Origin of the sequence: Crenobacter cavernae (genome assembly GCF_003355495.1) — a bacterium.
Taxonomy (GTDB): domain Bacteria; phylum Pseudomonadota; class Gammaproteobacteria; order Burkholderiales; family Chromobacteriaceae; genus Crenobacter; species Crenobacter cavernae.
Genome location: NZ_CP031337.1, coordinates 3,204,627 through 3,261,956 on the forward strand (window position 1 = coordinate 3,204,627; position 57,330 = coordinate 3,261,956).

Consider the following 57,330-nt stretch of genomic DNA (forward strand, 5'->3'; position numbering starts at 1 on the left):
AGCACCGCCGGCACGACGCCGGCCGCACCGTTGGTCGGCGCCGTCACCACGCGCCCGCCGGCGGCGTTTTCCTCGTTGACCGCGATCGCATACAGCATCGGCCACAGCATGATGTCGCCGCGCCCGATCTCCTCGCGCGCGGCAAGCTTGCGGTACAGCGGCGGCGCGCGCCGCCGCACGTGCAGGCCGCCGGGCAGCAGGCCGTCGTGACGGCAGCCGGCCTCGACGCATTCCTTCATCACCCGCGCGATCGCGAGAGCCTGCTCGCGCACCTGGTCCGCGCTGCGGCCGAGCGCGGCCTCGTTCGCCATCACGATCTGGGCGATGGTCTTGCCGTCGCGCCGGCAGTATTCGAGCAAATCTTCGGCATGCTTGAACGGGTAAGGCACGGCGATCTCGCCGGGGGGCGTCCGGCCGAATTCGGCGTCGGTGACGATGAAGCCGCCGCCGACCGAGTAGTAGGTTTGCTCGGCCAAGGTGGCGCCCTTCGCATCGTACGCAGCGAAGGTGAGGCCGTTGGCGTGCTTGGGCAGGAACAGGTGCTTGTTGAGGACGACGTCGTGCGCGACGTCGAAAGCAATCGGCCGCTTGCCGGCGAGAACGAGTCGGCTGTCGGCGCGGATCTGCCCGGCGCGTTGCGGCACGTGCGCCGGGTCGACGTCCTGCGGCTCCTCGCCTTCGAGGCCGAGCAGCACCGCGTCGACCGTGCCGTGCCCTTCGCCGGTCAGCGCGAGCGAACCGTACAGGCCGACCGCGACGCGCACGACGCGCGGCAGCACGCCAGCGCTATCGAGTCCGGCGGCGAAGGCGTGCGCCGCCTTCATCGGCCCGACGGTGTGCGAGCTCGAAGGGCCGATACCGATCGAGAACAGGTCGAAGATGCTGATCATGGTGCTCACCCCTGCGCGGCCCGGTAGAGTGGGCGCGCGTCAGCCACAGTGGAGACGGGCAAACGATCACCCTCTTTTCAGTATGGCCCGCGCTCTGGAGCGGCGCTCGGCCAACGTTGCGGCTACTGAGGATCGCGGCTGTCGAGCCAGATCGTCACCGGGCCGTCGCCTAACAGCGCGACCTGCATGTCGGCGCCGAATACGCCGGTAGGCACCGGTTGGCCGAGCCCCTCGGCCAACGTTTGAACCAATGCATCGAACAGCGGCCTCGAATGATCGGGACGGCTCGCGCGGCTGTACGACGGCCGGTTGCCCTTCTTGCAGCTGGCGAACAGCGTGAACTGGCTGACCGCGAGGATCGCGCCGCCCGTGTCGAGCACCGAGCGGTTCATCACGCCGGCGTCGTCGCCGAACACGCGCAGGTTCAGCACCTTCTTCGCCAGCCACTCTGCGTCCTGCGCGCCGTCTACGTCCTCGACGCCGACCAGCAGCATCAGCCCCGGCCCGATCGCGCCGACGACTTCGCCGGCTACCGCAACGCTCGCCTCGCTCACCCTTTGCACCAGTACCCGCATTCCGCCCTCCTCGCAAAACACCGATTCTAAGGCCCATCGCTTAGAATGAAACACCGCCAGGCATAACAACAAGGAGCCCTACATGCTGATGGTGATTTCCCCCGCCAAGACGCTCGACTTCACCACCCCGCCCACCACCCGCCACTTTTTCCAGCCGGACTTCCTGCCCGACAGCGCCGAGCTGATAGCCGTGCTGCGCACCCAGAGCCCGGCCGACGTCGCGAACCTGATGGGCGTCAGCGACGCGATCGCCACGCTCAACGTCGGCCGCTTCCACGACTGGCACGCGCCTTTCAGCCCCGACAACGCCAAGCAGGCCGCGCTCGCCTTCAAGGGCGACGTGTACGAGGGCCTGTCCGCCGGCGATCTGGACCACCAGGAACTCGATTATCTTCAAGCGCACCTGCGTATCCTGTCCGGTCTCTACGGCCTGTTGCGCCCGCTCGACCTGATGCAGGCCTACCGGCTCGAGATGGGCACCAAACTGCCAAATGCGCGCGGCAAGAACCTGTACGCGTTCTGGGGCGAGAAGATCACCGGCGCGCTGAACGCGCTCGTACTCGAGAACGACGAGCCGGTGCTGGTCAACCTCGCCAGCGACGAGTACTTCAAGTCGGTGAAGACCAAGCTCTTGAAGGCGCGTCTGGTGACGCCGGTATTCCAGGACCTGAAGCACGACCGGTACAAGATCATCAGCTTCTACGCCAAGCGCGCGCGCGGGCTGATGGCGCGCTGGGCGGTCAAGCACCGGGTGACCGACGTCCAGCAACTGAAGGGCTTCGACTACGACGGCTACGCCTTCGCGCCCGACGCGTCGGACGGCAACACCTGGGTGTTCCGCCGCGACCCGGAAGCCCGCTGACGGGGACGATGCGATGAGCGCGCGCGCGGTGGTCGGGATCATGGTGCTGGCGCTCGCCGCCGGCTGCTCTGAAACGCCCGACGAGGTGTTCCCCGGCTACGCCGAAGGCGAATATCTGAGGGTCGCCGCGCCTTTCGCCGGCGCGCTGACGACGCTGTCGGTCAAGCGCGGCGACCAGGTCGCCGCCGGCAAGCCGCTGTTCGCGCTCGAGAGCGAAAACGAGCGCGCCGCGCGCGAACAGGCCGTGGCGCAGCTGGCGCGCACGCAGTCCACGCTCGACGACCTCCTCAAGGGCAAACGCCCGCCCGAACTGGCCGCCGCTCGCGCGCAGCTCGCGCAGGCCGAGGCCAGCCTCGCGCAGTCGCGCGCCGACCTTGCGCGCGACGAGACGCTGGTGGCGCGCGGCTTCATCTCGCGCCAGCAACTCGACCGCACGCGCGCCGCGTACGAACGCGACCGGGCGACGGTAGCCCAGCTGGCCGCACAACTCGACGTCGCCCGTCTCGCCGGCCGCGAAGACCAGATCGCCGCCGCGCGCCACGACGTCGATGCCGCGCGCAACGCGCTGGCGCAGGCGGACTGGCGGCTCGGCCAGAAGTCGCAGCATGCGCCCGAGGCCGGCCTCGTCGCCGACACGCTGTTCGTCGCCGGCGAATGGGTGCCGGCAGGCTCCCCGGTGGTGTCCATCCTGCCGCCGGCCAATATCAAGCTGCGCTTCTTCGTTCCCGAAACGCGTATCGGCGCTCTCAAGACCGGCCAGCCGGTGACGGTGCGCTGCGACGGCTGCGCCGGGCCCATCCCGGCCAATGTCAGCTTCATCGCGCCGCAGGCCGAGTACACGCCGCCGGTGATCTACAGCCGCGAGAACCGCGCCAAGCTCGTGTTCCTCGTCGAGGCGAAGCCCAAGCCTGCCGACGCGGTCAAGCTGCACCCCGGCCAACCGGTAGAAGTCACGCTCGGCCAGCTTGTGGATGCGCGGCGATGAACGCCCCGCTCGATGCCGTCATCGCCGTGACCGGGCTGACCAAGCGCTTCGGCGACAAGACCGTCGTCGACGACTTCTCGATGCGCGTCGGCCGCGGCCAGATCTACGGCTTTCTCGGCCCGAACGGCAGCGGCAAGACGACGACGATCCGCATGCTGTGTGGGCTGTTGACGCCCGACGGCGGCGAGGGCAGCTGCCTCGGCTATGACATCCGCACCGAGGCGGCGGCGATCAAGCGCGAGGTCGGCTACATGACGCAGCGCTTCGGCCTCTATGAAGACCTGTCGCTCGCCGAGAACCTCGACTTCGTCGCGCGCGTCTACGGCGTGCCCGCCCGCAAAGAGAAGGTCGCCGCGACGCTCGATCGCCTCGGCCTCGGCTCGCGGCGCGACCAGCTCGCAGGCTCCCTGTCCGGCGGCTGGAAGCAGCGGCTCGCACTCGCCGCCTGCCTGATGCACGAACCGAAACTCCTCTTGCTCGACGAGCCGACCGCCGGCGTCGACCCGAAGGCGCGGCGCGACTTCTGGCAGCAGATCCACGAACTGGCGGCCGACGGGCTGACGGTGCTCATCAGCACGCACTACATGGACGAGGCCGAGCGCTGCCACCGGCTCGCCTACATCGCCTACGGCAAGCTGCTGGTCGAGGGTGAGGTCGGCGAGGTGATCCGCCAATCGGGCCTGTCGACCTGGGAGGTGGCGCCGGCCAGAGCGGGCCTCACGATAGGCGCGCTGTCGCCAACGTTGGCCGAGAACGCGGCGGCCGAGGTGCTGGTGCCGTTCGGCAACGTGCTGCACGTGTCCGGCCGCGACAGGCTGGCGCTGGAGGCCGCCGTCGAGCACTGGCGCGCCAACCCGGCCTGGACCTGGCGCGAGATCGCGCCGACGCTCGAAGACGTGTTCATCGCGCTGATGCGCGGCGCGCCGGATAACTTCTGATGGCCCGCCCCGCCCTCACCCTCGGCCAACCTTGGAGCGATCCGGCATGAAGACCGCGTTCTCGTGGCCGCGCTTCGTCGCCGTGCTCTTGAAGGAATTCGTGCAGATGCGGCGCGACCGGCTGACGTTCGCGATGATCGTCGGCATCCCTATCGTGCAACTGCTGCTGTTCGGCTACGCGATCAACACCGACCCGAAGGCGCTGCCGACCGCGGTAGTCTGCTTCGACGCCAGCCCCTACTCGCGCAGCTTCGTCGCGTCGCTCGAGAACACCGGCTACTTCGCCGTCACCGACACGCTGGCCGACGAGGCCGAGGCCGACCGGCTGCTCGACCTCGGCGAGGTGCAGTTCGTCGTCGTGATTCCGAGCGACTTTTCGAAGAAACTGACGCGCGGCGAACGCCCGACGCTGCTGGTCGCCGCCGACGCGACCGATCCGTCGGCCACCGGCAACGCGCTCGCCGCACTCGCCGGCCTCGGGTCGCAGTTGCTGCAGCACGACCTGAGCGGCCCGCTCGCCCGCCTCGCGCCGACGCCGTCGCCGATCGACATCCGCATCCAGCGCCGCTACAACCCGGAGGGGATCACGCAGTACAACATCGTGCCCGGGCTGATGGGCACCATCCTGACGATGACGATGATCATGATGACCGGGCTGGCGATGACGCGCGAACGCGAGCGCGGCACGATGGAGAACCTGTTGGCGACGCCGGTGCGGCCGGTCGAGGTGATGGCGGGCAAGATCGCGCCGTTCATCATCGTCGGCTACCTGCAGGTCGCGGTGATCCTGACCGCCGCGCGTTTCCTGTTCGAGGTGCCGATGGTCGGCAGCCTCGTCACGCTGTCGGTCGCGCTGGTGGTGTTCCTCGCCGCCAACCTCGCGGTCGGCTTCACCTTCTCGACGCTCGCGAAGAACCAGCTGCAGGCGATGCAGATGACGTTCTTTTTCTTCCTGCCGTCCATCCTCTTGTCGGGCTTCATGTTCCCGTTCCGCGGCATGCCGCACTGGGCGCAGAAGGTCGGCGAGGTCTTCCCGCTGACGCATTTTTTGCGCATCGTGCGCGGCATCCTGCTCAAGGGCAACGGCTTCGCCGAGATCGGCCACGAGCTGTGGCCGCTCGGCCTGTTCTTTGTCGTCGCGGCGGGCGTCGCGCTGAACCGCTACCGCGAGACGCTGGACTGAAGGCTCGGCCGGCCGAGCTTTTCAACAGCGAAAAAAGCGGCCCTGAGGCCCTGCGTTATTAGGGTTTTTTTCCCGTCGTTGCCCTGCCACATTGCGGTGCGCTAAGCACACATCAAAGCGGGACCCACCCCTCCCCAAAGCGCGCGACAGGCGCTAAGATACGCACGCCCTTGAGGCAAAAAATCCGAGACGATACCCTGCGGCCCAGCTAGCCGTTCTTTGGTGCAAGAATCGATGACTGACGCTTTACCCTCCCTGCCGCGCTGGCGGGAGTCGCTCGCCGTGCTGTTCCGCCAGGTCGGCCAGATCCACTTCCAACGCTCGGCGCTGACCGGCCTCGCGATCGTTCTCGCGCTCGCCAGCGTCAACCTGTGGGCCGCGGTCGGCGCGGTGTTCGCGAGCGCCGTCGCGCTCGCAACCGCCAAACTCGCCCGCCTGCCGCGCGCGCCCTGCACCGACGGCCTCTACGGCTACAACGCCGCGCTGACCGGCGCCGGCCTCTTGTCCTTCTTTGCGCCCAGCGTTGCCGTATTCGGCTACCTCGCGCTTATCAGCGTCGTCACCGCGCTCGTGTCGTCGCGCTGGGTCGCGTGGGGCAAGCTGCCGGCGCTGACGATCCAGTTCGTCCTCGCGATGTGGCTCGCACTCGCGCTCGGCGACACGCTCGGCGCGCGCATCTCGCCGCCCGGCTGCGAGGACGGCTGGACGGCTATCGTCTGCAACGTCGGCCAGGTCACCTTCATCAGCGGCCTGCGGCCCGGCCTCGTCGTGCTGCTCGCCTTCGCGTGGCACGACAAGGAGCAGGCGTTCTGGCTCGCGGCGGGCACCGCGTTCGCATGGCTGGCGAGCGACGTGCTCGACGCCTTCGTGCCGGGCCTGAAGGCCGGCGAGCAGCTGGTCGGCCTCGCGGTGAACGCCGCATTGGTCGGCCAGGGCCTGACCGTGTTCGGCCGCGGCGTCGCGGTGCGCGTCGCGGGCATCGTGCTGTCGGTGCCGGTCTGCCTCGCCTTCGGCGCGCTCGCCGTGCCCTACTTCACGCTGCCGTTCAACCTGGTGACCTGGGCGCTGCTGATCGCCAGCGCCGAGCGCAAGGCCGAACCGCAGCCGGCCCGCCACGCCGCCTGAGCCTTCTGCTTTTCATACGAACAGGGCGACCCGATGGGTCGCCCTGTCTGTTCTACGTGCCCCGCGCTCGGCCAACCCTTTGATCGACGCCGCCGAAGCGACAGGGTTGGCCGAGCTCGAGAGCGCAGCCGCTTAACGCCGCGGCCGGCGTTCGTTTATCATGCCGGCATGAACGCCAAACTCGACCCGCCACCGTCGCCCGCCCCGCCGCCCCCCGAGTCGGAGGCGCTGCTCGCCAACCAGGCGCTGCCGCTGGGCGAACATATCGTCGCCGTGCTCGGCCATGGCGACCCGGCCTACGGCACGGCGCGAAAGAGCCGCGCCTTCACCGCGCAGTCGGACTACTTCCGAGTGCAGTTCAAGGGCTTCGCGCGCGTCGCCGGCGGACAGTGGCAGCGCTTCGACGGCGACGACGGCACCTTCCACGCCAGCCTCAACGCCGCGTGGGCGCGCGCCGACCACCCGAGCCGCAGCGTGCTGTTCGGCCCGCGTAGCGGCGTCAGCCTGACCGATGCCTTCGCCGGCAGCGCGCTCGACGGCTATCTGTTCGCGCAGGCGATCGAGTGGGCGAAGTCGGTCTACCCCGACTACCAGGTGACGCCCGGCGCGCTGAACACCGCGGCGCTTGACGAGGAAGAAAGGCTGCGCTGCAACGCCTTCTACGCGGCGCAGGGCTTCGATTTCGAGTGGGGCGACGCGGCGCAGAAGAGCGCCGCCTACCGCAAGGAGAAGGCCGGCCGCCTGCTCGGCATCTGGGACGGCGAGAAGGTGGCCGAGGTGTCGGGCGAGGCCATCCTCGACACGCTCGCGCAGCACGACGCGTACAAGCATGAGCTCGAGTACAAGTTGGCCGAGGTCGAGGCGACGCAGGCCTCGCTGCGGCGCCAGGTGCAGAAGGAACGCCACACCAACCAGATCATGACCGGCGTGACCGCCTTCGTGATGCTGATCGGGCTGATGTACGCGGTCGGGGCATTCTGAACCGGCGCACGCACGACTTTCACCGCCCCGCAAAAAAGCTTGGCCGAGCCCCAAAGCTCGGCCATGTCTTTACCGAAGCCCGTCAGTCCTCGACCGGCAGCAGCAGCGTCTCCTTCACCTCCTCCATCACCACGTAGCTCTTCGACTCGTTCGCGTTCGGCAGCTGCAACAGGATGTCGCCGAGCAGCTTGCGGTAGTGGCTCATGTCGGCGATGCGCGCCTTGATCAGGTAGTCGAAGTCGCCCGACACCAGGTGGCAGTCGAGCACCTGCGGCAGTTTCATCACCTCGCGCCGGAACGCCTCGAAAATCTCGCCCGACTTGGCCGACAGCTTGATCTCGACGAACACCAGCAAGGTCGCGCCGAGCGCCTGCGGGTTCAGTTTGGCGTAATAGCCCTCGATCACGCCGTCGCGCTCCAGGCGCCGCACGCGCTCGGTGCACGGCGTGATCGACAGCCCGACCTTTTCCGCCAGTTCGGTCATCGACATGCGGCCGTTGGCCTGCAGGTGGCGCAGGATCTTGCGGTCGATGCGGTCGAGCGGATAGCCGGATGCGCTTCCCTTTTTCATTTTTCCTGTCCATTCGCCATTTAATCAATTTTTTAACCAAATTATAAAAATAATTTGGTTAAAAAGACTGCTTTCAAATCAATATACTACAAAAAATCACTAAAGCCAGATTCAAGGGAAAACCCTCATGAATCGGCGTAATGGCGACGGGGCCGCGATGCCCCTTAGGCAAGAGCAGAGGACGATCAAAATGCAAGTCATGGTATTGGGTGGTGGCGTCATCGGGATCAGCACGGCATGGTATCTGGCCAAGGCCGGCTGCGAGGTAACCGTCATCGAGCGCCAGCAGGGTCCGGCGCTGGAGACCAGCTTCGGCAACGCCGGTCAGATTTCCCCGGGCTATGCCGCGCCGTGGGCCGCGCCGGGCATTCCGATGAAGGCCGCCAAGTGGCTGTTCCAGAAGCACGCGCCGCTGGCGATCAAGCCGGACGGCTCGCTGTTCCAGCTGCAGTGGATCGCCAAGATGTTCGCCAACTGCAATCCGCAAGCGTACAACCTCAACAAGGGCCGCATGATGCGGCTGGCCGAGTACAGCCGCGACAAGATCAAGGAACTGCGCGCCGAGACCGGCCTCCAGTACGAAGGCCGCCAGGGCGGCACGCTGCAGCTGTTCCGCACCCAGGCGCAGCTCGACGGCATGGGCAAGGACATCGAAGTGCTGAAGGAGTGCGGCGTCGACTTCAACGTGCTCGACCCGGACGGCTGCGCACGCGTCGAGCCGGCGCTGGCCAAGACCAAGCACAAGCTGACCGGCGGCCTGCAGCTGCCGAACGACGAGACCGGCGACTGCAACCTGTTCACCCAGCGCCTGGCCGAGATGTGCAAGGCCGCCGGCGTGAAGTTCCTGTTCGACCAGCGCATCGAGAAACTGCTCGACGACGGCAAGCGCCTCACCGGCGTCGTCGCCAACGGCGTGACCCACACCGCCGACCACTACGTGCTGGCGCTCGGCAGCTATTCGCGCGACCTGCTCAAGGCCCTCGACATCGACGTGCCGGTCTACCCGGTCAAGGGTTACTCGCTGACCGTGCCGATCACCAACGCGACCGGCGCGCCGACCTCGACCATCCTCGACGAGACCTACAAGATCGCGATCACCCGCTTCGATGACCGCATCCGCGTCGGCGGCATGGCCGAGCTGTCGGGCTACGACCTGTCGCTGAACCCGCGCCGCCGCGCCACGCTGGAAATGGTCGTGAACGACCTGTACCCGGAAGGCGGCGACGTGAAGGCCGCCAGCTTCTGGACCGGTCTGCGCCCGATGACGCCGGACGGCACGCCGATCATCGGCGCCACCCGCCTTGCCAACCTGTCGCTGAACACCGGCCACGGCACGCTCGGCTGGACGATGAGCGCGGGCTCCGGCAAGTTGCTCGCCGACCTGATCACCGGTCAGCGCACCGAGATCAGCGCCGACGGCCTGTCGATCGCGCGCTACGGCGCCAAAGTGGTCGTGCCGACCGTGCTGCGCCCCAGCACCGCCGCCGCCTAAGGAGCCGCCATGAGCCGCCCGCTTGAAGCCGTCATCCGCCTCGACCACCTGCGCCACAACTACCACGTTGGCCGAGCCCTGGCCGGCGGCAAGGCGCTGGCCGTGGTCAAGGCCAACGCCTACGGTCACGGCGCCGTGCAGTGCGCTGCGGCGCTGTTTGATGCCGACGGCTTCGCCGTCGCGTGCATAGAGGAGGCGATCGAACTGCGCGAGGCCGGCGTCACGCAGCCGATCCTGCTGCTAGAAGGTGTGTTCGAGGCATCCGAGCTCGAACTCGCAGAACGCCAAGATTTGTGGCTGGTCGTGCACCACGAAGGCCAGATCGACATGATCGAGGCGGCCGAGCCGAAGACGCCTTACAAGGTGTGGCTGAAGATGGATTCGGGCATGCACCGCGCCGGCTTCGCACCTTCCGAATACCGCGCCGCGCACCGGCGCCTGCAGGCCTGCGGCAAGGTGGAATCGATCACGATGATGAGCCACTTCGCACGCGCCGACGAACCGGGCAATCAAGCCACCGCCGATCAGATCGCCGTGTTCCAGAACGCGGTCGAGGGGCTCAAGGGCGATATCAGCCTCGCCAACTCGGCCGGCCTGATCGGCTGGCCGGCCGCGCGCGCCGGCTGGGGCCGCGCCGGCATCATGCTGTACGGCGCGAGCCCGATGCCGGCCGATTCGCCTGCCATCGACCTCAAGCCGGTGATGCAGCTCAAGTCCAAGGTGTTCGCCGTGCGCGAACTGGCCGAAGGGGAGCCGGTCGGCTACGGCGCCAGCTTCCACACGCCGCGCGCGACGCGCGTCGGCGTCGTCGCCTGCGGCTACGCCGACGGCTACCCGCGGCTGGCCTCCACCGGCAGCCCGGTCGCGATCAACGGCCAGCGCACACGCATCATCGGCCGCGTGTCGATGGACATGCTGATGATCGACCTCACCGACCTGCCGGAAGCCGGCGTCGGCAGCGAAGTCGAACTGTGGGGCGACACCGTATCGGTGAACGAGGTCGCCGCGCATGCCGGCACCATCGCCTACGAACTCTTGTGCAACGTCAAACGCGCGGCGTTCCGCTATCGGTAAGTTTTCTCTGGTGTAGTGCTTCTCCGTGTTCTGTCCTTTACACCCCGGCCGCAAGCCGGGGTCTTTTTTTGTTCTTCACGGCCATCCGGCAACACCCGGTCCTTTAAAAGTGCCGACAGCCGTCCCTTCCCTCGAAGCTATTGCCATTGGGATATGAAGTCGTCAAAATTATCGGTTCGAACTCCCAATATATGTAAAAATTACTATAAAAAAACCAGAACTTTTGTAACCTTAACAAGCCATGGCGGATAGCCCACCCAACTCTCTACCCACGATGACAAGCCCCCTCCTACGCCATCAGCGCGGCTTCACCCTGCTGGAGCTAATGATCACGCTGTCGGTGCTCGCCATCCTGGTCGCGGTGGCCGCCCCGGCGTTCAACCAGACCATGGCCTCCAGCCGCGCCGCGGGGCTGAGCAATGCGCTGGTCGGCAGCCTCAACCTGGCCCGCTCCGAGGCGATCAAGCGCGGCCAAACGGTGACGGTCTGCAAGACGGCCAATCCGAACGCCGCCAATACCAACTGCGCGGCCGGCGCCGCCTGGCGGGACGGCTGGTTGGTGTTTGTCGACAACGGCACGCGCGGCACGGTAGACGGTAACGACGTCCGGATCAAAGTCGTGCAGCCGAGCGGGATAGGCGAAACGAATGTCAGCGCGGGCGGCAACGTCGCCAACTACCTGAGCTTCCTGCCCAGAGGGGAGAGCCGAGGCAGCGACGGTGCCGTCCCCAGCGCCAGCCTGAACATCTGCACCGGAGGCATCCAGCGCCGCGTGCTCGTCAACGCAGTGGGGCGCACCCACATCGCCAAGGGAGACTGCTGATGAAAATGCCGCCGCCGCTTCGCGCCAAGACAAGAGGCAGCACCATGATGGAGATCCTCGTCGCCATCCTGGTGCTGGGACTCGGCCTGCTCGGTTTTGCCGGACTGCACGCCCGTTCGCTGGCAAATACGCACAGCGCCTATCTGCGCAGCCAGGCGACCATCCTGACCCACGATGCCGTAGAACGGATGCGCGTCAACCGTGCCGCGGCGAAAAAAGGCTCCTACAACACCGTGATCGGCAGCGTTCCCGCCGGAGGCAGCGTCGCAGGAGACGATCTGGCCGAATGGAAGCAGAACCTCGGCCAGGCGCTGCCCGGCGGCGACGGGTCTATCACCGTCGATGGAAACAGCGCCGTGACCATCACCCTCCGCTGGAACGAGCGACGCGACGGCACCCCCACCACCTTTACGACCCAGACCACCTTCTAAGATGAAACCAGCACAGCCTGGGCGCCGCCTTCAGCGCGGCGTCACCCTGATCGAACTGATGGTCGCCATCACGCTGGGCATGGTGCTGGTCGCGACCTTCGGCTATACGTATCTGGCCAGCCGCAAGGCCTTCCAGTCGCTCGATATCTCGTCCCGCCTGCAGGAAAACGCCCGCTTCGCCTTCGACACGCTGACTTACGACGTCCGTATGGCGGGCTTCACCGGCTGCTCGAGCACCAGCCGGGCCAACGTGCTGAACAACCCCGGCGCGTGGGACCTGTTCGACCAACCGCTGATCGGCTACGAAGCAGGCGTCAGCACGTTTCCTGCCATCAGCAACCCGGCGGTGCTGCGCGGAGATGCCCTCACCATCCTGCGGGCCGACAACAGCCGCGAATACCGGGTAGACAGCCACAATCCGACCTCGGCGCAGTTTCAACTCAAGGACGACCACGACCTCAAGCAGGGAGAAATCCTGGTCGTGACCGACTGCAGCCACGCTGCGGTGTTCCAGATGACCAGAAGCAACAACAATGACACCAACCGCACCGTCAACCACAACACCGGCAATACGACCTCTCCCGGCAACTGCACCAAGGGGTTCGGTAGCCCCGTTGAATGCACCACCCTTGGCAACCCCTATCCCTTCTCGCCGGGGTCGCAAATCCTGCGCCTGAGCGGCATCACCTACTACGTCGGCACCAGCGACACCGGCGAACCCGCCCTCTTCCGCCGCCGCCTCACGCACAGCAACGGCAACGCCACGACCGTCGCCGAGGAACTGGCCGAAGGCGTCGAAAACATGCAGATCCGGTACGGGGTCGACACCTCGGCCACGCCGGACGGTGTGGTGGACAGCTACGTGACCGCCGACCAGGTGACGGCCACCGCACCGGGGGCGAACACCAGCGATGACTGGCAGCGGGTATTGAGCGTGCGCATCCAGCTGTTGATGGTGTCGCGCCAGGACGAATCGGTCACCTCGACGCCCCAGCGCTACACCTTCAACGGCACGGCGACCACGCCGGGCGACCGGCGCCTCAGGCGGGTCTTCACCACGACCATCGCGATAAGGAACAGGCTATGAAGCCGCGTCGTCATGAGAGAGTCCACGGGAGACGCCGGCAGCGCGGCGTCACGCTGCTGGTGGCGCTGGTCTTCCTCGCCATCATCGCGCTGCTCGGCGCGTCTGCCGCGTACAACAGCTCGATCCAGGAGCGCATGGGCGGCAACACGCGCAACCGCGACCTCGCCTTCCAGGCCGCCGAAAAAGCGCTGAAGGATGCCGAAGACACCCTGACTGCCTGGCGCAGCCAGGTCCCGGCGACGCCGAATCAAATCCGCAACGGCCTGGTCAACTGCACCCAAAGCAGTTCACCCCAGCCGGCTACCGACTGCTTCTACCACGCCAACGACCTGGCTTATTGGCAGAGCGCAAGCTACTGGTCTACCGATGGCCAGTACCGCACCCCCTCGCAAGACCTGGACCAGGCCGCCGCCCAGCCGCGTTACGTGGTGGAAAAAATGCCGAGTGCCGGCCTCACCGACTACTACCGCGTCACCGCGCGCGGCGTCGGCAAAGACAGCGGCGCCGTCGTCATCCTGCAGGCGATGTACCGCTACGAACCCTGATTCGGGAACCGACCATGAAGCTCAAAATCCTCTTCCATCGGCAGCACCCGGTCTGGGCATCGGGGCTTGCGCTCTGCCTCGCCGGTCAGCCCGCCACAGCGGCCATCTCGCTGGCGAACGCCCCGCTGTTTCTCACCACCAGCGTGGCCCCCAACCTGATCCTCACCCTCGACGACTCGGGCAGCATGGCCCGCGCCTACACGCCGGACACGATCAGGAACGACCAGGGCAAGGGGAACGGCAAGCGCTTCAAGGCGAGCTACTACAACCCGATGTACTACAACCCCGCGGTGACTTACACCGTTCCGACGCGTCGCGACGGCGTCGGCTACAGTACGAGCTTTAACAATGCGCTGTTGGACGGCTTCAACAGCGCAGCCGGCACGGTAGACCTGGGCAGCAACTACAAAGTCACATTCCAGTACTACAACGGCAGCGGCCAGTGCAGCCAATACCTGAGCGAGGACAAACCGGCCTCGCCGCAATGCTGGCTGGTAGAAAACCCTGCTGCGGATTTCGAGAGTGGGGGCGTCGACAGGACGACCTCCGGCGTGCCGGCTTATTACTACCTGTTCTACAGCCAGAAAAAAGGCCAAGCGAAGCCGGACAACTGTACCGACGACAAGGAAGTCGAGTACTGCTATATCAAGATCGATGTCGGCTCAAGCGACGACATCGCCAAGGGGGACAGCGCCGAACAGAAAAAGCAGAACTTCGCGAACTGGTACTCTTTCCACCGCACGCGCGCCCTTTCGATGATGTCGGCCGCCATGAGCGCCGTGACCGATATCGACGATCAAGAAGTGCGCCTCGGCTGGCAGACGCTCAACAACGGCGGCTGCGACAGCTTCGGCACGACCTGCAAAGGCTACGACGACGTCGACCGCGAAAACCGGCTGCGCAAGCTCACCACCTCCCACCGCAGCAACTTCTACAACTGGCTCCAGCGTTTCGACGTAGGCTCGTCCACGCCCTTGCGCGGCGCGCTCAAGAAGGTCGGCGACTATTTCTCGATCAGCACCGGCGGCACCGACCCCGCCACCCCCTATGCTGAGGATCCTTACGTCAGCAAAGGCACCGAGCTGAGCTGCCGCAAGAACTTCCACATCCTGTTCACCGATGGCTTGTGGAACGGCAACAACAACGTCGATTACGGCGGCAACCTCGACAGCACCGCTCGCAACCTGCCGGATAGCACGGCCTTTCCAGCGGACAAGCCTCCGTTCAAGGACGGCAACAGCAACAGCCTCGCCGACATCGCTTTCAAGTACTGGGCCACCGACCTGCGGACCGACCTCGACAACAATGTCCAGCCGTATGTCGCCGCCCGTTCCGACGATGCAGCGGCTCAGTACTGGGACCCGAAAAACGATCCGGCCAGCTGGCAGCATCTGGTCAACTTCACCATCGGCCTCGGCTTGACCAGCACGCTGAGCGACCCGGTTTGGGGGGGCTCCACCTACGCCGGCGATTACGACAAGATTAAAAAGGATGACAAAAACTGGCCGCCGATCGACGAAAACCCGGTGAACAACCTCGAGCCGGTCGGCCATGTCTACGACCTGTGGCACGCCGCGATCAACAGCCGCGGCCAATTCTTCAGCGTCGAAGAGCCCGACGCCATGGTCAAGGCGTTCCGCTCGGCGGTCACCTCCATCCTCAACGCCAACCCGTCTGCCGCCGCACTCGCCGCCAACTCCACCAGCCTGCAGACGGGGACCCTTGTCTACCAGGCGGGTTTTGACAGCCGCGACTGGCACGGCCAACTGCAGGCGTTTCCGATAGAGGGGGACGGCATCGGCGACGCCCAGTGGGACGCCGCCAAGCTGATTCCCACCAGCGGCCGCAAGGTTTTCACCTACGACGGTAGCCAGGGCAAAGAGTTCAAGAATTGCAGCAGCGACCTGAGCGAGACCCAGAAGCTCGCGCTCGACACCGACAGCAGCGGCGTCGTCGATAACCAATGCACCGCCCGCCTCGACTGGCTGCGCGGCGACGCCAGCAAGGAACAGCGTTTCAGCGGCGGCGTCTTCCGCGATCGCAAAGCATCGGTCCTCGGCGACATCGTCAATTCCGACCCGATCTACGTAAAGGACCAGGACGACGGCTATACCGGCAGCGCTGCCGAGAGCGAGGCCGGCAGCTACCGGACTTTCGTCAATGCAAAAAAGACCCGTACCCCCGTGGTCTACGTCGGCGCCAACGACGGCATGCTGCATGCATTCCGGGCCGACACCGGCCATGCCAAATCCGGTGTCGAGCAGTTCGCCTACGTCCCGGCCGGCGTCTACGGCCGGCTCAGCCAACTGACCAGCCCGGCCTACACTCACACCTATACGGTAGATGGTGCACCCAACGTGGGCGACGCCTACCTGTCGAATGCCTGGAAAACCGTGCTGGTCGGCGGCCTGGGCGCTGGCGGCAAGTCGGTCTACGCGCTGGACGTCACCGACCCGGACAACTTCGGCGCCGGCAAGGTGCTATGGGAATACAGCGATGCGACCGATCTCGGTTATACGTACAGCCAGCCGCAAATCGCCCGCCTCAACAACGGTCAATGGGCGGCGGTCTTCGGGAACGGTTACAACAGCGCATCCGACAAGGCCTTCCTCTATATCGTGAACCTCGCCGACGGCAGCCTGATCAAGAAGATTCCGGCCGGCAACAGTACCGCCAACGGCTTGTCCACGCCGGTACTGCACGACGCCAACGGCGACAAGATCGTCGACGCGGTCTACGCCGGCGACCTGCAGGGCAAGCTGTGGAAATTCGACCTGTCGTCCAACTCTGACAGCAACTGGGCAGTCGGCAACGGCGGCAACCCCCTGTTCAGCGCCAAGAACGGCAGCGACCAGGTCCAGCCGATCACCTCGCAGCCCAAGCTCGGCGCCCACCCGCAGGGCGGGATGCTGGTCTATTTCGGGACCGGACGTTACCTGACCAGCACCGACCCGCAGAACACCGAAGTGCAAAGTTTCTACGCGCTCCGGGACAATGGGGTCGCGGGAACGGTGACGCGCAACAACCTCAAGGCGCAAACCATCGACTTCGAGGGCAAGGCTTTCAATCGCGACGTGCGACTGACCAGCAGCCATACGGTGGACTGGTCGAGCCAACGGGGCTGGTATATAGATCTGGTCTCGCCCTCATCCACCCCCAAGGGAGAACGGGTCGTCTCCCCCGCCCTGCTCAAGTACGACCGCGTCCTCTTCGTGACCCAGATTCCCTCCACCGACCCGTGCGTGCCCGGCGGCGAGAGCTGGCTGATGGAAGTGGGCAGCCTGTCCGGCGCCGCCACCACCCTGTCGGTGTTCGACCTCGACAACAACAACCTTTTCGACGACGCCGACAAGCACGAAAACCGCGTGGTGACCGGCCTGAAGTCGACGGTGGGGATGACCAAGGCCCCCGTCTGGCTGGAGGGCGGCGACCTCAAGCGCGACCTCAAGGTGCTCTCCGGCACCTCGGGCGGGCGGGCCGTGGAAAAGAACCGCCCGCCCCGTAAGGTCCGGGTTTACTGGCAGGAAATTCTGTAGAAGGGCATAACCCATGAAAAGCTTTCTTCGCGGCTTCACGCTGATCGAACTGATGATCGTCGTCGCCATCGTCGGCATCCTCGCGTCGATCGCGCTACCCGCTTACCAGGACTATGTGCGGCGCACGGCGCGTGCCGACGCGAAGGCGATCCTGCTGGAAAACGCGCAGTTTCTCGAGCGCAACTTCACCGAGGCCAACCGATACGACCAGACCACCACGGCTAGCGCGACCTCGGCGATGCTGATCGACCAGTCCCCGCGCGACGGCACCGCCAAATATCAGATCAGCGCGACGACACTCGCCAGCAGCACTTTCACGCTCAGCGCCACCCCGGTCACTGGCGGCCCGATGGACGGCGATGCCTGCGGCACGCTCACGCTGAACCAGCTCGGTCAAAAAAATGTCAGTGGTACCACCACCCTGACGGCCGCCCAATGCTGGAACTGAATGTCTCCGACCGATAGCAAAAAAAGCTCGGCCAACCTTTCAAGGTTGGCCGAGCTTTTTCGTGCGATGAAGACCACTCAGTGCCGCACGTTGCGCACCGCGTCCACCACGTCGAACTCGAACAGCTCGTTCACGTCGTCCTCGTCGAACACGTAGCGCTGATTGCAGAAGTCGCACGCGATCTCGACGCTGCCCTGTTCGAGCACGATGTCGCCGACTTCCTCGCCGCCTAGCATCTTCAGCATGTCGCCGACGCGGTCGCGGCTGCAGTTGCACGCGAAGGCGGTCGGCTCCGGCTCGAACACGCGCACGGTTTCCTCGTGGTAGAGACGGTGCAGGATATCGGTCGGCGCGAGCGTCAGCAGTTCCTCGCTCGAAAGCGTGTCGGCCAGCGCCACCGCGCGCGGCCAGCCGTCGGCGTCGCCGTGGCCGTCGGGCAGGCGCTGCAGCAGCAGGCCGGCGGCGGTTTCGCCGTCGGACGCCAGCTGCAGGCGGGTGTCGAGCTGCTCGGAGCGGCTCATGTAGTGCATCAGCATCTCGGCCAGGGTGTCGCCCTCGAGCGCGACGATGCCCTGCCACGGCTCGCCCTGTTTCGGTTCGAGCGTGATCACAAAGCGGCCGCCTTCGCCGATCAGCTCGGCGAGGCTCATGGTCTCGTCGATGTCGCCCTGCACCTTGGCGGTGGCGCGCTCGCTACGGTCGTGGCCGGCTTCGACCACCGCCAGGCGCAGCGGGCCATGGCCCTGCAGCTGCATGATCAGCGTGCCGTCGAACTTAAGGTTGGCCGACAAGAGCTGGCTGGCGGCCATCATCTCGCCGAGCACGCGCGCGACCGGCGCCGGGTAGGCGCGGCGGCTCAGCACCTGTTGCCAGGTGTCGTCGAGGCGAACCAGCGCGCCGCGCACCGGGGCGCCGTCGAACAGGAAGCGTTGCAGCGTGTCTTTCTGGTCCATGGGTCAGGATTCCTTTGCGAGAGTCAGGGTGTAGACGGTCATCGGCAGGCTGCTCGACACGTCGAATTCGGCGCCGGCCTTCACGCCGAGTTCGGCGATCTGGCGCGCGGTGAGCTCGCTGTCGTAGGCGGCGTACATCGCGCCCATCGCGAACTGTCGCCCGGAGCCGATCGCCCAGAAGCGCGAGAAGTCGTACACCTCGCGCAAGGGGTAGACGCCGAAGATGCCGTGCGGGTTGGCGATCAGCACCATCATCCGGCTCGACTCGTACGGGTCTTCCTCTTCCTCTTCCGGGCGCATGTAGAACGCGTCCTTGAGCTTGGGGTGCAGCTTGCGGAAGGTATCGAAGATGCCTTGCCGGTTGGTCAGGTCGCGGGTCTTCTGCGCCTTGAGCGCGTTCTGCAGCACCAGGTCGTGCGCGGCCGCGCCGGAGATCGCCAGCAGGCTGTCGCCGAGCTTGAAGATCTTGTCGTGAAAGCGGTCGTAGCCCGACAGCAACTTGTGGTCGTCGCCGAAGGTGGTCTGGCTGTCGGCCGCGATCGCGACCTCGTCGCCCTTGCGCACCACCACGATGGTCGTCATACGCGTCTCACCCTGTTGAAACAAAAACGCTAAGATAAGGCACAGTCTCAAAAAAACAAGCACGGGAGCCGTTTCAGCATGTGCCAGTTATTGGGGATGAACTGCAATACCCCGACCGACATCCTGTTCTCGTTCGAGGGTTTCCACCGCCGCGGCGGGCTTACCGACCACCACGCCGACGGCTGGGGCATCGCCTTCTTCGAGGGGCGCGGTTGCCGCTTGTTCCTCGACGACAAGCCGTCGGCCGATTCGCCGGTCGCCGCGCTGGTGCGCGCGTATCCGATCAAGTCGGAAAACGTGATCGCGCACATCCGCAAGGCGACGGTCGGCCCGGTCGGTCTGGCGAACACCCACCCGTTCATCCGCGAAATGTGGGGGCAGTACTGGATCTTCGCGCACAACGGCGACCTTAAGGACTATCAGCCGCAAGCGGGCCAGTACTTCCGGCCGGTCGGCAGCACCGATTCGGAAGCGGCGTTCTGCGCGATCTTGGAAAGCCTGCGCCAGCGCTGGGACGCGCCGCCGCCGCTGCACGAACTGTGGGAAGAAGTGCAAAGCCTGGCCGAGTCCATCCGCGCGCACGGCATCTTCAACTTCATGCTGAGCAACGGCGAGTTCCTGTTCGCGCACTGCTCGACCCATCTGCACTACCTCGTGCGCAAGGCGCCGTTCACCACCGCCCACCTGCTGGACGAGGACGTGACGGTCGACTTCGCCAACGTCACCAAGCCCGACGACCGCGTCGCGGTGATCGCCACCCAGCCGCTCACCGACAACGAGCACTGGACGCGGATCGAGCCGCAGCAACTGATCCTGTTCAAGGACGGCCAGCCTCTGTACTGCAGTTGAGACCCAGCGGCAAGGAGACGACGATGCGAGCGCAACACCTGTTCCTCCTCCTTGTCCTGCTGTTGGCCGTCGGCGCCGCGCACGCCGCCGTGCCGCCGACCACCGTTCCCGCCGTCGACCTGAACCGCTACGCCGGCACCTGGTACGAAATCGCCAGAAAACCGATGTATTTCGAGCGCCACTGCGTGCGCGACGTCACCGCCACCTACACGATCAAGTCGGACGATACGCTGAGGGTGGAGAACCGCTGCCTGAACGAGGACGGCGAGGAGGTGCTCGCGCGCGGCAAGGCCCGCGTGGTGCCCGACAGCGGCAACGCCAAGCTCGAGGTCAGCTTCTTCTGGCCGTTCACCGCGCCGTACTGGGTGCTGTGGCTCGACGACGACTACCGCGCCGCGCTGGTCGGCGAGCCCGGCCGCGACTACCTGTGGCTCTTGTCGCGCACGCCGCAGCTCGATGCCGAACTCGAAACCGCCGCGCTGAACCGCGCGCGCGAACTCGGCTTCAAGCTCGACGACCTGATCCGACCGCAGCAGGGCCGCTGACGCGGCTCCTCATCCTCGCCGCGCAAACTCAAGGAGACGCCATGCCCCTCGACCGCAACGCCATCCACGCCGTCACCGCGGCCGAGCGCCAGCGTTTCGCCGACACGCATCCGGCATCGCAACGCCTCGCAGAAGAGAGTCGTGGCCACTTTCTCGCCGGCGTGCCGATGCACTGGATGAGCGACTGGGGCACGCCGTTCCCGCTGTTCGTCGAAAAAGCCCAGGGCGTGACGCTGACCGATGCCGATGGCCACCGCTACACCGACTTCTGCCTCGGCGACACCGGCGCGATGTTTGGCCACAGCCCGGCACCGGTCGCCGAGGCGCTCGCCGCCGCCGCGGGTCGCGGGCTGACGTCGATGCTGCCGTCGCCCGACGCGCCCGTCGTCGGGCGACTGTTGGCCGAGCGCTTCGGCCTGCCGGTCTGGCAGCTGACTGCCACCGCGACCGACGCCAACCGCGCGGCGATCCGCTGGGCGCGCGCGCTGACCGGCCGCAGCCAGGTGCTGGTCTTCAATGGCTGCTACCACGGCACCGTCGACGACACCTTCGTCAAGCTCAAGAACGGCCGCGCGGTGCACCGCCCGGGGCTGATCGGCCAGCAGGTCGACCTGACCCGCCACACCGTCGCGGTCGAATTCAACGATCTGGCCGCGCTCGAGGCGGCGCTGTCGAGTCGCGACGTCGCCTGCGTGCTCACCGAACCGGCGCTGACCAACTGCGGCATGGTGCTGCCGCAGCCGGGCTTTCTCGACGGCGTGCGCGAGCTGACGCGCCGCTACGGCTCGTTACTCATCCTCGACGAGACGCACACGCTGTCGAGCGCGCCGGGCGGCTGGGGCCGGCAGGCCGGCATCGCCCCCGACCTGCTGACCGTCGGCAAGGCGATCGCCGGCGGGCTGCCGGTCGCGGTCTACGGCATGAGCGCGGCCGTCGCCATCCTGGCCGAGGCCTACCTCGCCAGGAAAGAGCCGGGGCACTCGGGCCTCGGCACCACGCTGTCGGCCAACCTGTTCTCGCTGGCGGCGCTGCGCGCCAACCTCGAAGCGGTCGCCACCGACGCCGCCTACCAGCACATGACCGGCACCGCGTCCTATCTCGGCCACCGGCTGTCCGAGCTGTTCGCCCTGCACCACCTGCCGTGGTGCGTCACGCAGATCGGCGCGCGCTGCGAGTTCCAGTTCGCCGTGTCGCCGCCCGTCGACGGCCGCGAGGCCGAGGCGGCGATGGACCCCGAACTCGAGCACGCGCTGCACCTGTTCCTGCTCAACCGCGGCGTCGCGATCACGCCCTTCCACAACATGATGCTGTGCGCACCGGCCACCACGCGCGCCCACGTCGACACGCTGGTCACCACGCTGGAAGCCGCGATCGCGGCGATCGAAAGGGGCGTGCCGTGAGTCATGGCTTCGCGCTGTCGGGTTCGCCGTTCGACGTCCTGCCCGGCGCCGAGCGCGAACGGCTCGAAGCGGCCGCCGACCTCGCCTACTTCGCCGACGACGCCGAGATCCTCGGCCCGGATTCCCCGGTCGACACGCTCTACGTACTGATCAAGGGCAAGGTGCGCGAGATGGCCGGCGACGAGGTAATCGCCGTCTACCAGGCCGGCGATGCCTTCGACGCGCGCGCGCTGGTGAGCGGCGCCACGCGCCACCGCTTCGTCTGCCACGAAGAGGCGCTGGCGCACGCGCTGCCGCGCGAGACGGTGCTGGCGCTGACCGAGTCCAACCCGCACTTCGGGGCGTTCTTCTTTGCCAGCGTGTCGGAAAAGCTCGAAAGGTTGGCCGAGCGCGCCGGGCGGCGCGAGATGCAGACCTTGCTCACCGCCACGGTGCGCGAACTGGGTGTCCGTCAGCCGGTCTTCCTCGACGCGGCCGACACCCTCGTCGACGCGGCACGCACCATGAAGACGCGCCAGGTCCACTCGGTACTGGTCCGGCACGGCGACACGGTCGGCATCTTCACCAGCAGCGACTTTCGCGACATCGTCCTCGACGCGGTCCCGGGCGACACCCCGCTCTTGGCGCTGACGCGCTTCGACCTGATCAGCGTCGACATCGACGGCTACCTGTTCGACGCGCTGCTGACCATGACGCGCCACGACATCCGCCGCGTCGTGGTGCTGGACGGCGGCAAGCCGGCCGGCGTGCTCGAACAGGTCGACCTGCTGTCCTACTTCTCGACCCATTCGCACCTGATCGCCGAGCGCATCGACCGCGCGGGCTCGCTCGACGCGCTGAGCGACGTCGCCGGCCAGATCACCCGGCTGATCGCCCAGCTGCACGGTCACGGCGTCAAGGCGCCGCAGCTGGCACGGCTGGTCCAGGCGCTCAACGCGCGTCTGTTCGCGCGCACCTGGCAGCTGGTCGCCCCGCCCGAGGTGCGCAGCGGTAGCTGTCTGATCGTGATGGGGTCGGAGGGACGCGGCGAACAGATCCTGAAGACCGACCAGGACAACGCGCTGATCCACACCGACAGCGTCGATCCGGCCGTCGCCGCGCGCGCCGCCGACGCGTTTTCCGCGGCGCTGGCGCGCTTTGGCTACCCGCCCTGCCCGGGGCGGGTGATGGTGAACAATCCCGACTGGCGCGGCACGCCGGCCCAATGGCGCGACCGGCTATACCGCTGGGTGGCGCAGCCGACGGGCGATGCGCTGATGCAGCTGGCGATCTTCCTCGACGCCGAGGCGGTCGCCGGCGACGCCGCAAGCTTGGCCGAGCTCAAGCGCTATCTGGCCGATCGGCTGCAGGACGATGACGCCTTCCGGTCGCGCTTCGCGCACGCACTCGACCGGTTCGACACGCCGGGCCTGATCGCCCAGCTGTTGCAGGACAACACGCCGCTCGACCTGAAAAAGAGCGGCATCTTCGCCGTCGTGCACGGCTGCCGCGCGCTGGCGCTCGAATACGGCGTCGCCGAAACCAACACCTTCGAACGGCTGGAGCGCCTGGCCGAGCACGGCGTCCTCGGCCGTGAACTCGCCCGCGACGCGGCCGAGGCGCTCGCCTTCCTGATGACGCTGAGGCTCAAGACCGGGCTGGCCGCGATAGACGCCGGCGCGGCGCCCGGCAACCAGGTGGTGCCGGCCAGGCTGAACACGCTCGAGCGCGACCTGTTGAAAGACGCCCTCGCGGTGGTGCGCCGCTTCAAGACGCAACTGCGCCACCACTACCAGCTGGGGGCGTTGTGATGCTCGCGGCGATCCGGCGCCGCTGGCTGCGCAAGAAGCTGAGCGACCCGCGCTACGCCTTCCTGTTCGACGAAGTGGCAGGCGAACTCGTCAGCCTGGACTGCGAAACCACCAGTCTCGATGCCGATCGGGCCGAACTCCTGTCGATCGCCGCGGTGAAGATCGTCGGCCACCGCGTGCTGACGAGTTCGGCGTTCTCGACCCTGGTGCGGCCCGAACGCCGGCCGCCGAAAGCCGACAGCGTGAAGATCCACGGCCTGAGGCCGCGCGACGTCGAGCACGGCGTCGCGCCCGCCAAGGCGCTCGCCGCACTGCTCGATTTCGTCGGCGGCCGGCCGCTGGTCGGCTACTACCTCGAATACGACCTCGCGGTGCTCGGGCGTTACCTGAGGCCGCTGATCGGCATCGGCCTGCCCAACCGGGCGATCGAGATTTCCGCGCGCTACTACGACTACAAGACCAGGCAGCACCCCGGGGCTCACGTCGACCTGAGCTGGGCGCCGCTGCTCGCCGACCTGAAGGTGCCGGCGCTAGCGCGCCACGACGCGCTCAACGACGCGATCACCGCCGCACTCGCCTACCAGGCGCTCGCCGCGCGCGGCTTTGGCTGAGCCTACCGCATGAAAAAGCTCGGCCAACCTTGCAAGGTTGGCCGATTGTTACCGCCAAATGGACGCCGCCGCATTCACGCGGCGGCTTGGTGAGGACAAGGATCGGCACCGGGCGTACCCCGCCCGGTGCCTCGCAAGCGTGTGGATAGCCTCATCGACCGCCTCCGCGCTCAGTGCAGTCCTTCACGACTCAGGAAGCGCAGGTAGCCGACGCCGTCGACCCAGAAGCCGCCGTCCGGCAGCGGGTCGGCCTCTTCCAGCTCACCCACGGTCAACTCGAGCAGTTGGCCGTCGACCTGCGCCTGCAGCGCCACGTCGTCGTCGTCGGCATAGTCTTCCGAGGCGTACAGGAAATCGGGGACGACAAACTGGTTGTTCACCTGGATGTAGTCGGACCGGTTCAGCAAACGCAGGATGTTCATCATGTCCTCCTTGTCCGTGCACGCAGCACATCCACAACGAGACAGTTCCATCCGACTCCCGGCTGACGCGGGTCCACACTGTCAGGCGAACCGGCGCACCACTCGAAAGGGCGCTACAGCCAGCCGCGCTCGGCCAGCGAACTGGCCTCTGCGGCGCTGATGACAAGATGATCCAGCAAACGTATCTCCACAAGTTCCAGCGCAGCTTTCAGCGTCGACGTCAGCATCCGGTCGGCCGCCGATGGCTCGGCCACCCCAGAAGGGTGGTTGTGCGCGACGATCACCGCCGCCGCGTTGTGCACCAGCGCCCGCTTGACGATTTCGCGCGGGTAGACGCGCGTTTCGTTCACCGTGCCCTGACTAACTTCTTCGACCGCGAGCACGCGATTTTGTGCCGACAGGTAGAGCGCGACGAACACCTCGATCGGCTTGTGGCCGATCGACAAGCGTAAATAATCGATCACCGCCTGCGGGCTGGTCAGCGCGTCCACCAGCCGCATTTCCTCGGCGAGGCTGCGCCGCGCCAGTTCGCGCGCGGCGGCCAGCTGCGTGTACTTGGCCACCCCGAGGCCCGGCATGCCGGCGACCGTCTCGGCGTCGGCGGCGAACAGCGCCGACAAGGACCCAAAACGGCCGAGCAGGCTGCGACCGACGTCGAGCGCCGTCTGGCCCTTGACGCCGGTCCTGAGCAGGATCGCCAACAATTCGGCGTCCGACAGCGCGCCGGCGCCGCGCGCCAGCAGTTTTTCACGCGGACGCTCATTTTCCGGCCAGTGCGCAATCGACATGGTCTTCCCCCTTGTTGTGCTATAGCACCGCTAGCCGGACTCAACAATAACGCCATTTGCATAACCGGGAGAACCCTGCCCCGCCACGCCCGGGCGCGACCGGCGGGCGGCAAATCGGCTAAACTTGGCGTTTTGCTTTGTATCGATGAAGGAGACGACCATGCCGACCCGCCGCATCCTGTTGGGCGTCACCGGCGGCGTCGCCGCCTACAAGTCGGCCGAGCTGACCCGCTTGCTGGTCAAGGCCGGCCACCACGTCGAGGTGGTGATGAGCGAAGCCGCAACCCGCTTCGTCACGCCGGCGACCTTCCAGGCGCTGTCCGGCCACGCCGTCTACACCGACCTGTGGGACAGCCGCCCGGCGGGCGCGATGGCGCATATCGACCTGTCGCGCCGCGCCGACCTGTTCCTGATCGCGCCGGCCACCGCCGACACGCTGTTCAAGATCGCGCACGGCGCCTGCGACGACCTGATCTCGACGCTCGCCGCCGCGCGCACCTGCCCACTCGCGGTCGCGCCGGCGATGAACCGCCAGATGTGGGACAACCCGCCCAACCAGCGCAACCTCGCGCAACTCGTCGCCGACGGTGTGACCGTCTTCGGCCCGGCCTCGGGTGCGCAGGCCTGCGGCGAGGTCGGCCCAGGACGGATGCTCGAACCCGAACAGATCGCGGAGCTGATCGACGGCGTGTTCGCCGACAAGTCGCTCGCCGGCAAGAAGGTGCTGATCACCGCCGGCCCGACCTTCGAGCCGATCGACCCGGTGCGCGGCATCACCAATATTTCCAGCGGCAAGATGGGCTACGCGCTGGCGCGCGCCTGCCGCGACGCCGGCGCCGAGGTACTCCTGGTCTCCGGCCCGACCGCGCTCGCGGCGCCGGTCGGCGTCACGCGCATCGACGTCACCACCGCGCAACAGATGCACGACGCGGTGCTGGAACGGGCAACGGGTAGCGACGTGTTCATCGCCGTCGCGGCGGTCGCCGACTACCGCGTCGCCAACCGTTCCGAGCACAAGCTGAAGAAACAGGGCGCGGCGCCGACGCTACAGCTTACCGAAAACCCCGACATCCTCGCCGCCGTCGCGGCGCTGCCTAGCGGCCCGTTCTGCGTCGGCTTCGCCGCCGAGAGCCAGAACCTCGTCGACTTCGCCGAGGCCAAGCGCCAGAAGAAGGGCGTGCCGCTCTTGGTCGCCAACCTGGTGCAGACGGCGATGGGCAGCGACGCCAACGAGGTGGTGCTGCTCGACGACGCCGGGCAACACCCGCTGCCGATCATGGACAAGGACGAGGTCGCCGCCGCGATCGTGCGCCACCTCGCCCGACAGCTCAACACCAAACAAGGACAAGCATGAAACCGACCGTCGACCTGAAAATCCTCGATGCTCGCCTGCAGGACAATCTGCCCGAGTACGCGACCGCCGGCTCGGCCGGTCTCGACCTGAAGGCCGCCCTCGACACCGAAATCGCGATCGAGCCGGGCCAGACCGTGCTGGTGCCGACCGGCATCGCGATCCACATCGCCGACCCCGGCCTCGCCGCGATGATCCTGCCGCGCTCGGGCCTCGGCCACAAGCACGGCATCGTACTCGGCAATCTGGTCGGCCTGATCGACTCGGACTACCAGGGCCAGCTGTTCGTGTCGGTCTGGAACCGCGGCCACGACACCTTCCGCCTCGCGCCTTTGGAGCGCATCGCGCAGATGGTGATCGTGCCGGTGGTGCAGGTCGGCTTCAATATCGTCGACGACTTCGACGCGTCGCACCGCGGCGAAGGCGGCTTCGGCAGCACCGGCCGCCACTGAGCCCGCCGTCCCGGCAAAAGCTCGGCCAACCTTGAGAAGGGTTGGCCGAGCTTTTTTTCATGCCTCGGCGCCTGCCCCGCTTCCCCGGCACAAAAGAAGAGACCGGCCTAAGCCGGTCTGAAGGGAGTTGCCAGTGATGACCAGGAACTTACGACAACAGGTGGTTGCTCAGCTCGCGCAGGCCGGCCGACAGCATCGCCAGATCCAGCACGTCGAAGGACTGGAACTCGCCGAGCATCTGCTGACACGCCTCGACATCCAACGCGCGGCGCGCCAGCCAGGCTTCGGCGAAGCAGTGCTCGTCGGCGCAATCGGCCGGCGCGTCCTGCATCGCCTGACGGGTCAGCTTCTTCTGCAGACGGTACAGGTCGTCGCGCAGCGCCGAGCGGGCCAGCGACTGCCAGCGGTTGTCGCGCGGCAGGCGGTTGATCGCCTCGAGCAGCCAGTCAAGCTGCAAGGTGCGCCCGAGCAGGTAGTAGTTCGACGCGAGGTCGGTCAGCTCGATCGGGCTGCCTTCGCCGGAGTCGATGATGTCGAGCATCGGCACCGCGAATTCGAGGCGGGCCAACAGGCGCGCGAAGTCACGCGGCAGGCCCATTTCGGCCAGGTAGCGCGCCTCGAGCGCGGCGACCGCCGGGTAGGTGTCGGCCGACACCAGCTCCGGCAGCTCGGCCATCAGCGCCTGCACCCGGGCGGCGTAGTGCTCGATCTGCGCGTTGACCGAGCCGATCGGACGGCGGTAGCGCAGGATCCAGCGCGTGATGCGCTCGACCAGCGTGCGCACGCGCACCATCAGTTCGACCTGCAGGTTGGCCGGCACCTTGTTGTCGAGCGACTCGATCTGACGCCACATCGCCTCGGCGCCGAACACGCGGCTCGCCACCCACCAGGCGCGCGTGATGTCGGCTTCCGGCTGCGGGTTCTCTTCCTTCAGGCGGAAGATGAAGCTGGTGCCCATGCGGTTGACGAGCTGGTTCGCCAGCTGGTTGGCGACGATCTCGCGTTTCAGATGGTGTGACTTCATCTGGTCGCCGAAGCGCGCCTGCAGCGGTTTCGGGAAGTAGTTCACCAGCACCGGCAGGAAGTCGGCGTCGTCGGGCAGCTCGGACTTGAGCAGCGCCTGGTCGAGCGTGATCTTGCTGTAGGCCAGCAGCACCGCCATCTCCGGGCTGGTCAGGCCGAGCTTGGCCAGACGCCGCTCGTTCAGCTGCGCCTCGTTCGGCAGGTATTCGAGCTCGCGGTTGAGTTCGCCGGCCTTTTCCATCGCCGTCATCATCCGCGTGTGTACCGACAGCATCGCCGGCGCGTTCTGGTGGTTGATCGCGAGGATCTGCGTCTGCAGGTAGTTGTTGCTCAGCACCAGCTCGCCGACCTCGTCGGTCATCTCGACCAAGAGCTCGTTGCGCTGCTTGAGCGTCATGTCGCCGGCCTGGATCACCGCGCCGAGCAGGATCTTGATGTTGACCTCGTGGTCGGAGCAGTCGACACCGGCCGAGTTGTCGATCGCGTCGCTGCAGATCAGCCCGCCCTTCAGCGCATACTCGATGCGGCCCTTCTGCGTGCAACCGAGGTTGCCGCCTTCGGCCAGCACCTTCACGTTCAGCTCGTTGCCGTTCACGCGCAGGCCGTCGTTGGCGCGGTCGCGCGCGTCGGCGTTGCTCTCGCCCGACGCCTTCACGTAGGTACCGATGCCGCCGTTGTACAAGAGGTCGGCCTCGGCCTTCAGCAATTCGTGCATCAGCTCGTTCGGCGCCATGCTGTCGCGGTCGGTCTTCAACCACTCGCGCACTTGCGGCGACAGCGGGATCGACTTGGCCGAGCGCTCGAAGATGCCGCCGCCTTCCGAGATCAGCTCGCGGTTGTAGTCGGTCCAGCTCGAGCGCGGCAGGTTGAACAGGCGCGCGCGCTCGGCGAAGCTCGTCGCCGCGTTCGGGTTCGGGTCGAGGAAGATGTGCAGGTGGTTGAACGCGGCCTTGAGACGAATATGCTCGGACAGCAGCATGCCGTTGCCGAACACATCGCCGGCCATGTCGCCGATGCCGACCACGGTGAAGTCCTGCTGCTGGCAGTTCACGCCGAGGTGGCGGAAGTGGCGCTTGACCGACTCCCACGCGCCGCGCGCGGTGATGCCCATCTTCTTGTGGTCGTAACCGGCCGAACCACCCGACGCGAACGCGTCGCCGAGCCAGAAGCCGTACGCCTCGGACACGCCGTTGGCGATGTCAGAGAAGGTCGCGGTGCCCTTGTCGGCGGCGACCACCAGATACGGGTCGTCCTCGTCGAGGCGGCGCACGTCGACCGGCGACACGATCTGGCCGTTCACCAGGTTGTCGGTGACGTCGAGCAGCGCCGAGATGAAGGTCTTGTAGCAGGCGATGCCTTCGGCCATGAAGGCCTCGCGGTCGGAAGGCGCCGGCAGCTGCTTGCAGACGAAGCCGCCCTTCGAGCCCATCGGCACGATCACCGAGTTCTTCACCATCTGCGCCTTGACGAGGCCGAGCACCTCGGTGCGGAAGTCTTCCATCCGGTCGGACCAGCGCAGACCGCCGCGGGCGACTTTCGAGCCGCGCAGGTGCACGCCTTCGATGCGCGGGCTATACACCCAGATTTCGAACAGCGGGCGCGGCTGCGGCAGGAACGGGATCTTGCCCGATTCGAGCTTGAACGCGATGTAAGCCTTCAGCGCACCGCCGGCGTCCTTCTGCCAGAAGTTGGTGCGGCGCGTCGCCAGGATCACTGACATCATGCCCGATAGGATGCGGTCTTCATCGATATTGGCGACCGATTCGAGCGCGTGCTTGATCTGGCCGCGCAGCGCCTCGGCGCGCGCCTCGTCGGCGTCTACCGGATGCAGGCGGGCGAGGAACAGGTCGACCAGCGTGCGGGTGATCGTCGGATAGTTGCCGAGGCACTGCTCGATGTAGGCTTGGCTGAAGGTCAGGCCGCCCTGGCGCAGGTACTTGGCCAGCGCACGCGCCAGCGAGATTTCGCGCCAGTTAAGGCCGCCGAGCAGCACCAGCTTGTTGAAGCCGTCGTTCTCGACCTTGCCGGCGAACACCTGGGCCAAGAGTTCCTGGAACGCGGTCTCGACTTCGGGACGCGCGATCGCGTCGCCGCCTCGGCCAACCTCGAGGCCGAAGTCGCTGATCCACACCACCGAGCCGTCGGCGCGTTCGACCTTGTACGGATGTTCGTCGCGCACCGCGACGCCGAGGTTCTCCAGTAGCGGCAGGCTGGCCGACAGGTTCAGCGGCTCGCCGGCGTGGAACAGCTTCAGGTTGATCGCTTCGGCCTCGCGGTGCAGCGGGCGGTAAAGCTTCAACGCGAGCGGAGACGCTTCGGTCACGGCTTCCAGCAGCTGGGTGTCGAGCACCGCGCTCCTCACCGCGAACTCTTCGCGGTAGGCGGTCGGGAACGCCTGCTGGTAGCGGTGGAACAGGCGGTTGCCCTGCTCCTCGCCGTAGCCTTCGACCAGCTGCTGGTGCAGCTCTTCGGCCCAGCCGCGCACGACGCGGGCGATTTCAGCCTCGACCTCGTCCTCGTTGAAGTCGGGCAGGCTGGCCGACGGGGTGCGGATGATGTAGTGCACGCGGGCGAGCAGGCCGTCGCCGATCTGCACGCCGAACTCGGCGCCGGTGCCGTTGAACGCGCGCAGCAGCACTTTCTCGATCTTCAGCCTCACCTCGGTGCTGAAGCTGTCGCGCGGCACGTAGACCAGGCAGCTGACGTAGCGATGGTAATGGTCGGTGCGCAGGAACAGGCGCACGCGCGGGCGTTCCTGCAGGTTGACGATGCCCTCGGCGATCGGCTGCAGCGTCTCGGGGGAGATCTCGAACAACTCGTCGCGCGGGTAGCTCTCCAGCACGAAGGACAGCGTCTTGGCCTTGTAACTGTTGTCGACGTAGTCGCACGCCTTGATCACGTAGTCGACCTTGCGGCGCAGGATCGGGATGTCCTTCGGCGGCACCTGGTAGGCGCCGACGGTGTAGAGGCCGAGGAAGCGGCGCTCGCCGATCACCTCGCCCTTCGCGTTCAGGCGCTTGACGCCGACGAAATCGAGGTGGGCCGGACGGTGAAGCTGCGAACGGGTCTGCGACTTGTTCAGCACCACCAGCTGCGGCAGGTGGGCGCGCTCGCGCAGCGTCTGCGGCAGCGCCTCGAAGCTTTCCGAGAACTCCTTGTCGCCCTGGTCGCGCAGCACGCCGAGGCCCGAGCTCTTCACGATCTTCAGGCTGTCCTTGCCGTCGCGACGCACCAGGTCGTAGTCGCAATAGCCCATGAACAGGAAATGGTTTTCCGACAGCCACGCGAGGAACTCGGCCACCTCGCGCGCCTCGTCGTTCAATGCGGCCGGTGCGGTCTCGGGCAGCTCGGCGGCCAGGCTCGCGGCGACGGCGCGCATTTTCGGCTCGTCTTCGACGACGCGACGCAGCGCGCCGAGCACCTGGTGCAGTTCCTTCTCGAGCGCGGCGATGCGCTCCGGTTCGGACACGCGGTCGATCTCGACGTGGATGAACGATTCGAGCGGCAGGCTGCGGCCCTCGGTGCGACGCACCTCGATGAGCTTGCCCTTGTCATCGCGACGCACCGACAGCACCGGGTGCACCAACAGGTGCAGGCGCAGGTTGTGGCGCGCCAGCAGCATGGCGACCGAGTCGATCAGGAACGGCATGTCGTCGTTGACGATCTCGATCACCGTGTGCGTGCTCTGCCAGCCGTCGCGTTCGAAGTCGGGATTGTAGATGCGGACCTTCGATTCGCCGGGTTTGCGCTGTTCGGCGAAACGGTGGTGCGCCATCGCGGCGCCGAGGAGGTCGAGCGCGGAGAAGCGCGACAGGTCGTCGTGTTCGGCTTCTTCGTAGTAGATCGACAGGAAAGGAATGAAAACGGCTTGTTCTTTGGCGGGCAGGCTGCTTTCGGCGAGCGCCTGAATCTCGGCAACCAGATTCGTCAATTCTGTTTTATGCGTCAGTGACATGATCCGTTTGGCTCCGGGGTCCTGAAGGGTGGCAGGCGGGCCGTTTTTGGCGTGCGCCTGAATTTCGTCAAGCAGATTCGTCGATTCCGTTTCGTGTGTGAGTGACATGACCTGTCTTGCTCCGCTGACCAGAAAGAGGTGCGGAGGATTGTAGACGGGGGCCATGCAGGGGAAATTCCGCCAGGCGACATGCATTTATACTTTTATTAAATGCGCTGGTTTTCCCTAGCCTCATTCCAGGGAAATTTTTTCCGCCTCCGGAGGCCATTTTGCTTATAGCAATGCGACGACGAATTATAAATCCCCCAGCCCCCCCTCGCCCGTAATGCACCGCAAAATAATCTTCAAGTAATTGATTTTATTGATATTTCCATTTATCACTCAAAGCAGGTAAAATGCGACCCTTTCTCTTTCTGCCTCTTGCCATGAAGCCCGCCACATTGTTGGGTAGGATCAATCGTGACAAGATTGGTTCGCGTCGAGACGATCCTCAAACCGCAACCGAATTGGCAGCATGAGAGCCCGGCAGCGTGTTTGGCCGGCTTCCCGTCGGAGGATATCCTCGCCGAATGGGGTACACCATGCGGGTTAATTCATTTGTCAAAAAGCAAAGAATTTCCGTCACACAGGGCAGAGCACTCACATGAAAAAGGTACTGGTTCTCTCCACGCTGGCCGCCCTCGCCGCCGGCGTGAACGCGCAAGCCGAAACCCTGCGTTTCGGCATCGACCTCAACTACCCGCCGTTCTCCAAGCAGGGCGCCGACGGCAAGCCGCAGGGCTTCGACGTCGACATGATCCACGCGCTGTGCGCGGCGATGAAGACCACCTGTCAGGTCGTGCCGCAAGACTGGGACGGCCTGATTCCGGCGCTCAACGCCAACAAATTCGACGCCATCCTGTCGTCGATGCAGATCACCCCCGAACGCCAGAAGGCGGTCGACTTCACCCGCAAGTACTACAACGTCCCGAGCCGCGTCATCGGCAAGGCCGGCAGCCAGGTCGACCAGAATGCGTTCAAGGGCAAGAAGATCGGCGTGCTGCGCGCGTCGACGCAGGAAAAGTTCGCCCGTGACTACTGGGGCAAGAACGGCGCGCGCATCGTGTCGTACACCAAGTCGCCGGAATCCTTCCTCGACCTGAAGGCGGGCCGCGTCGACGCGGTGTTCGTCGACGGCGCGGTCGGCGACACCGAATTCCTCAAGACGCCGAACGGCAAGGGCTACGCCTTCGTCGGCCCGAACTACAGCGACGTCAAATACTTTGGCCTCGGCGCCGGCATCGCGGTCAAGAAGGGCAACAAGGCCCTCGCCGACCGCCTGAACCAAGCCATCGACCAAGTCCGCAAGGACGGAAGCTACAAGAAGGTACAGGACAAGTACTTCAGCTTCGACGTGTACGGCGGCTAAGCCCTATACGCCCCGGTCAACCGGGCAGGGCTCGCCTGCCCGGCTCTACAAGCTACAACGGAGAAATCATGAAGAAGCACGGCCTTTTCCTCGCCGGGGTGCTCGCCCTGGCCGTGGGTGGCACAGCCCACGCCGAAACCCTGCGCTTTGCCACCGACGCCAGCTATCCGCCGTTCTCCAAACAGGGTCCGGACGGCAAGATGGTCGGTTTCGACCCGGAGATCGCCCACGCGCTGTGCGCGGCGATGAAGGTGACGTGCGAAGTGGTGCCGCAGGACTTCGACGGCATCATCCCGGCGCTGAACGCGAAGAAATTCGACGCGATCATCGCGTCGATGAACATCACCGACGAACGCAAGAAGGCGGTCGACTTCTCCGACCGCTACTACAACATGCCGAGCCGCCTCGTCGCGAAGGCCGGCGCCCAGGTCAACGACGCGTGGTTCAAGGGCAAGAAGATCGGTGTGCTGCGCTCGTCGATCCAGGAAAAATATGCGCGTGACCACTGGGTGAAGCGCGGCGCCAAGCTGGTCGCCTACGGCAAGGCGCCCGAATCCTTCCTGGACTTGAAGGCCGGCCGCGTCGACGCGAGCTTCGTCGACGCCGCCGTCGGCGAGAGCGACTTCATCAAGACGCCGAACGGCAAGGGCTACGCCTTCGCCGGCCCGGTCTACACCGACGCGAAGTACTTCGGCGAAGGCGCCGGCATCGCGGTGCGCAAGGGCGATAAGGCTCGGCTCGCCCGGATCAACGCGGCGCTCAAGCAGATCCGCGCCGACGGCAGCTACGACAAGATCCAGAAGAAGTACTTCAGCTTCGACATCAAGTGATCGGCCGCCGGGCCTGAGCGCCCGGCGTGACGATGATCTGGGGGCGGCCAGCCGCCCTCGCCCCAGCGTCTTTTTTTCGGGGTGCATTCCATGTTCCTGCAAGGTTACCTCCCCAGCATTCTGGAAGGCGCGGTGCTCACCCTCGAGGTGGCCGGCCTATCCTTGTTGGTATCCGTTGTACTCGGCTTCATCGGCGCGATGTGCAAACTGTCGCCGTCCAAACCGCTCGTCTGGTTGGCCGAGCTCTATTCCACCGTGATCCGCGGCGTGCCCGACCTGGTGTGGATGTTCATGCTGTTCTTCGGCGGCCAGATGGCGATCAACGAGCTGGCCACCCGGCTCGGTGCCGACGCGCCCGAGATTAACCCCTTCGTCGCCGGCGTCTTGACCATCGGCTTCATCTTCGGCGCCTACATGACCGAGACCTTCCGCGGCGCGATCATGGCGGTGCCCAAGGGGCAGATGGAAGCCGGCTTGGCCTACGGCATGTCGCCGCTCAGGGTGTTCTTCCGCATCACGCTGCCGCAGATGGTCCGCTTCGCGCTGCCGAGCTTCTCCAACAACTGGCTGGTGCTGGTCAAGTCGACCGCGCTGGTGTCGGTGATCGGCCTGAACGACATGATGTACAAGGCCGATACCGCCAAGTCGGTGACGCAGGAGCCGTTCACCGTCTACATGCTGGTCGGCGGCCTGTACCTGGTGATCACCACGGTGTCGATCCTGGCGCTGACCTGGCTGGAGAACCGTTATTCAATGGGCGTTAAGGAGAGCGGACTGTGATCGATCTCAAGCTGATCCTCGAGAACCTGCCGTCCTTCTTCGGCGGCGCATACGGCGAGCCGGTGCTGTCGACCAGCGACGGCCTGATCATGACCTTCCAGCTTCTCGGGCTGTCGCTGCTGCTGGGCCTCGCGCTGTCGGTGCCTTTGGCGCTGATGCGCGTGTCGAAGAAAAAGTGGCTGGCGTGGCCGGTGTGGATCTATACGTATGTGTTCCGCGGCACGCCGATGCTGGTGCAGTTGTTCATCTTCTACTACGGTCTGTCGCAGTTCGACGCCGTGCGCGACAGCTGGGCGTGGAACTACCTGCAGGAAGCGTACTTCTGCGCCATCCTCGCATTCACGCTGAACACCGCCGCCTACACCACCGAGATCATCGCCGGCCAGATCCGCAACACTTACTACGGCGAGATCGAGGCGGCCAAGGCGGTCGGCATGGGCCGCTGGCTGATGATGCGCCGCATCGTGATCCCGTCGGCGCTGCGCCGCGCGCTGCCGGCGTACAGCAACGAGGTGATCATGATGCTGCACGGCACGTCGATCGCCGGCCTCGTGACGCTGGCCGACCTGACCGGCGTCGCGCGTCGCCTGTACGCCGACAGCTACCAGCCGTTCGAGCCGTTCCTGATGGCCGGCGCCATGTACCTGTCGTTCACCTTCCTGTTCGTCTGGCTGTTCAAGCGACTCGAAGGCCGCTACCTCGCCTACCTCGCGCCGCGCAAGCACTGAGAGACGACGCATGCAGACCCGTGAACATCTGCTCTTGCCGCCGAGTCTCGGCACCCAGCGCCGTGTCACGAGCTTCCACTTCGGTGACGCCGGCGCCGGCCGCAAGGTCTACATCCAGGCCTCGCTGCACGCCGACGAACTGCCCGGCATGCTGGTCGCCTTCAAACTGAAGGCGAGCTTGGCCGAGCTCGAAGCGGCCGGAAGGCTCAACGCCGAAGTGGTGCTGGTGCCGGCCGCCAACCCGATCGGCCTCGACCAGCGCGTGCTCGGCCAGGCGCTGGGCCGCTTCGAGCTCGCCTCGGGGCAGAACTTCAACCGTCACTACCCGGCGCTCGCCGACCGGGTCTTCGACGCGCTCAAAAACAGCTTGGGCAGCGATACCTCGGCCAACGTCGCGGCGATCCGCGCCGAGCTTGGGCAAAGCCTGGCCGAGCTCGCGCCGACGAGCGAACTGCAGAGCCTGCGGCTTGCGCTGATGCGCCTCGCGCACGACGCCGATCTGGTGCTGGATCTGCACTGCGACTTCAACGCCGGCGCCCACCTCTACACGCTGACGCCGCAGTGGCCCGAAGTCGAGCCGCTAGCGCGTTACCTCGGCAGCTGCGCGCAGCTCTTGGCGGTCGATTCGGGCGACCACCCGTTCGACGAAGCCTGTAGCCAGCTGTGGCTTTTGCTAGACCAGAAGGGACGGGAGCACGCGGCCGCGACCGGAGGCGCGGCGCCGGCGATTCCGCTGGCGACCACCGCCATCACCGTCGAGTTGCGCGGCCAGGACCGGGTCGAGCACGACTTGGCCGAGCGCGACGCCGACGCGCTGATCGCGTATCTGACCGAACGCGGCTTCGTCGCCGGCGCCGCGCCGACGCCGCCCGACCTGCCCTACCCGGCCACGCCGCTGGCCGGCGTCGAGGACCTGATCGCCCCGCACGCCGGCGTGATCGCCTTCCATCGCCCGGCCGGTTTCACGGTCGAGGCCGGCGACCTCGTCGCCGACGTCATCGACCCGATCAGCGGCGCGGTCTCACCGCTTTATGCCCGCCACGCCGGGATGCTGTTCGCCCGCGTGCGCGACCACTACGCCGCACCGGGCATGTGGGTGGCCAAGATCGCCACCGACCTTGCTTTCAAAACAGGGAAGTTGTTAAGCGCATGAAACCGATCGAACACCCCAACGCCGTCGCCACCGGCCAGAACGGCAACATCAAGCTGCGAGTGAATGACCTCTACAAGAGCTACGGTCATCACGAAGTCCTCAAGGGCGTGTCGCTGACCGCGCACGCCGGCGACGTGATCAGCATCATCGGCTCGAGTGGCTCGGGCAAGAGTACCTTCCTGCGCTGCATCAACATGCTCGAGCAGCCGAACAAGGGCCAGATCTTCGTCGCCGGCGAAGAGCTCAAGCTGACCGAAGACCGCCGCAACGGCGCGCTGAAGGCCGCCGACGCCAAGCAACTGGCGACGATGCGCACCAAGCTCGCGATGGTGTTCCAGCACTTCAACCTGTGGGCGCACATGACGGTGCTCGAGAACATCATCGAGGCACCGATCCACGTGCTCGGCGTGCCGAAGGACCAGGCGATCGAGCGCGCGCGCCAATACCTCGAGAAGGTCGGCCTGAAGGGCGTCGAGGACAAGTACCCGTCGCACATGTCAGGCGGCCAGCAGCAGCGCGTCGCGATCGCGCGCGCGCTGGCGATGGAGCCCGAGGTGATGCTGTTCGACGAACCGACCAGCGCGCTCGACCCGGAACTGGTCGGCGAGGTGCTGAAGGTGATGCAGAACCTGGCGAAGGAAGGCCGCACCATGGTCGTCGTCACGCACGAGATGGGCTTCGCCCGCGAGGTGTCCAACCACGTGATCTTCCTGCACCAGGGCCGCATCGAGGAACAGGGCAATCCGCGCGAAGTGCTCGCCAACCCGCAGAGCGAACGCCTGGCGCAATTCCTGTCCGGCCGTTTGAAATAGGCTCTAGAATCACGATGAACCCGGCAGGCAGGCCCGAGCCCGCCATGCCGGGCGCCCGACCTCCCCAACCGCGTGGTGTCCATGGCCCAACCGCCCGCCAGCAAGCCGCAACGCATCGGATTCCTGATGCTGCCCAATGCCTCGATGGCCGACTACGCCGTCGCCAGCGAAGCGCTGATCCGCGCCAACGAGATCGCCGAAAAGAAGCTCTACGATATATTGACCCTGTCGCTCACCGGCGAAACGGTGAGCTTCAACAACCGGCTCGCATGCCCGGTCGACCTGCCGCTCGGTTACGCGCCCAAGCTCGACCTGCTGTTCGTCCTCGCCGACGACCTCGACCTCAAGCTGCCGCTCGACGCGCTGATCTCCGGCATCCAGGCGCAGAACCCTGACAGGCTGACGCTGGTCGGCCTCGGCGCCGGCAGCTACTGGATGGCGCGCGCCGGCTACCTGCACGGCTACCGGGCGACGATACACTGGCAGGAAATCGCCCGCTTCACCGAAGAGTTCCAGGACATTATCGTCACCTCCAACCTGTACGAGGTCGACCGCAACCGCCACAGCTGCGCCGGCGGCGCCGCCACCTTCGACTACCTGTTGCACTACCTGAGCACCCAGCACGGCGCCGACCTTGCCGGTCTCTTGTGCGAGCGCTTCAGCATGGAGCGCATCCGCCCGAGCAGCGAGCGGCAGCGCATTCCGCTGGCGACACGCATAGGCAACAGCCAACCCAAGCTGACCGACGCGGTATCGCTGATGGAGGCGAACATCGAGGAGCCGCTGTCGACCGACGACATCGCCTACTACGTCGGCGTGTCGCGCCGCCAGCTGGAACGGCTGTTCAAGCAGTATTTGAACACTGTGCCGTCGAAGTACTATCTCGAACTGCGGCTGAACCGCGCGCGGCAATTGCTGCAGCAGACCAGCAAGTCGATCGTGCAGATCGGCCTCGCTTGCGGATTCTCCAGCGGCCCGCACTTCTCGAGCAGCTACCGCAACCACTTCAACACCACGCCGCGCGAGGAACGCGCGAAACGGCTGAACGCCCCCAGAGCTTAAACGTTGGCCGAGCCCCAAAGCTCGGCCAACCCTCGAGCCATAACGGCCGCAAACGCGGCCGTTTTTTCATGCCGCTTCTTCCCGGAGCACGCCCCTCGTACCGTCCCCGCCAAGCCGGGCGAGCCGTCCCATGCGAGTCCCCACGCCGTTTTTGACAATAAAAATGATAAAAATTATCATTCTCGGCTCAGCCTTTACAAAACCTTGCAAAAAATCACACACAAGGAGAACCCATGACCCCCAGACGTATCGCGGTCGCCGTCGCGACGGCCTTCCTGCCGCTCGCGGCGCTCGCCGACAGCGAGCTGGCCACCGTCCACGTAGAGGCGTCCGCCGAGTCGGAGCCTGCGACCTACCAGGCGGTGGTATCGACCACCGCCACCAAGATCAAGGCGCCGCTGCGCGACGTGCCGCAGACGGTGAACGTGGTGACCGAGCGCCTGATCGAGGACCAGGGCGCTCGCTCGGTGCAGGACGTGCTTAAGAACGTGCCCGGTGTGTCGTTCAACAACGGCGATGGTCAGCGCGACCAGTTCGTGATCCGCGGCTTCGCGGCGCTCGGCGATCTGTTCGTCGACGGCATTCGCGACGACGCGCTGTACTACCGCGACCTGTCGAACACCGAGCGCGTCGAGGTGGTGAAGGGCCCGGCGGCGGTGCTGTACGGGCGCGGCTCGTCCGGTGGCGTGATCAACCGTGTCACCAAGAAGCCGACCGCCACCGCGCGACGCGAGATCGAGCTGGTGGGCGGCTCTTACGACCAGAAGCGCGGCGCCCTCGACATCAACCAGCCGCTGAGCGATAGCGCGAGTTTCCGCGTGACCGGCGCGCTCGAGGATTCCGGCAGCTTCCGCAACCAGGGCTTCGTCGAGCGCGAGGCGCTCTCGCCGTCGCTGGCGTTCAAGCTCGGCGCCGACACCAAGCTCTTGCTGCAGGCCGAATACCTGAAAGACCGCCGCGTCACCGACATGGGCATCCCGGCCGTCGGCGACCGCCCGGCCGACGTTTCGGTCAAGACCTACTACGGTTCTTCCAACGCGCGCGACGACGACTACAGCCAGTCGACCGTCAAATCCGGTCGCGCCACGCTGGAGCACAAGTTCAATGAGAACTGGTCGCTGCGTAACCTGTTCGGCACCTACCGCTACGAGCTGGACCGCCACAACACCAACCCCCGAGACGTCGTCGGCAGCGGCGCCAACGCGCAGGTGAGGCTGAACCGCGGCGACTCGCGGCGCCAGGACGACGGCTGGTTCAACCAGTTCGAACTGACGCAGAACGCCACCACCGGCGGCATCAAACACCAGCTGCTGTACGGGCTGGAACTGGGCGAGCAGAAAAAGGACCTCGTCAACCGCTTCCTAAACCTACCTGCCTCGTTCAACGTCTCGCTGTACAACCCGGTGCTGAAGCGGACGAACGTCAATACGCCGGAGATCGCCAGCAACCTCGCGACGATGAAGGTGGCCAGCGCCTACGTGCAGGATCTGCTGACCTTCTCGCCACAGTGGAAGGCATTGCTCGGCGTGCGCTACGACGAGTTCGAGCAAAGCGTGGATAGCCGCCTGGCCAGCCAGCCCGACCTGCGCCGTGTCGACCGCGAGTGGAGCCCGCGCGCGGGCGTGGTGTTCCAACCGGCCGACTGGCAGTCCTACTACCTGTCGTATAGCCGCTCGTTCCAGCCCTCGGGCGAAACGCTCGCATTCGCGGCCAACAACGCGGACATCGCGCCCGAGGAGACGCGCAACGTCGAAATCGGCACCAAGCTGGACCTGCTCGACGGCCGCGTCAGCTTCACCGGCGCGCTGTTCGAGCTGAAGCGCACCGACGTCAAGAGCGCCGTGCCGGGCACCAACCCCACTCAACTCTTGCCGGTCGGCGAGCAGCGCACGCGCGGCGTCGAACTGACGCTGGCTGGCGAAATCGCCAAGGGTTGGCAGCTTTCCGCCGGCTACGCCTATCTGGACGCGGTCATCACCAAGTCGATCGCTAAGAGCGGTACGATTCCGCTGCAAGGTAAGCAAGCGGCGCTGACGCCCGAGCACAGCGCCAACGTCTGGCTGATGCACGAGCTCGGCGGCGGCTTCAGCCTCGGCGGCGGCGCCAACTACGCGAGCAAGCGCTACGTCGGAACCACCAACACGGTGAGCCTCGGCAGCTACGTCACCTACGACGCGGCGCTGCTGTACAAGGCGAAGTCCTACGACCTGGCGCTGAACCTGAAGAACCTGGGCGACAAGAAATACTTCGTCTCGGGCCACGACTCGAGCGACCACCTCAACGTGCCAGGCGCTCCGCGCAGCGCCGAGCTGACCGCACGCCTGCGCTTCTAAGCAATCGCCCCTTCGGGGGCTACGCCGCACGCTCACCCTCGGGCGTGCGGCCCCTTTTCCGGCGCCCGCCCGTGGCGCCGTCCCTCCCCCATTCATCAGTCCTGTCTCCCTCCATTTCGCGTCCGTCACGGCACCGGCTTCGTCCGCTCGCGAAACAAAATAACAATCATTATCATTCGCATCAAAATCATTTGGACTTCCCCGGCCGCGCGCCGTAACTCGAACAGCAAGGAGCATCATGCGAGAGCTGATCCTGCTGGCCCACGTACCCACCGCCCCGGTCAACGACGGCTTCCTGCCGGCCGCCAAGGCGCTCGGCCTTTCTGTCGTGCTGCTGACCGACTGCACCGACGCGCACCGCGCGCACTTCGCGCACTTCGCGCAGGCTGGCCTGACCAGCAGAACAAGCAATACTCCAACAACGGCGAGTAGCTGGAAGCGAAAGCTGCGCTCGCGGCGGAAGGCCAGGTAAAGGCCGTGGGCGGCGAATCCGAGCCGCCTGAAAAACGACTGTCCCTTCATCGTGCCGTCCCGCTTCCGAGGGGGACGCCCCCGGCCGCCGGCACATCGCCGGGCCAAGGGGCGTCGAAGCTTGGCCATCGTTCCCTTCCGTGATCGGTTGAAGTCTCTAGGCCGGACGACTGCCGACACACTTTCTGAATAAATCCGGCCGCCGCTTCTGACTATCCTTCTGGTCACGGTAACGACGGTAACGCTCGGGGCGACGATCACAGAAACGGAAAATCGATTTGCGGAGTCCGCTTAGCTATCAAATCCCCAAGCGCTGCGGCGGAACCGCATGCCATCGTCCACCCCAAGGTACCGTGCCCCGTGTTGATCCAGAGGTTGGGATAGCGCAAGCGACCGATGAAAGGGACGCTCGAAGGAGTGACCGGCCTGAGCCCGCACCAGAACTCCGGCTTACCGCACTCGTTTAGGTCCGGAAATAGCTCTCTCGTGCGGCGAATCAGCGCATCGCAGCGGATGGCGTTGAGATCGTGATTGAAACCGGAGAATTCCGCGGTGCCGGCGACCCTTAACCTGTTTCCCAGTCGAGAAAAGACAAGTTTGTATGCATCATCGGTCAGGCTGACCGTCGGCGCCACGCTGGCTTTTGAAAGGGTGATGGTCGCCGAGTAACCTTTAGCGGGGTAGACAGGAAGGGATATGCCCAGCGGACGCAGAAGCGCCGGGCTGTGACTGCCCAACGCCACGACGTAGGCGTCGGCGACATGGCGCCGTCCGTCTGACGTCACGACGGAACGGACCCGTCCGCCTTCGGCGTCGATACGGGAGATGGATTGCCCGAGGTCGAACACGACCCCAACGCGCCGGCAATGCTCGGCTAGCTGCCTGGTGAATTTGTGTGCATCGCCCGACTCATCGTCGACGGTGTAGTCGCCGCCGACCAGCATATGGCTGGCGGAAGCCAGGGCAGGCTCGATCTCGATACAGGCGTTGGCCGAGACAGGGCGGCGGTCGCAGCCGAATTCGCGAAGTATCGCGGACGCCCCGACCGCCTTTTCGAACTCCAGCGGGTCGGTATAGACGTGCAGTATTCCCCGCTCCAGCTGGTCGTATTGCAGCCCTCCCCTCGCGGCAAGGTCATTTCGGAGCGCCTTCAGACACTGCCGGCTGTAGAGGGCAAGCTCGACGATTCGACGGATATTCTCCCTGGTCCGCGACGGGCTGCATTCACGCAGAAAGCGCAGCGTCCAAGCCAGCAGACGAGGGTCGGCCCGCAGCCTGAACAACAGCGGGGCGTCCTCCTTGCCGAGCCAGCGCAAAGCCTTTAAGGGAGTATGGGGATTCGCCCACGGTTCTGCGTGCGACACCGAAATCTGACCGCCATTGGCAAAGCTCGTTTCCAGCGCCGGCCCGCTCTGGCGGTCGATCACCGTCACCTCGTGGCCGCTGCGCGACAGATACCATGCGGTAGTGATGCCGACCACGCCGGCGCCCAGGACGATTATCTTCATTGCCCCCTCCCTCGGTGAAATGAAGCGCGGCGATCGCGCTTTGATTGCCACGGCCACGAGCAGAGGGCTCGGCCAACCTACTCCGTCTCTTCCTCGTCGTCGCGCCCTGCCGCCGCCTCGGCCTCGATCGCCGCCAGCGCCGCCGCCGCCCGCTGCAACGCCGGCAGGAAGTGCACCGCCTTGTCCGGCGTCAGACGCATGATCGGCGCCTGCAGCGCCACCCCCAGGTTCGACTTCCCGCCGTCCGGTGCCGGCACCAGCACCCCGACGCACAACAGCCCCGGCAGGAACTCCTCGTCGTCCAGCGCGTAGCCGGCGCGCTTCACCCGCTCGATCTCCGCCTCCAGCCGCTCCAGGTCGGTCAGCGTGTTCTCGGTGTAGCGCGCCAACGGCACGTGCGCCAACAGCCGCCGCCGCTGCGCCGGGCTCAGCTGCGCCAGGAACAGTTTGCCGGTCGCCGAGCAGTGCGCCGGCACCCGCGAGCCCGGGTGCAGGTAGAAGCGCAGCGGCGCCGCCGTCTCCACCCGGTCCAGGTACAGCACCTCGCTGCCCGAGAACGCGGTCAGGTTGCAGCTCTCGCCCACTTCCTCGACCAGCTGACGCAGCACCGCGTGCCGCGCGCCGTGCGCGGTGTTGTTCAGCAGCAGGTTCTCCGCCAAGCGCCGCAGCCGCACGCCGGTGCTGTAGTGACGGCCGGCGCCGTCGCGCTGCAGCCGCACGCCGGTGCTGTAGTGACGGCCGGCGCCGTCGCGCTGCAGCATGCCGGCCGCCTCCAGTTGCTGCAGCATCCGGTGCAGCGTCGGCTTGGGCAGCCCGGTCTCGTCCACCAGCCCCTGCAGCGTGAAGAACTGGTCCTTCTCGGCGATCACTTCCAGCAGCCCGAACAGCCGCAGCGTCGGCGTGTCGCCGTCGAGTTTCGCGTCGCCCTTGGTGCGCGTGTCGTTCATGGTCGTCCCATCATAGTTCAGTTTCGTTTATAGATACAAATTGTACCGTTTATTGAAATTTGTTGTTGACCGGCGCGCGGCTTCGCCCTACATTCCAATCACAAATCACTTTTCGGAACGTTTGGTTTCGTTTTTTGTTTTTCGTCCACCCACGGAGACAGCGCACCATGAGCGATCACTCGACCCAAGCCCAAGCGGCGACCCCCAGCGGCCCGCAAGCGATGACCCCTTCGGAAGCCTTCGTCGAAACCCTGGCCGCCAACGGCGTGACCGACATGTTCGGCATCATGGGCTCGGCCTTCATGGACGCGATGGACATCTTCGCGCCGGCCGGCATCCGCCTGATCCCGGTGGTGCACGAACAGGGCGCCGGCCACATGGCCGACGGCTACGCGCGCGTGTCCGGCCGCCACGGCGTGGTGATCGGCCAGAACGGCCCCGGCATCAGCAATTGCGTGACGTCGATCGCCGCCGCCTACTGGGCGCACAGCCCGGTGGTGATCGTCACCCCGGAGGCCGGCACCATGGGCATCGGCCTCGGCGGTTTCCAGGAGGCGAAGCAGCTGCCGATGTTCCAGGAGTTCACCAAGTACCAGGGCCACGTGACCCACCCGGCGCGGATGGCCGAGTTCACCGGCCGCTGCTTCGACCGCGCGATGGCCGAGATGGGGCCGACCCAACTCAACATCCCGCGCGACTATTTCTACGGCGAGATCAAGGCCGAGATCCCGCAACCGCGCCGGCTCGACCGCGGCCCGGGCGGCGAGCAGAGCCTGAACGAGGCGGCCGAGCTGCTGGCTAACGCCAAATTCCCGGTGATCATTTCCGGCGGCGGCGTGGTGATGGCCGACGCCATCGACGAGTGCAAGGCGTTGGCCGAGCGCCTCGGCGCGCCGGTGGTCAACAGCTATCTGCACAACGATTCGTTCCCGGCCAGCCACCCGTTGTGGTGCGGCCCGCTCGGCTACCAGGGCAGCAAGGCGGCGATGAAGCTGATCTCGCGCGCCGACGTGGTGGTGGCGCTCGGCTCGCGCCTCGGCCCGTTCGGCACGCTGCCGCAGCACGGCATGGACTACTGGCCGAAGGCCGCCAAGATCATCCAGATCGACGCCGACCACAAGATGCTCGGCCTGGTGAAGAAGATCTCGGTCGGCATCTGCGGCGACGCCAAGGCCGCCGCGATCGCGCTGACCGCACGCCTGGCGAACCGCACGCTCGCCTGCGACGCGTCGCGCGAGCAGCGCGCCGATGCGATCGCCACCGAGAAGGCGGCCTGGGAGAAGGAGCTCGACGACTGGACCCACGAGCGCGATCCGTTCAGCCTCGACATGATCGACGAGAACGCCAATGAAAGGACCTTCAACGGCGGCGAGTATTTGCACCCGCGCCAGGTGCTGCGCGAGCTCGAGAAGGCGATGCCGGACGATGTGATGGTGTCGACCGATATCGGCAACATCAACTCGGTCGCCAACAGCTATCTGCGCTTCGACAAGCCGCGCAGCTTCTTCGCCGCGATGAGCTGGGGCAACTGCGGCTACGCGTTCCCGACCATCATCGGCGCCAAGGTCGCCGCGCCGCACCGCCCGGCCGTCTCCTACGCCGGCGACGGCGCCTGGGGCATGAGCCTGATGGAAACCATGACCTGCGTCCGGCACCAGATCCCGGTCACCGCGGTGGTGTTCCACAACCGCCAGTGGGGCGCCGAGAAGAAGAACCAGGTCGACTTCTACAACCGCCGCTTCGTCGCCGGCGAACTCGACAACCAGAGCTTCGCCGCCATCGCCCAAGCGATGGGCGCCGAAGGCATCGTGGTCGACCGGCTCGAGGACGTCGGCCCGGCGCTGAAGAAGGCGATCGACCTGCAGATGAACCACGGCAAGACCTGCATCATCGAGATCCTGTGCACCCGCGAGCTCGGCGACCCGTTCCGTCGCGACGCGCTCGCCAAACCGGTGCGCCTGCTCGACAAGTACAAGGACTACGTCTAAGCGCCAAGCGGGCCGGACATGGGGCTTCCTCCCTGTTTCCGGCCCGAGCCGCGATCGACCCGAAGAGGTCGAGCGGTCCCGCATCACGACTTCGAGGAGCGAATCACCATGAAAGCGATCAACCGCATCATCGACAGCGCCCGCGCGGCCCCCAAGCGCATCGTGCTGTGCGAAGGCGACGATGCGCGCATCCTGAAGGCGGCGCAACGCGCCACCCGCGAAGGCACTGCCCGCATCCTGCTGGTGGGGGACGCCGGCCGCATCCGCCGAATCGCCGCCGACGAAGGCGTCGACCTTGCCGGCATGGAGCTGGTCGACCCGGCCACCTCTGCGCTCACGCCGTCCTTTGCGCAGAAGCTGTTCGCGCTGCGCCAGAAGAAGGGCATGACGCTGGAGGAAGCGAAACGCGAGGTGCTCAAGCCGCTGTGCTTCGCCAACCTGATGGTGCGCCTCGACCACGCGGACGGCTCGGTCGCCGGCGCGGTCCACACCACCGCCGACGTGGTGCGCCACGCGATCCAGATCATCGGCGTCGACCCGTCGTTCAAGCTGGTTTCGAGCTTCTTTTTAATGATGCTCTGCGAGCCCTTCCACACGCTGAAGGGCGGGCTGATCTTTTCCGACTGCGGACTGGTGGTCGACCCCGACGCACACGAACTGTCCGAGATCGCGATGGCTGCGGCCGACAGCGCCCGCAGCCTGCTGATGGACGAGCCGCGCGTCGCGATGCTGTCGTTCTCGACCAGCGGCAGCGCCAAGCACGCGGCGGTCGACAAGGTGGTCGAGGCGGCGCGCCGGGTCAGGGAACTGCGCCCCGGCCTCGCGATCGACGGCGACGTGCAGCTCGACGCGGCGATCGTCGCGGAGATCGCGAACCGCAAGGTCGATAACTCGGCGGTGAAGGGCCGCGCCAACGTGCTCGTTTTTCCCAGCCTCGAGGCCGGCAATATCGGCTACAAGTTGGCCGAGCGCGTCGGCGGCGCGAAGGCGATCGGTCCTCTGCTGCAGGGCCTGCAAAAACCGGCCAACGACCTGTCGCGCGGCTGTAGCGCCGACGACGTCTTCTACGTCATCGCCGTGACCGTGGTCCAGGCGCAGACCGCCGCCGAACGACTGCCGGACGAAAAGCGATCATGACCGGCGAGATGCTGCTGCCCTTTCTCGCGCTGATGGGCGTCGCGAGCTACTTCCAGACCGTCACCGGCTTTGGCCTCGGCATGATCGTGATGGGCGCGACCAGCGGCCTAAACCTCGCGCCGGTGGCCTCGGTCGCGGCCGTCGTCAGCCTGGTGACGCTGGCCAACAGCGCGGTCGCGCTGCCCGGCAAGCTGCACCACATCGACTGGCGCGCGGTGCGCGCGGCCACCTTCGGCATCCTGCCGTCCATCGTCGCCGGCGTCCTGTTGCTCGACTACCTCTCCAGCGCCGCCTCCGACCTGCTGCAGCTCTTGCTCGGCGCGGTGATCCTGTACGGCGGGCTCGGCTCCGCGCTGCGCCCCGCGCCGCTCAAAGAGCGCTCGGGCGACGGCAGCTTCTTCGTCAGCGGCGTGTTCGGCGGGCTGCTCAGCGGAATGTTCGGCGTCTCCGGCCCGCCGCTGATCTTCCAGTTCTACCGCCAGCCGATGACCCTGGTCGAGATCCGATGCGTGCTGATCCTGGTCTTCACGGTGACCTCGAGCACCCGCACGCTGTTCACCGCCTACCAGGGACAGCTGACCGCCGACATCTGGATGCAAAGCGCGCTCGCCGTGCCGGTGGTCGCGCTGGCGACGATCGCCGCGCGGCGCTACCCGCCGCCGCTCTCTGCGACGACGACGCGACGCGTCGCGTTCATCGTTTTGATGCTGATCGGGTGTCACCTCATGTTTCCTGCCTTGCTCCAATTGATAGGCGAAGCCACGGGAGGCAGATGACAACACCTAAACCCTGAGAACGTCCCCTACAGGGGAAGGCAATCACCGAACGATGCCCCCACGACCTCAGGGCGATTTCGCATGACTCGGGAGGCAACGATAAAAATGAAAATTTCGCACAAGGTTGGTTTTGCCGCCGCGGCGGTCCTGCTCGTGACGACCGGCCTCTTGTCGCTGCTACAGGTTCACCAGGTGCGCGACAGCCTTCGCAGTCAGGCAGAGTCGAACATCAAGGAGACCAGCAACGCGCTGGCGCGACAGATAGAAAACTGGCTGAACGCCAAGCTGCGGCTGATCGACATGGTGTCGCAACACATCGACGGCGATTTCGGCGCCGCGCAGATCCAGCGGGCTTTCGACCGGCCGCTACTCAAGAACGAGTTTCTGCTCGTCTTCGGCGGGCTGGACAGCGATGGCGCGAGGATCACCAACAACCCGGACTGGAATCCCCCGGGCTGGGATGCGCGGACACGCCCATGGTTTCGGCTGGCCAAAAACGCCGAGCACGCCGTGTTGGCCGAGCCCTACCGCGACGTCGCCAGCGGCGAAGTGCTGATTTCCGCCGTCGGGAAACTCAGCGACAAGGGGCGCTTCATGGGGGCATTTGGCGGCGACCTGAGCCTGAAGACCATCTCCGACGCGGTCAATACCTTGAATTTCAACGGCGCCGGCTATGCGTTCCTGATGACGCGCTCCGGCAACATCATCGCCCACCCGGATGCCAAACTGGTTGGCAAACCCTACAGCCAGCTATTCGGCGGCCAAAGCCCCGCCTTGGAAAGCGCGCTGCGACCGGCAGACGACGGCGATCGATCGCTGCTGGTCTCGTTCGTGCCGCTTGCCGGGATCGAGGGCGTCGATTGGTATATCGGCGTGGTACTTAAAGACGACGCGGTGATGCGGGAAGCCGACGCGCTCAGTTTGCGCGCGGTCATCGGCACCGTTGCCGGCGTCCTGGTCAGCCTGCTGATTCTGGTGACGCTCGTGTCCCGCCTGCTCAAGCCCTTGTCGCGACTCTATGATTCGCTGCAGGACATCAACCGGGGCGAGGGCGATTTGACCCAGCGCCTGCCCGTCGAGGGCAAGGATGAAATCGCCTTGCTGTCCCGTGAGTTCAACAGGCTATTGCAGACGCTGCAGTCGCTGATCGGTGACATTGTGGAACGCTCGTACCAGGTTCGCGAGACCAGCGAACTGACATCGCAGCACGCCAGCCATGCGGCCAGCCGGCTTCATCGCCAGATGATCGAGCTGGACCGACTGGCCAACGCCATGGGCGCCATGACCGTGACCGCCGAGGACGTCGCGCAACACGCCCAGTCGGCAGCGGACGCGGCCATCTCGGCCAACGTTGAAACTGCAAAAGGCGTCGGCGTCGTTTCGCGCTCGACCAAGGCCATCAAGCAGCTGGCGGCTGACATGGATGAAACCCGCCATTCGATCATCCTGTTGGCCAAGCAGAGTCAGGGCATCGAATCGATCCTGTCCGTCATCACGAGCATCGCCGACCAGACCAATCTGCTCGCCCTGAACGCGTCGATCGAAGCCGCGCGGGCCGGCGACGCCGGCCGTGGCTTCGCGGTGGTCGCCGACGAAGTCCGCGCGCTGGCGTCGCTCACTCAGGAATCGACCCACGAGATCCGCGCGATGATCGAGCAGCTGCAGAACGGGGTCAAACTGGCGGAAACGCGCATGCAGGAAAACAGCGACGCGGCCAGCAGGACCGCGGCGGAGGCGAGCTCGGCCAAGGACATCCTCGGCCGGACCCGTCAGGCGATGACCCGGATCAACGATATGAATTTGCACATCGCCGACGTCGCCAGACGGCAAAGCACGGCCACCTGCGAGATCAACCTCAATACGAAGCTCATTCGCGACATCAGCCATGAAGTGGCGGAAGGGGCGGAACTGCAAGCCGGTCATTGCGCATCGGTGGCGGAACAGTTGTGCCAGCAGGACGAACGGCTCCGGCACTTCAAAGTGTGACCCCGAACCGGGGCGATCGAGACCGAAGAGCGCATCCGACGAAACGCAGATCGCCGACCGGCTGGCTGACACCAACCGGTCGGCGATCTCTTTGCCGCGTCTGGCCTACCACCCCAGGAAAGCCGCGCCCCGCTGCGACTTCTGCACGCAAACAGTCTTGCCCCGGATCAGCGCCGACCGCGACCGCCGATCAATTGCACGATCTCGGAGAACAGCGGCGTATCGAGCGGTCGGGACAGGTCCGTCGCCAGACAGCGGCGGTAATAGGGGCTGAGGTCGAGCCCGACGCCGATGCCGAGCACCTCGACGTCGCGCATGGCCTCGTGACGCGCGACCACTTCCTTCAGGTGATTGTCGAGATAATAAGGATCGTTGGCCTGGCCGGTCGCGCCGTCCATCGGGCTGCCGTCGGAGACGACGATCAATATCCGCCGCGCCTCGCCGCGGGCGAGCAGTCGCGAGCAAGCCCAGTCGACCGCCTCACCGTCCACCCCCTCGCGGAACAGGTCGGCCTTGAAGAGCGCCGCGATGTCGGCACGTGCGCGCCGCCAGCTCCGGTCCGCATCCTTGAACACCATGTGGCAGACTTCGTTGAGCCGCCCCGGATTTCTGGGACGGCCACGGGCCAGCCAGTCGAGCCGGGCGCGGCCGCCGTTCCAGGCGCCGGTGGTGAAGCCCAGCACCTCGGTCGCCACACCGGCCATTTCGAGCGCGCGCACCAGGATGTCGATCATCATGGTCACCGCTTCGATATGCGCCTTCATCGAGCCCGAACAGTCGACGAGGAAACTCACGACGCAGTCGGCCTCCATCTTGTACTGCTCGAGACGAAACAGCCGCCGCTCCGCCGGCGAACTGATCAATTGCGCCAGGCGACGGCCGTCGATCCGCCCCTGCTCTTCGCCGAAGGACCAGCCGTCCCGCCGCGGCACCGCGAGGACCGCCGTCAACTGATGCGCCAGCCTACCCAGGTTGACGCCTTGCTCGGCGATGCGCCTGTCGAGACGTTCGCGGTACTCGCGTAACAAGGCCTTGCGAACCAGCGTGCCGGCGTCGACCTTTCTGTCGTAGCGCGTGGTATAGACGCGGTAGCCGTGGCCGGATTCCTCCAGCACACGGCTGCGGCCGGTGGGCGCCGTGGCGATCGTGTCGGGCTCCTCGTCGTCGAAGTCGAGCAGCAGCGAGAACGCCGCGCTCGCGGCGTCCTCTTCGTCGGCCCCCTCTTCCGCCGCCTGCTCCGCGCGGGCCGAGCGGATCATCCCGCCGACGAGCCGCGCCATCTCGAGCGCATGGCCGGCGAAAGCGGCCTGGTCGTCGCGGTGCCGGCGCAGGCCGGCCAGCGCAAAGCCTATCGCCGGCACGATGGCCGCGCGCGTGACCTCGATCAGGTCTTCGGTTTCCTCGAGCACCGGCCAGCCCGTCAGCCGCGACCACGAGATCTGCGCCACCGTATATAGCAGGATGCCCAGATGACCCTCGGCCAACCCCGAGCGATGAAAGGCGCGCGACCATGCCTCGAAGCGGTGGCGAAGGTTTTGCGCCACACCCGGCATGCCGGGTGGCAGCCGGGTCTCGCAGCGCAGCTGTTCCAAGAGCTCGAAGAGTAGCCGCTCGACCGGGTCGCCGGGACAAAGCCTTCGGTGCAGCCCGGCGTCGGAATGGGCCAAGCGCAAGGCCGCGCCGTCGGCGGCGCCGCGGAACGACGTGAAGTCGTCCGACGCCGGGTCGGTGCGCAGGTGCGGGGCGTGAAGCGGCAGCGGCCTGAGGTCACGGCAAAGACGGCCTTGCCGGTAATGCAGCGCGGCGTCGCCGGTCAGCGCGCGCACCGCCGCCGCGCACAACTCCTCAAGCTTCTGCTGGCGGCGGGCCTTTTGCTGGGCGGACACCATCAGCGCGGCCCCGGCTCGTCGATCGGCGAGGCTTCGAGTTCCCGGCCAAAGCATCGCTGGAAGTATTCGGCCACGATAGGCCGCTCGGCTTCGTCGCATTTGTTGACGAAGGTCAGACGGAAGGCGAGCGCGTGATCGCGGAAGATCTGGCTGTTTTCCGCCCAGGTGATCACCGTTCGCGGCGACATCAGCGTCGAGAGGTCACCCGCCGCGAAACCTTTGCGCGTGAGCTCGGCCAAGCTCACCATCGCCTCGATCAGCGCGCGACCGGCCTCGTCGGCGAGTTCGGGCACGCGGGCGAGCACGATGCCGGCCTCTTCCTCGCGCGGCAGGTAGTTGAGCGTGGCGACGACGTTCCAGCGGTCGATCTGCGCGTGATTCAGCACCTGGGTGCCGTGGTACAGGCCGTTCAGGTTGCCCAAGCCCACGGTGTTGGACGTGGCGAACAGCCGGAAGTAAGGATGCGGGTGGATCACCCGGTTCTGGTCGAGCAGGGTGAACTTGCCGTCGCGCTCGAGGATGCGCTGGATGACGAACATCACGTCCGGGCGGCCGGCGTCGTACTCGTCGAAGATCAGCGCGACCGGCCGCTGCAGCGCCCACGGCACGATGCCTTCCTGGAATTCGGTGACCTGGCGGCCGTCGCGCACGACGATGGCGTCCTTGCCGACCAGGTCGAGACGACTGATATGACCGTCGAGGTTGACCCGCACGCAGGGCCAGTTGAGCCGGGCGGCGACCTGTTCGATGTGGGTCGACTTCCCGGTTCCATGCAGCCCCTGCACCATGACCCGCCTGTCGCGGGTGAAGCCGGCCAGGATCGCCAGTGTCACTTCCGGGTTGAAGCGGTAGGCGTCGTCGATTTCCGGCACATGGTCGTCGCGCTCGCCGAACGCGGGCACCATCAGGCCGGAATCGATGCCGAAAAGGCTGCGCACCGGGACCAGTCTGTCCGGTTTGCCAAGCACGATATCTGTCACGTTCCTCTCCTCTTACATCGTCAATCGGCCGGGGCGACGCCCCGGTTTTCATTGCCTCGGCGGGTCAGCCCGCCACTGCGGCATGGCCGCGCATGAAAGAGAGCCCTGCCCGGGCTTTCTTTCAGAGGGTTCGATCGGACGAAGAAGAGGGATCGTGGCTTCGGCTTACTCTGTCTCTTCCGTGTCCCCCCGCCCTGCCGCCGCCTCGGCCTCGATCGCCGCCAGCGCCGCCGCCGCCCGCTGCAACGCCGGCAGGAAGTGCACCGCCTTGTCCGGCGTCAGACGCATGATCGGCGCCTGCAGCGCCACCCCCAGGTTCGACTTCCCGCCGTCCGGTGCCGGCACCAGCACCCCGACGCACAACAGCCCCGGCAGGAACTCCTCGTCGTCCAGCGCGTAGCCGGCGCGCTTCACCCGCTCGATCTCCGCCTCCAGCCGCTCCAGGTCGGTCAGCGTGTTCTCGGTGTAGCGCGCCAACGGCACGTGCGCCAACAGCCGCCGCCGCTGCGCCGGGCTCAGCTGCGCCAGGAACAGTTTGCCGGTCGCCGAGCAGTGCGCCGGCACCCGCGAGCCCGGGTGCAGGTAGAAGCGCAGCGGCGCCGCCGTCTCCACCCGGTCCAGGTACAGCACCTCGCTGCCCGAGAACGCGGTCAGGTTGCAGCTCTCGCCCACTTCCTCGACCAGCTGACGCAGCACCGCGTGCCGCGCGCCGTGCGCGGTGTTGTTCAGCAGCAGGTTCTCCGCCAAGCGCCGCAGCCGCACGCCGGTGCTGTAGTGACGGCCGGCGCCGTCGCGCTGCAGCCGCACGCCGGTGCTGTAGTGACGGCCGGCGCCGTCGCGCTGCAGCATGCCGGCCGCCTCCAGTTGCTGCAGCATCCGGTGCAGCGTCGGCTTGGGCAGCCCGGTCTCGTCCACCAGCCCCTGCAGCGTGAAGAACTGGTCCTTCTCGGCGATCACTTCCAGCAGCCCGAACAGCCGCAGCGTCGGCGTGTCGCCGTCGAGTTTCGCGTCGCCCTTGGTGCGCGTGTCGTTCATGGTCGTCCCATCATAGTTCAGTTTCGTTTATAGATACAAATTGTACCGTTTATTGAAATTTGTTGTTGACCGGCGCGCGGCTTCGCCCTACATTCCAATCACAAATCACTTTTCGGAACGTTTGGTTTCGTTTTTTGTTTTTCGTCCACCCACGGAGACAGCGCACCATGAGCGATCACTCGACCCAAGCCCAAGCGGCGACCCCCAGCGGCCCGCAAGCGATGACCCCTTCGGAAGCCTTCGTCGAAACCCTGGCCGCCAACGGCGTGACCGACATGTTCGGCATCATGGGCTCGGCCTTCATGGACGCGATGGACATCTTCGCGCCGGCCGGCATCCGCCTGATCCCGGTGGTGCACGAACAGGGCGCCGGCCACATGGCCGACGGCTACGCGCGCGTGTCCGGCCGCCACGGCGTGGTGATCGGCCAGAACGGCCCCGGCATCAGCAATTGCGTGACGTCGATCGCCGCCGCCTACTGGGCGCACAGCCCGGTGGTGATCGTCACCCCGGAGGCCGGCACCATGGGCATCGGCCTCGGCGGTTTCCAGGAGGCGAAGCAGCTGCCGATGTTCCAGGAGTTCACCAAGTACCAGGGCCACGTGACCCACCCGGCGCGGATGGCCGAGTTCACCGGCCGCTGCTTCGACCGCGCGATGGCCGAGATGGGGCCGACCCAACTCAACATCCCGCGCGACTATTTCTACGGCGAGATCAAGGCCGAGATCCCGCAACCGCGCCGGCTCGACCGCGGCCCGGGCGGCGAGCAGAGCCTGAACGAGGCGGCCGAGCTGCTGGCTAACGCCAAATTCCCGGTGATCATTTCCGGCGGCGGCGTGGTGATGGCCGACGCCATCGACGAGTGCAAGGCGTTGGCCGAGCGCCTCGGCGCGCCGGTGGTCAACAGCTATCTGCACAACGATTCGTTCCCGGCCAGCCACCCGTTGTGGTGCGGCCCGCTCGGCTACCAGGGCAGCAAGGCGGCGATGAAGCTGATCTCGCGCGCCGACGTGGTGGTGGCGCTCGGCTCGCGCCTCGGCCCGTTCGGCACGCTGCCGCAGCACGGCATGGACTACTGGCCGAAGGCCGCCAAGATCATCCAGATCGACGCCGACCACAAGATGCTCGGCCTGGTGAAGAAGATCTCGGTCGGCATCTGCGGCGACGCCAAGGCCGCCGCGATCGCGCTGACCGCACGCCTGGCGAACCGCACGCTCGCCTGCGACGCGTCGCGCGAGCAGCGCGCCGATGCGATCGCCACCGAGAAGGCGGCCTGGGAGAAGGAGCTCGACGACTGGACCCACGAGCGCGATCCGTTCAGCCTCGACATGATCGACGAGAACGCCAATGAAAGGACCTTCAACGGCGGCGAGTATTTGCACCCGCGCCAGGTGCTGCGCGAGCTCGAGAAGGCGATGCCGGACGATGTGATGGTGTCGACCGATATCGGCAACATCAACTCGGTCGCCAACAGCTATCTGCGCTTCGACAAGCCGCGCAGCTTCTTCGCCGCGATGAGCTGGGGCAACTGCGGCTACGCGTTCCCGACCATCATCGGCGCCAAGGTCGCCGCGCCGCACCGCCCGGCCGTCTCCTACGCCGGCGACGGCGCCTGGGGCATGAGCCTGATGGAAACCATGACCTGCGTCCGGCACCAGATCCCGGTCACCGCGGTGGTGTTCCACAACCGCCAGTGGGGCGCCGAGAAGAAGAACCAGGTCGACTTCTACAACCGCCGCTTCGTCGCCGGCGAACTCGACAACCAGAGCTTCGCCGCCATCGCCCAAGCGATGGGCGCCGAAGGCATCGTGGTCGACCGGCTCGAGGACGTCGGCCCGGCGCTGAAGAAGGCGATCGACCTGCAGATGAACCACGGCAAGACCTGCATCATCGAGATCCTGTGCACCCGCGAGCTCGGCGACCCGTTCCGTCGCGACGCGCTCGCCAAACCGGTGCGCCTGCTCGACAAGTACAAGGACTACGTCTAAGCGCCAAGCGGGCCGGACATGGGGCTTCCTCCCTGTTTCCGGCCCGAGCCGCGATCGACCCGAAGAGGTCGAGCGGTCCCGCATCACGACTTCGAGGAGCGAATCACCATGAAAGCGATCAACCGCATCATCGACAGCGCCCGCGCGGCCCCCAAGCGCATCGTGCTGTGCGAAGGCGACGATGCGCGCATCCTGAAGGCGGCGCAACGCGCCACCCGCGAAGGCACTGCCCGCATCCTGCTGGTGGGGGACGCCGGCCGCATCCGCCGAATCGCCGCCGACGAAGGCGTCGACCTTGCCGGCATGGAGCTGGTCGACCCGGCCACCTCTGCGCTCACGCCGTCCTTTGCGCAGAAGCTGTTCGCGCTGCGCCAGAAGAAGGGCATGACGCTGGAGGAAGCGAAACGCGAGGTGCTCAAGCCGCTGTGCTTCGCCAACCTGATGGTGCGCCTCGACCACGCGGACGGCTCGGTCGCCGGCGCGGTCCACACCACCGCCGACGTGGTGCGCCACGCGATCCAGATCATCGGCGTCGACCCGTCGTTCAAGCTGGTTTCGAGCTTCTTTTTAATGATGCTCTGCGAGCCCTTCCACACGCTGAAGGGCGGGCTGATCTTTTCCGACTGCGGACTGGTGGTCGACCCCGACGCACACGAACTGTCCGAGATCGCGATGGCTGCGGCCGACAGCGCCCGCAGCCTGCTGATGGACGAGCCGCGCGTCGCGATGCTGTCGTTCTCGACCAGCGGCAGCGCCAAGCACGCGGCGGTCGACAAGGTGGTCGAGGCGGCGCGCCGGGTCAGGGAACTGCGCCCCGGCCTCGCGATCGACGGCGACGTGCAGCTCGACGCGGCGATCGTCGCGGAGATCGCGAACCGCAAGGTCGATAACTCGGCGGTGAAGGGCCGCGCCAACGTGCTCGTTTTTCCCAGCCTCGAGGCCGGCAATATCGGCTACAAGTTGGCCGAGCGCGTCGGCGGCGCGAAGGCGATCGGTCCTCTGCTGCAGGGCCTGCAAAAACCGGCCAACGACCTGTCGCGCGGCTGTAGCGCCGACGACGTCTTCTACGTCATCGCCGTGACCGTGGTCCAGGCGCAGACCGCCGCCGAACGACTGCCGGACGAAAAGCGATCATGACCGGCGAGATGCTGCTGCCCTTTCTCGCGCTGATGGGCGTCGCGAGCTACTTCCAGACCGTCACCGGCTTTGGCCTCGGCATGATCGTGATGGGCGCGACCAGCGGCCTAAACCT

General features: G+C 66.1%; 50 protein-coding genes (2 of these 50 running past the window's edge). 37 read left to right on the forward strand and 13 right to left on the reverse strand.

Annotated elements, in window-relative coordinates; genetic code table 11:
* Both DWG20_RS15560 and dtd read right to left on the reverse strand, forming a co-directional pair.
* On the reverse strand, window positions 1-890 hold the 5' portion of the coding sequence (locus tag DWG20_RS15560) for an L-serine ammonia-lyase (RefSeq protein WP_115434649.1). It extends 481 nt beyond the left edge of the window; the window shows 890 of its 1,371 coding nt (coding positions 1-890); it begins with the start codon at window positions 888-890; its stop codon lies beyond the left edge, outside the window.
* A 122-nt stretch (window positions 891-1,012) separates the two neighbouring features.
* A complete protein-coding gene (dtd, locus tag DWG20_RS15565) occupies window positions 1,013-1,465 on the reverse strand; it encodes a D-aminoacyl-tRNA deacylase (RefSeq protein ID WP_115434650.1) in 453 nt (150 codons plus the stop codon).
* 82 nt (window positions 1,466-1,547) lie between these two features.
* Here dtd and yaaA point away from each other — a divergent pair, with 82 nt between their 5' ends.
* From yaaA to DWG20_RS15595, 6 genes are all read left to right on the forward strand, one after another.
* On the forward strand, window positions 1,548-2,327 hold the full coding sequence (gene yaaA, locus DWG20_RS15570) for a peroxide stress protein YaaA (RefSeq protein WP_115434651.1): 780 nt from the start codon (window positions 1,548-1,550) through the stop codon (window positions 2,325-2,327).
* A 13-nt stretch (window positions 2,328-2,340) separates the two neighbouring features.
* Entirely contained in the window at window positions 2,341-3,312 is a 972-nt protein-coding gene (locus DWG20_RS15575; protein ID WP_115434652.1) for an HlyD family secretion protein, read from the forward strand.
* Window positions 3,309-4,250, forward strand: a complete 942-nt coding sequence (locus DWG20_RS15580; protein WP_115434653.1) for an ABC transporter ATP-binding protein — start codon at window positions 3,309-3,311, stop codon at window positions 4,248-4,250. The genes DWG20_RS15575 and DWG20_RS15580 overlap by 4 nt, the downstream gene beginning before the upstream one ends.
* Window positions 4,251-4,296: 46 nt before the next feature.
* Complete coding sequence (locus tag DWG20_RS15585) at window positions 4,297-5,433, forward strand: ABC transporter permease (protein ID WP_115434654.1); 1,137 nt, start codon at window positions 4,297-4,299, stop codon at window positions 5,431-5,433.
* A gap of 234 nt (window positions 5,434-5,667) precedes the next feature.
* Window positions 5,668-6,558, forward strand: coding sequence for an urea transporter (locus DWG20_RS15590; protein WP_115434655.1), 891 nt, complete (start codon window positions 5,668-5,670; stop codon window positions 6,556-6,558).
* A 168-nt stretch (window positions 6,559-6,726) separates the two neighbouring features.
* A complete protein-coding gene (locus DWG20_RS15595; protein ID WP_115434656.1) occupies window positions 6,727-7,539 on the forward strand; it encodes a hypothetical protein in 813 nt (270 codons plus the stop codon).
* Window positions 7,540-7,621: 82 nt separating this feature from the next.
* On the opposite strand, the gene DWG20_RS15600 is transcribed toward DWG20_RS15595, so the two are convergent.
* Window positions 7,622-8,110, reverse strand: a complete 489-nt coding sequence (locus tag DWG20_RS15600) for a winged helix-turn-helix transcriptional regulator (protein ID WP_115434657.1) — start codon at window positions 8,108-8,110, stop codon at window positions 7,622-7,624.
* Between the two features lie 190 nt (window positions 8,111-8,300).
* Here DWG20_RS15600 and DWG20_RS15605 point away from each other — a divergent pair, with 190 nt between their 5' ends.
* The 8 genes from DWG20_RS15605 (at window position 8,301) to DWG20_RS15640 (ending at window position 17,546) form a co-directional block, all read left to right on the forward strand.
* A complete protein-coding gene (locus DWG20_RS15605) occupies window positions 8,301-9,602 on the forward strand; it encodes a D-amino acid dehydrogenase (RefSeq protein ID WP_181880943.1) in 1,302 nt (433 codons plus the stop codon).
* Window positions 9,603-9,611: 9 nt separating this feature from the next.
* Window positions 9,612-10,676, forward strand: a complete 1,065-nt coding sequence (alr, locus tag DWG20_RS15610) for an alanine racemase (protein WP_115434658.1) — start codon at window positions 9,612-9,614, stop codon at window positions 10,674-10,676.
* A gap of 274 nt (window positions 10,677-10,950) precedes the next feature.
* Entirely contained in the window at window positions 10,951-11,499 is a 549-nt protein-coding gene (locus DWG20_RS15615) for a GspH/FimT family pseudopilin (RefSeq protein ID WP_181880944.1), read from the forward strand.
* Complete coding sequence (gene pilV / locus DWG20_RS15620) at window positions 11,499-11,930, forward strand: type IV pilus modification protein PilV (protein ID WP_220271974.1); 432 nt, start codon at window positions 11,499-11,501, stop codon at window positions 11,928-11,930. Before DWG20_RS15615 ends, pilV begins: the two co-directional genes overlap by 1 nt.
* Window position 11,931: 1 nt before the next feature.
* Window positions 11,932-13,017, forward strand: a complete 1,086-nt coding sequence (locus DWG20_RS15625; protein ID WP_115434839.1) for a PilW family protein — start codon at window positions 11,932-11,934, stop codon at window positions 13,015-13,017.
* On the forward strand, window positions 13,014-13,562 hold the full coding sequence (locus DWG20_RS15630) for a pilus assembly PilX family protein (RefSeq protein WP_115434660.1): 549 nt from the start codon (window positions 13,014-13,016) through the stop codon (window positions 13,560-13,562). Before DWG20_RS15625 ends, DWG20_RS15630 begins: the two co-directional genes overlap by 4 nt.
* Before the next feature lie 14 nt (window positions 13,563-13,576).
* A complete protein-coding gene (locus tag DWG20_RS15635; RefSeq protein ID WP_115434661.1) occupies window positions 13,577-17,098 on the forward strand; it encodes a pilus assembly protein in 3,522 nt (1,173 codons plus the stop codon).
* 13 nt (window positions 17,099-17,111) lie between these two features.
* On the forward strand, window positions 17,112-17,546 hold the full coding sequence (locus tag DWG20_RS15640; RefSeq protein ID WP_115434662.1) for a type IV pilin protein: 435 nt from the start codon (window positions 17,112-17,114) through the stop codon (window positions 17,544-17,546).
* 77 nt (window positions 17,547-17,623) lie between these two features.
* Here the strand turns inward: DWG20_RS15640 and hslO are convergent, their stop codons facing one another.
* Together hslO and DWG20_RS15650 are read right to left on the reverse strand one after the other, a co-directional pair.
* On the reverse strand, window positions 17,624-18,499 hold the full coding sequence (gene hslO, locus DWG20_RS15645; RefSeq protein WP_115434663.1) for an Hsp33 family molecular chaperone HslO: 876 nt from the start codon (window positions 18,497-18,499) through the stop codon (window positions 17,624-17,626).
* Window positions 18,500-18,502: 3 nt separating this feature from the next.
* Complete coding sequence (locus tag DWG20_RS15650) at window positions 18,503-19,081, reverse strand: Ntn hydrolase family protein (RefSeq protein WP_115434664.1); 579 nt, start codon at window positions 19,079-19,081, stop codon at window positions 18,503-18,505.
* Window positions 19,082-19,159: 78 nt separating this feature from the next.
* Between DWG20_RS15650 and DWG20_RS15655 the strand changes: the two genes are divergently transcribed.
* The 5 genes from DWG20_RS15655 to DWG20_RS15675 are packed head-to-tail and all read left to right on the forward strand — an operon-like array spanning window position 19,160 to window position 24,276.
* Window positions 19,160-19,930, forward strand: a complete 771-nt coding sequence (locus DWG20_RS15655) for a class II glutamine amidotransferase (protein ID WP_115434665.1) — start codon at window positions 19,160-19,162, stop codon at window positions 19,928-19,930.
* Between the two features lie 23 nt (window positions 19,931-19,953).
* On the forward strand, window positions 19,954-20,475 hold the full coding sequence (locus DWG20_RS15660; protein WP_115434666.1) for a lipocalin family protein: 522 nt from the start codon (window positions 19,954-19,956) through the stop codon (window positions 20,473-20,475).
* A 41-nt stretch (window positions 20,476-20,516) separates the two neighbouring features.
* Complete coding sequence (locus DWG20_RS15665; protein WP_115434667.1) at window positions 20,517-21,875, forward strand: aspartate aminotransferase family protein; 1,359 nt, start codon at window positions 20,517-20,519, stop codon at window positions 21,873-21,875.
* Entirely contained in the window at window positions 21,872-23,665 is a 1,794-nt protein-coding gene (locus DWG20_RS15670) for a DUF294 nucleotidyltransferase-like domain-containing protein (protein ID WP_220271975.1), read from the forward strand. Before DWG20_RS15665 ends, DWG20_RS15670 begins: the two co-directional genes overlap by 4 nt.
* Window positions 23,665-24,276, forward strand: coding sequence for a 3'-5' exonuclease (locus DWG20_RS15675; protein ID WP_115434668.1), 612 nt, complete (start codon window positions 23,665-23,667; stop codon window positions 24,274-24,276). The genes DWG20_RS15670 and DWG20_RS15675 overlap by 1 nt, the downstream gene beginning before the upstream one ends.
* Window positions 24,277-24,446: 170 nt before the next feature.
* On the opposite strand, the gene DWG20_RS15680 is transcribed toward DWG20_RS15675, so the two are convergent.
* Entirely contained in the window at window positions 24,447-24,698 is a 252-nt protein-coding gene (locus DWG20_RS15680) for a hypothetical protein (protein ID WP_115434669.1), read from the reverse strand.
* Between the two features lie 113 nt (window positions 24,699-24,811).
* Window positions 24,812-25,486: a RadC family protein gene (gene radC / locus DWG20_RS15685; protein WP_115434670.1), complete on the reverse strand. Its 675-nt coding sequence runs from the start codon at window positions 25,484-25,486 to the stop codon at window positions 24,812-24,814.
* A gap of 160 nt (window positions 25,487-25,646) precedes the next feature.
* Here radC and coaBC point away from each other — a divergent pair, with 160 nt between their 5' ends.
* Both coaBC and dut read left to right on the forward strand, forming a co-directional pair.
* Window positions 25,647-26,840, forward strand: coding sequence for a bifunctional phosphopantothenoylcysteine decarboxylase/phosphopantothenate--cysteine ligase CoaBC (gene coaBC, locus DWG20_RS15690; protein WP_115434671.1), 1,194 nt, complete (start codon window positions 25,647-25,649; stop codon window positions 26,838-26,840).
* Window positions 26,837-27,289, forward strand: a complete 453-nt coding sequence (dut, locus tag DWG20_RS15695; RefSeq protein ID WP_115434672.1) for a dUTP diphosphatase — start codon at window positions 26,837-26,839, stop codon at window positions 27,287-27,289. Before coaBC ends, dut begins: the two co-directional genes overlap by 4 nt.
* 148 nt (window positions 27,290-27,437) lie before the next feature.
* On the opposite strand, the gene DWG20_RS15700 is transcribed toward dut, so the two are convergent.
* Window positions 27,438-32,267 (reverse strand): NAD-glutamate dehydrogenase, encoded by a 4,830-nt coding sequence (locus DWG20_RS15700; RefSeq protein WP_115434673.1) that lies wholly within the window; start codon window positions 32,265-32,267, stop codon window positions 27,438-27,440.
* Window positions 32,268-32,910: 643 nt separating this feature from the next.
* Between DWG20_RS15700 and DWG20_RS15705 the strand changes: the two genes are divergently transcribed.
* The 9 genes from DWG20_RS15705 to DWG20_RS15745 all read left to right on the forward strand — a co-directional run bounded on the left by DWG20_RS15705 (window position 32,911) and on the right by DWG20_RS15745 (window position 41,845).
* A complete protein-coding gene (locus tag DWG20_RS15705) occupies window positions 32,911-33,675 on the forward strand; it encodes an ABC transporter substrate-binding protein (RefSeq protein WP_115434674.1) in 765 nt (254 codons plus the stop codon).
* A 68-nt stretch (window positions 33,676-33,743) separates the two neighbouring features.
* Window positions 33,744-34,505: an ABC transporter substrate-binding protein gene (locus tag DWG20_RS15710; RefSeq protein WP_115434675.1), complete on the forward strand. Its 762-nt coding sequence runs from the start codon at window positions 33,744-33,746 to the stop codon at window positions 34,503-34,505.
* Between the two features lie 90 nt (window positions 34,506-34,595).
* On the forward strand, window positions 34,596-35,285 hold the full coding sequence (locus DWG20_RS15715; RefSeq protein WP_115434676.1) for an ABC transporter permease: 690 nt from the start codon (window positions 34,596-34,598) through the stop codon (window positions 35,283-35,285).
* The gene (locus tag DWG20_RS15720) at window positions 35,282-36,013 is read left to right on the forward strand and encodes an ABC transporter permease (RefSeq protein WP_115434677.1); all 732 of its coding nucleotides are present in this window, start codon (window positions 35,282-35,284) and stop codon (window positions 36,011-36,013) included. The genes DWG20_RS15715 and DWG20_RS15720 overlap by 4 nt, the downstream gene beginning before the upstream one ends.
* 10 nt (window positions 36,014-36,023) lie before the next feature.
* Complete coding sequence (locus DWG20_RS15725; RefSeq protein WP_115434678.1) at window positions 36,024-37,166, forward strand: succinylglutamate desuccinylase/aspartoacylase family protein; 1,143 nt, start codon at window positions 36,024-36,026, stop codon at window positions 37,164-37,166.
* The gene (locus DWG20_RS15730; RefSeq protein ID WP_115434679.1) at window positions 37,163-37,978 is read left to right on the forward strand and encodes an ABC transporter ATP-binding protein; all 816 of its coding nucleotides are present in this window, start codon (window positions 37,163-37,165) and stop codon (window positions 37,976-37,978) included. The genes DWG20_RS15725 and DWG20_RS15730 overlap by 4 nt, the downstream gene beginning before the upstream one ends.
* A gap of 81 nt (window positions 37,979-38,059) precedes the next feature.
* The gene (locus tag DWG20_RS15735) at window positions 38,060-39,040 is read left to right on the forward strand and encodes a GlxA family transcriptional regulator (protein WP_115434680.1); all 981 of its coding nucleotides are present in this window, start codon (window positions 38,060-38,062) and stop codon (window positions 39,038-39,040) included.
* Between the two features lie 233 nt (window positions 39,041-39,273).
* Window positions 39,274-41,373, forward strand: coding sequence for a TonB-dependent receptor (locus DWG20_RS15740; protein WP_115434681.1), 2,100 nt, complete (start codon window positions 39,274-39,276; stop codon window positions 41,371-41,373).
* A gap of 238 nt (window positions 41,374-41,611) precedes the next feature.
* A complete protein-coding gene (locus DWG20_RS15745; RefSeq protein WP_220271976.1) occupies window positions 41,612-41,845 on the forward strand; it encodes a hypothetical protein in 234 nt (77 codons plus the stop codon).
* 256 nt (window positions 41,846-42,101) lie between these two features.
* Here DWG20_RS15745 and DWG20_RS15750 read toward each other — a convergent pair whose 3' ends face one another.
* A complete protein-coding gene (locus DWG20_RS15750; protein WP_115434682.1) occupies window positions 42,102-43,352 on the reverse strand; it encodes a D-amino acid dehydrogenase in 1,251 nt (416 codons plus the stop codon).
* A gap of 77 nt (window positions 43,353-43,429) precedes the next feature.
* Window positions 43,430-44,299: an IclR family transcriptional regulator gene (locus DWG20_RS15755; protein ID WP_115434683.1), complete on the reverse strand. Its 870-nt coding sequence runs from the start codon at window positions 44,297-44,299 to the stop codon at window positions 43,430-43,432.
* A gap of 167 nt (window positions 44,300-44,466) precedes the next feature.
* Here DWG20_RS15755 and xsc (DWG20_RS15760) point away from each other — a divergent pair, with 167 nt between their 5' ends.
* The 4 genes from xsc (DWG20_RS15760) (at window position 44,467) to DWG20_RS15775 (ending at window position 50,186) form a co-directional block, all read left to right on the forward strand.
* Window positions 44,467-46,287: a sulfoacetaldehyde acetyltransferase gene (gene xsc / locus DWG20_RS15760; RefSeq protein WP_115431832.1), complete on the forward strand. Its 1,821-nt coding sequence runs from the start codon at window positions 44,467-44,469 to the stop codon at window positions 46,285-46,287.
* A 108-nt stretch (window positions 46,288-46,395) separates the two neighbouring features.
* Window positions 46,396-47,424, forward strand: coding sequence for a phosphate acetyltransferase (gene pta, locus DWG20_RS15765; protein ID WP_115431826.1), 1,029 nt, complete (start codon window positions 46,396-46,398; stop codon window positions 47,422-47,424).
* Window positions 47,421-48,200, forward strand: a complete 780-nt coding sequence (locus DWG20_RS15770; protein WP_115431827.1) for a sulfite exporter TauE/SafE family protein — start codon at window positions 47,421-47,423, stop codon at window positions 48,198-48,200. The genes pta (DWG20_RS15765) and DWG20_RS15770 overlap by 4 nt, the downstream gene beginning before the upstream one ends.
* Window positions 48,201-48,305: 105 nt before the next feature.
* The gene (locus DWG20_RS15775; RefSeq protein WP_115431828.1) at window positions 48,306-50,186 is read left to right on the forward strand and encodes a methyl-accepting chemotaxis protein; all 1,881 of its coding nucleotides are present in this window, start codon (window positions 48,306-48,308) and stop codon (window positions 50,184-50,186) included.
* A 167-nt stretch (window positions 50,187-50,353) separates the two neighbouring features.
* Here DWG20_RS15775 and DWG20_RS15780 read toward each other — a convergent pair whose 3' ends face one another.
* From DWG20_RS15780 to DWG20_RS15790, 3 genes are all read right to left on the reverse strand, one after another.
* Window positions 50,354-52,075, reverse strand: coding sequence for a cobaltochelatase CobT-related protein (locus DWG20_RS15780; RefSeq protein ID WP_115431829.1), 1,722 nt, complete (start codon window positions 52,073-52,075; stop codon window positions 50,354-50,356).
* Window positions 52,075-53,055: an AAA family ATPase gene (locus DWG20_RS15785; protein ID WP_115431830.1), complete on the reverse strand. Its 981-nt coding sequence runs from the start codon at window positions 53,053-53,055 to the stop codon at window positions 52,075-52,077. Before DWG20_RS15785 ends, DWG20_RS15780 begins: the two co-directional genes overlap by 1 nt.
* 165 nt (window positions 53,056-53,220) lie before the next feature.
* Window positions 53,221-54,090 carry an IclR family transcriptional regulator gene (locus DWG20_RS15790; RefSeq protein ID WP_115434684.1) on the reverse strand — a complete coding sequence of 290 codons (870 nt, stop codon included), beginning with the start codon at window positions 54,088-54,090 and terminating at the stop codon, window positions 53,221-53,223.
* A gap of 167 nt (window positions 54,091-54,257) precedes the next feature.
* Between DWG20_RS15790 and xsc (DWG20_RS15795) the strand changes: the two genes are divergently transcribed.
* The 3 genes from xsc (DWG20_RS15795) to DWG20_RS15805 form a co-directional block, all read left to right on the forward strand.
* Window positions 54,258-56,078 (forward strand): sulfoacetaldehyde acetyltransferase, encoded by a 1,821-nt coding sequence (xsc, locus tag DWG20_RS15795; protein ID WP_115431832.1) that lies wholly within the window; start codon window positions 54,258-54,260, stop codon window positions 56,076-56,078.
* 108 nt (window positions 56,079-56,186) lie between these two features.
* Complete coding sequence (gene pta, locus DWG20_RS15800; RefSeq protein ID WP_115431826.1) at window positions 56,187-57,215, forward strand: phosphate acetyltransferase; 1,029 nt, start codon at window positions 56,187-56,189, stop codon at window positions 57,213-57,215.
* A protein-coding gene (locus DWG20_RS15805; RefSeq protein WP_115431827.1) for a sulfite exporter TauE/SafE family protein crosses the window boundary here: on the forward strand, window positions 57,212-57,330 show its beginning. It continues 661 nt past the right edge of the window; 119 of the gene's 780 nt are visible here — the first part of the coding sequence; its start codon is at window positions 57,212-57,214; its stop codon lies beyond the right edge, outside the window. Before pta (DWG20_RS15800) ends, DWG20_RS15805 begins: the two co-directional genes overlap by 4 nt.

Coding starts and splice junctions, on each gene's coding strand:
- DWG20_RS15655 (WP_115434665.1), top strand. CDS start 19,160: ATGTGCCAGTTATTGGGGATGAACTGCAATACCCCGACCGACATCCTG.
- yaaA (WP_115434651.1), top strand. CDS start 1,548: ATGCTGATGGTGATTTCCCCCGCCAAGACGCTCGACTTCACCACCCCG.
- DWG20_RS15745 (WP_220271976.1), top strand. CDS start 41,612: ATGCGAGAGCTGATCCTGCTGGCCCACGTACCCACCGCCCCGGTCAAC.
- DWG20_RS15790 (WP_115434684.1), bottom strand. CDS start 54,090: ATGAACGACACGCGCACCAAGGGCGACGCGAAACTCGACGGCGACACG.
- DWG20_RS15675 (WP_115434668.1), top strand. CDS start 23,665: ATGCTCGCGGCGATCCGGCGCCGCTGGCTGCGCAAGAAGCTGAGCGAC.
- DWG20_RS15770 (WP_115431827.1), top strand. CDS start 47,421: ATGACCGGCGAGATGCTGCTGCCCTTTCTCGCGCTGATGGGCGTCGCG.
- DWG20_RS15615 (WP_181880944.1), top strand. CDS start 10,951: ATGACAAGCCCCCTCCTACGCCATCAGCGCGGCTTCACCCTGCTGGAG.
- DWG20_RS15635 (WP_115434661.1), top strand. CDS start 13,577: ATGAAGCTCAAAATCCTCTTCCATCGGCAGCACCCGGTCTGGGCATCG.
- dut (WP_115434672.1), top strand. CDS start 26,837: ATGAAACCGACCGTCGACCTGAAAATCCTCGATGCTCGCCTGCAGGAC.
- DWG20_RS15595 (WP_115434656.1), top strand. CDS start 6,727: ATGAACGCCAAACTCGACCCGCCACCGTCGCCCGCCCCGCCGCCCCCC.
- DWG20_RS15640 (WP_115434662.1), top strand. CDS start 17,112: ATGAAAAGCTTTCTTCGCGGCTTCACGCTGATCGAACTGATGATCGTC.
- alr (WP_115434658.1), top strand. CDS start 9,612: ATGAGCCGCCCGCTTGAAGCCGTCATCCGCCTCGACCACCTGCGCCAC.
- DWG20_RS15735 (WP_115434680.1), top strand. CDS start 38,060: ATGGCCCAACCGCCCGCCAGCAAGCCGCAACGCATCGGATTCCTGATG.
- pta (WP_115431826.1), top strand. CDS start 56,187: ATGAAAGCGATCAACCGCATCATCGACAGCGCCCGCGCGGCCCCCAAG.
- pilV (WP_220271974.1), top strand. CDS start 11,499: ATGAAAATGCCGCCGCCGCTTCGCGCCAAGACAAGAGGCAGCACCATG.
- DWG20_RS15585 (WP_115434654.1), top strand. CDS start 4,297: ATGAAGACCGCGTTCTCGTGGCCGCGCTTCGTCGCCGTGCTCTTGAAG.
- DWG20_RS15580 (WP_115434653.1), top strand. CDS start 3,309: ATGAACGCCCCGCTCGATGCCGTCATCGCCGTGACCGGGCTGACCAAG.
- DWG20_RS15625 (WP_115434839.1), top strand. CDS start 11,932: ATGAAACCAGCACAGCCTGGGCGCCGCCTTCAGCGCGGCGTCACCCTG.
- DWG20_RS15700 (WP_115434673.1), bottom strand. CDS start 32,267: ATGTCACTGACGCATAAAACAGAATTGACGAATCTGGTTGCCGAGATT.
- DWG20_RS15680 (WP_115434669.1), bottom strand. CDS start 24,698: ATGAACATCCTGCGTTTGCTGAACCGGTCCGACTACATCCAGGTGAAC.
- DWG20_RS15775 (WP_115431828.1), top strand. CDS start 48,306: ATGAAAATTTCGCACAAGGTTGGTTTTGCCGCCGCGGCGGTCCTGCTC.
- DWG20_RS15575 (WP_115434652.1), top strand. CDS start 2,341: ATGAGCGCGCGCGCGGTGGTCGGGATCATGGTGCTGGCGCTCGCCGCC.
- radC (WP_115434670.1), bottom strand. CDS start 25,486: ATGTCGATTGCGCACTGGCCGGAAAATGAGCGTCCGCGTGAAAAACTG.
- hslO (WP_115434663.1), bottom strand. CDS start 18,499: ATGGACCAGAAAGACACGCTGCAACGCTTCCTGTTCGACGGCGCCCCG.
- DWG20_RS15605 (WP_181880943.1), top strand. CDS start 8,301: ATGCAAGTCATGGTATTGGGTGGTGGCGTCATCGGGATCAGCACGGCA.
- DWG20_RS15740 (WP_115434681.1), top strand. CDS start 39,274: ATGACCCCCAGACGTATCGCGGTCGCCGTCGCGACGGCCTTCCTGCCG.
- dtd (WP_115434650.1), bottom strand. CDS start 1,465: ATGCGGGTACTGGTGCAAAGGGTGAGCGAGGCGAGCGTTGCGGTAGCC.
- DWG20_RS15650 (WP_115434664.1), bottom strand. CDS start 19,081: ATGACGACCATCGTGGTGGTGCGCAAGGGCGACGAGGTCGCGATCGCG.
- DWG20_RS15590 (WP_115434655.1), top strand. CDS start 5,668: ATGACTGACGCTTTACCCTCCCTGCCGCGCTGGCGGGAGTCGCTCGCC.
- DWG20_RS15725 (WP_115434678.1), top strand. CDS start 36,024: ATGCAGACCCGTGAACATCTGCTCTTGCCGCCGAGTCTCGGCACCCAG.
- DWG20_RS15750 (WP_115434682.1), bottom strand. CDS start 43,352: ATGAAGATAATCGTCCTGGGCGCCGGCGTGGTCGGCATCACTACCGCA.
- DWG20_RS15600 (WP_115434657.1), bottom strand. CDS start 8,110: ATGAAAAAGGGAAGCGCATCCGGCTATCCGCTCGACCGCATCGACCGC.
- DWG20_RS15665 (WP_115434667.1), top strand. CDS start 20,517: ATGCCCCTCGACCGCAACGCCATCCACGCCGTCACCGCGGCCGAGCGC.
- xsc (WP_115431832.1), top strand. CDS start 54,258: ATGAGCGATCACTCGACCCAAGCCCAAGCGGCGACCCCCAGCGGCCCG.
- xsc (WP_115431832.1), top strand. CDS start 44,467: ATGAGCGATCACTCGACCCAAGCCCAAGCGGCGACCCCCAGCGGCCCG.
- DWG20_RS15730 (WP_115434679.1), top strand. CDS start 37,163: ATGAAACCGATCGAACACCCCAACGCCGTCGCCACCGGCCAGAACGGC.
- DWG20_RS15705 (WP_115434674.1), top strand. CDS start 32,911: ATGAAAAAGGTACTGGTTCTCTCCACGCTGGCCGCCCTCGCCGCCGGC.
- coaBC (WP_115434671.1), top strand. CDS start 25,647: ATGCCGACCCGCCGCATCCTGTTGGGCGTCACCGGCGGCGTCGCCGCC.
- DWG20_RS15660 (WP_115434666.1), top strand. CDS start 19,954: ATGCGAGCGCAACACCTGTTCCTCCTCCTTGTCCTGCTGTTGGCCGTC.
- DWG20_RS15755 (WP_115434683.1), bottom strand. CDS start 44,299: ATGAACGACACGCGCACCAAGGGCGACGCGAAACTCGACGGCGACACG.
- DWG20_RS15630 (WP_115434660.1), top strand. CDS start 13,014: ATGAAGCCGCGTCGTCATGAGAGAGTCCACGGGAGACGCCGGCAGCGC.
- DWG20_RS15710 (WP_115434675.1), top strand. CDS start 33,744: ATGAAGAAGCACGGCCTTTTCCTCGCCGGGGTGCTCGCCCTGGCCGTG.
- pta (WP_115431826.1), top strand. CDS start 46,396: ATGAAAGCGATCAACCGCATCATCGACAGCGCCCGCGCGGCCCCCAAG.
- DWG20_RS15715 (WP_115434676.1), top strand. CDS start 34,596: ATGTTCCTGCAAGGTTACCTCCCCAGCATTCTGGAAGGCGCGGTGCTC.
- DWG20_RS15780 (WP_115431829.1), bottom strand. CDS start 52,075: ATGGTGTCCGCCCAGCAAAAGGCCCGCCGCCAGCAGAAGCTTGAGGAG.